Source organism: Pseudomonas sp. 2(2015), from assembly GCF_000955865.1.
GTDB lineage: Bacteria > Pseudomonadota > Gammaproteobacteria > Pseudomonadales > Pseudomonadaceae > Aquipseudomonas.
Genome location: NZ_JYOF01000019.1, coordinates 111,858 through 167,690, shown reverse-complemented (window position 1 = coordinate 167,690; position 55,833 = coordinate 111,858). Strand labels below are relative to the sequence as shown.

54 protein-coding genes (2 of these 54 running past the window's edge) are annotated in these 55,833 nt (G+C 62.9%); 29 read left to right on the top strand and 25 right to left on the bottom strand.

Annotated features, from left to right (window positions below; all coding sequences use genetic code 11):
• Positions 1-707, bottom strand: the 5' portion of a protein-coding gene (locus UB48_RS22715) for an MFS transporter (protein ID WP_045201192.1). Its footprint begins 496 nt before the window's first position; 707 of the gene's 1,203 nt are visible here — the first part of the coding sequence; its start codon is at positions 705-707; the stop codon falls past the left edge of the window.
• 97 nt (positions 708-804) lie between these two features.
• On the opposite strand from UB48_RS22715, the gene UB48_RS22710 reads away from it, so the two are divergent.
• Positions 805-1,707, top strand: a complete 903-nt coding sequence (locus UB48_RS22710; RefSeq protein WP_045201191.1) for a LysR family transcriptional regulator — start codon at positions 805-807, stop codon at positions 1,705-1,707.
• 114 nt (positions 1,708-1,821) lie between these two features.
• A complete protein-coding gene (locus tag UB48_RS22705) occupies positions 1,822-3,486 on the top strand; it encodes an FMN-binding glutamate synthase family protein (RefSeq protein WP_045201190.1) in 1,665 nt (554 codons plus the stop codon).
• A gap of 30 nt (positions 3,487-3,516) precedes the next feature.
• Here the strand turns inward: UB48_RS22705 and UB48_RS22700 are convergent, their stop codons facing one another.
• Positions 3,517-4,818, bottom strand: coding sequence for an OprD family porin (locus UB48_RS22700; protein WP_045201189.1), 1,302 nt, complete (start codon positions 4,816-4,818; stop codon positions 3,517-3,519).
• A 227-nt stretch (positions 4,819-5,045) separates the two neighbouring features.
• Entirely contained in the window at positions 5,046-5,735 is a 690-nt protein-coding gene (locus tag UB48_RS22695) for a DsbA family protein (protein ID WP_045201188.1), read from the bottom strand.
• Between the two features lie 246 nt (positions 5,736-5,981).
• Here UB48_RS22695 and UB48_RS22690 point away from each other — a divergent pair, with 246 nt between their 5' ends.
• The gene (locus tag UB48_RS22690) at positions 5,982-8,084 is read left to right on the top strand and encodes a TonB-dependent siderophore receptor (protein ID WP_045201187.1); all 2,103 of its coding nucleotides are present in this window, start codon (positions 5,982-5,984) and stop codon (positions 8,082-8,084) included.
• Positions 8,085-8,154: 70 nt separating this feature from the next.
• On the opposite strand, the gene UB48_RS28235 is transcribed toward UB48_RS22690, so the two are convergent.
• The 4 genes from UB48_RS28235 to UB48_RS22670 form a co-directional block, all read right to left on the bottom strand.
• On the bottom strand, positions 8,155-8,355 hold the full coding sequence (locus UB48_RS28235) for a hypothetical protein (protein ID WP_045201186.1): 201 nt from the start codon (positions 8,353-8,355) through the stop codon (positions 8,155-8,157).
• A 184-nt stretch (positions 8,356-8,539) separates the two neighbouring features.
• On the bottom strand, positions 8,540-9,646 hold the full coding sequence (aguA, locus tag UB48_RS22680) for an agmatine deiminase (protein WP_045201185.1): 1,107 nt from the start codon (positions 9,644-9,646) through the stop codon (positions 8,540-8,542).
• Between the two features lie 20 nt (positions 9,647-9,666).
• The gene (gene aguB / locus UB48_RS22675) at positions 9,667-10,545 is read right to left on the bottom strand and encodes an N-carbamoylputrescine amidase (RefSeq protein WP_045201184.1); all 879 of its coding nucleotides are present in this window, start codon (positions 10,543-10,545) and stop codon (positions 9,667-9,669) included.
• A 170-nt stretch (positions 10,546-10,715) separates the two neighbouring features.
• Entirely contained in the window at positions 10,716-13,625 is a 2,910-nt protein-coding gene (locus tag UB48_RS22670) for an aminotransferase (protein WP_045201183.1), read from the bottom strand.
• Positions 13,626-13,838: 213 nt separating this feature from the next.
• Between UB48_RS22670 and rfbB the strand changes: the two genes are divergently transcribed.
• From rfbB to UB48_RS22635, 7 genes are read left to right on the top strand one after another with little or no spacing between them, the layout of a single operon-like run.
• Positions 13,839-14,921: a dTDP-glucose 4,6-dehydratase gene (gene rfbB / locus UB48_RS22665; RefSeq protein ID WP_045201182.1), complete on the top strand. Its 1,083-nt coding sequence runs from the start codon at positions 13,839-13,841 to the stop codon at positions 14,919-14,921.
• A complete protein-coding gene (rfbA, locus tag UB48_RS22660; RefSeq protein ID WP_045201181.1) occupies positions 14,918-15,790 on the top strand; it encodes a glucose-1-phosphate thymidylyltransferase RfbA in 873 nt (290 codons plus the stop codon). The genes rfbB and rfbA overlap by 4 nt, the downstream gene beginning before the upstream one ends.
• Positions 15,790-16,335 (top strand): dTDP-4-dehydrorhamnose 3,5-epimerase, encoded by a 546-nt coding sequence (rfbC, locus tag UB48_RS22655; protein WP_045201180.1) that lies wholly within the window; start codon positions 15,790-15,792, stop codon positions 16,333-16,335. The genes rfbA and rfbC overlap by 1 nt, the downstream gene beginning before the upstream one ends.
• Positions 16,332-17,207 (top strand): dTDP-4-dehydrorhamnose reductase, encoded by an 876-nt coding sequence (gene rfbD / locus UB48_RS22650; RefSeq protein WP_045201179.1) that lies wholly within the window; start codon positions 16,332-16,334, stop codon positions 17,205-17,207. Before rfbC ends, rfbD begins: the two co-directional genes overlap by 4 nt.
• 35 nt (positions 17,208-17,242) lie before the next feature.
• Positions 17,243-19,057 (top strand): ATP-binding protein, encoded by a 1,815-nt coding sequence (locus UB48_RS22645; protein ID WP_045201178.1) that lies wholly within the window; start codon positions 17,243-17,245, stop codon positions 19,055-19,057.
• Positions 19,054-20,463, top strand: a complete 1,410-nt coding sequence (locus UB48_RS22640; RefSeq protein WP_045201177.1) for a sigma-54 dependent transcriptional regulator — start codon at positions 19,054-19,056, stop codon at positions 20,461-20,463. Before UB48_RS22645 ends, UB48_RS22640 begins: the two co-directional genes overlap by 4 nt.
• Entirely contained in the window at positions 20,460-20,915 is a 456-nt protein-coding gene (locus tag UB48_RS22635; RefSeq protein WP_045201176.1) for a YiiD C-terminal domain-containing protein, read from the top strand. Before UB48_RS22640 ends, UB48_RS22635 begins: the two co-directional genes overlap by 4 nt.
• Here the strand turns inward: UB48_RS22635 and cysQ are convergent.
• Both cysQ and nudE read right to left on the bottom strand, forming a co-directional pair.
• Positions 20,904-21,731, bottom strand: coding sequence for a 3'(2'),5'-bisphosphate nucleotidase CysQ (cysQ, locus tag UB48_RS22630; protein ID WP_045201175.1), 828 nt, complete (start codon positions 21,729-21,731; stop codon positions 20,904-20,906). The genes UB48_RS22635 and cysQ overlap by 12 nt on opposite strands.
• On the bottom strand, positions 21,728-22,294 hold the full coding sequence (gene nudE, locus UB48_RS22625) for an ADP compounds hydrolase NudE (protein ID WP_038998207.1): 567 nt from the start codon (positions 22,292-22,294) through the stop codon (positions 21,728-21,730). The genes cysQ and nudE overlap by 4 nt, the downstream gene beginning before the upstream one ends.
• 79 nt (positions 22,295-22,373) lie before the next feature.
• On the opposite strand from nudE, the gene yrfG reads away from it, so the two are divergent.
• Positions 22,374-23,036 (top strand): GMP/IMP nucleotidase, encoded by a 663-nt coding sequence (yrfG, locus tag UB48_RS22620; protein ID WP_045201174.1) that lies wholly within the window; start codon positions 22,374-22,376, stop codon positions 23,034-23,036.
• Here the strand turns inward: yrfG and lysM are convergent, their stop codons facing one another.
• On the bottom strand, positions 23,037-23,477 hold the full coding sequence (lysM, locus tag UB48_RS22615; protein WP_045201173.1) for a peptidoglycan-binding protein LysM: 441 nt from the start codon (positions 23,475-23,477) through the stop codon (positions 23,037-23,039).
• 84 nt (positions 23,478-23,561) lie between these two features.
• Here lysM and UB48_RS22610 point away from each other — a divergent pair, with 84 nt between their 5' ends.
• The 6 genes from UB48_RS22610 to UB48_RS22585 all read left to right on the top strand — a co-directional run bounded on the left by UB48_RS22610 (position 23,562) and on the right by UB48_RS22585 (position 30,285).
• Complete coding sequence (locus UB48_RS22610) at positions 23,562-24,449, top strand: LysR family transcriptional regulator (RefSeq protein ID WP_045201172.1); 888 nt, start codon at positions 23,562-23,564, stop codon at positions 24,447-24,449.
• 95 nt (positions 24,450-24,544) lie between these two features.
• Complete coding sequence (fdhD, locus tag UB48_RS22605; RefSeq protein ID WP_045201171.1) at positions 24,545-25,384, top strand: formate dehydrogenase accessory sulfurtransferase FdhD; 840 nt, start codon at positions 24,545-24,547, stop codon at positions 25,382-25,384.
• The gene (locus UB48_RS22600) at positions 25,381-27,717 is read left to right on the top strand and encodes an FdhF/YdeP family oxidoreductase (RefSeq protein WP_045201170.1); all 2,337 of its coding nucleotides are present in this window, start codon (positions 25,381-25,383) and stop codon (positions 27,715-27,717) included. The genes fdhD and UB48_RS22600 overlap by 4 nt, the downstream gene beginning before the upstream one ends.
• A gap of 210 nt (positions 27,718-27,927) precedes the next feature.
• On the top strand, positions 27,928-28,407 hold the full coding sequence (locus UB48_RS22595; RefSeq protein WP_176794206.1) for a YMGG-like glycine zipper-containing protein: 480 nt from the start codon (positions 27,928-27,930) through the stop codon (positions 28,405-28,407).
• Between the two features lie 287 nt (positions 28,408-28,694).
• Complete coding sequence (locus tag UB48_RS22590) at positions 28,695-29,507, top strand: protein-glutamate O-methyltransferase CheR (protein ID WP_045201168.1); 813 nt, start codon at positions 28,695-28,697, stop codon at positions 29,505-29,507.
• Positions 29,508-29,628: 121 nt separating this feature from the next.
• A complete protein-coding gene (locus UB48_RS22585; RefSeq protein WP_026001197.1) occupies positions 29,629-30,285 on the top strand; it encodes a response regulator transcription factor in 657 nt (218 codons plus the stop codon).
• 6 nt (positions 30,286-30,291) lie between these two features.
• On the opposite strand, the gene UB48_RS22580 is transcribed toward UB48_RS22585, so the two are convergent.
• On the bottom strand, positions 30,292-30,720 hold the full coding sequence (locus UB48_RS22580) for a thioesterase family protein (protein ID WP_045201167.1): 429 nt from the start codon (positions 30,718-30,720) through the stop codon (positions 30,292-30,294).
• Positions 30,721-30,844: 124 nt separating this feature from the next.
• Here UB48_RS22580 and UB48_RS22575 point away from each other — a divergent pair, with 124 nt between their 5' ends.
• A complete protein-coding gene (locus UB48_RS22575; RefSeq protein ID WP_045201203.1) occupies positions 30,845-31,288 on the top strand; it encodes a hypothetical protein in 444 nt (147 codons plus the stop codon).
• Between the two features lie 144 nt (positions 31,289-31,432).
• Here UB48_RS22575 and UB48_RS22570 read toward each other — a convergent pair whose 3' ends face one another.
• Entirely contained in the window at positions 31,433-32,974 is a 1,542-nt protein-coding gene (locus tag UB48_RS22570; protein WP_045201166.1) for a phosphoenolpyruvate carboxykinase, read from the bottom strand.
• A 179-nt stretch (positions 32,975-33,153) separates the two neighbouring features.
• Positions 33,154-34,056 (bottom strand): Hsp33 family molecular chaperone HslO, encoded by a 903-nt coding sequence (gene hslO, locus UB48_RS22565; protein ID WP_045201165.1) that lies wholly within the window; start codon positions 34,054-34,056, stop codon positions 33,154-33,156.
• 105 nt (positions 34,057-34,161) lie between these two features.
• Here hslO and UB48_RS22560 point away from each other — a divergent pair, with 105 nt between their 5' ends.
• Positions 34,162-34,965 carry a phosphatase PAP2 family protein gene (locus tag UB48_RS22560; RefSeq protein WP_045201164.1) on the top strand — a complete coding sequence of 268 codons (804 nt, stop codon included), beginning with the start codon at positions 34,162-34,164 and terminating at the stop codon, positions 34,963-34,965.
• On the opposite strand, the gene UB48_RS22555 is transcribed toward UB48_RS22560, so the two are convergent.
• The gene (locus UB48_RS22555) at positions 34,962-35,363 is read right to left on the bottom strand and encodes an RNA-binding S4 domain-containing protein (RefSeq protein WP_038998195.1); all 402 of its coding nucleotides are present in this window, start codon (positions 35,361-35,363) and stop codon (positions 34,962-34,964) included. The genes UB48_RS22560 and UB48_RS22555 overlap by 4 nt on opposite strands.
• Positions 35,364-35,506: 143 nt before the next feature.
• Here UB48_RS22555 and UB48_RS22550 point away from each other — a divergent pair, with 143 nt between their 5' ends.
• Positions 35,507-35,989 (top strand): ATP-dependent zinc protease, encoded by a 483-nt coding sequence (locus UB48_RS22550; RefSeq protein WP_038998194.1) that lies wholly within the window; start codon positions 35,507-35,509, stop codon positions 35,987-35,989.
• Positions 35,986-36,891 (top strand): 30S ribosomal protein S6--L-glutamate ligase, encoded by a 906-nt coding sequence (rimK, locus tag UB48_RS22545; protein WP_010221234.1) that lies wholly within the window; start codon positions 35,986-35,988, stop codon positions 36,889-36,891. The genes UB48_RS22550 and rimK overlap by 4 nt, the downstream gene beginning before the upstream one ends.
• On the opposite strand, the gene UB48_RS22540 is transcribed toward rimK, so the two are convergent.
• Both UB48_RS22540 and ompR read right to left on the bottom strand, forming a co-directional pair.
• Positions 36,888-38,201, bottom strand: coding sequence for an ATP-binding protein (locus UB48_RS22540; RefSeq protein ID WP_038998193.1), 1,314 nt, complete (start codon positions 38,199-38,201; stop codon positions 36,888-36,890). The genes rimK and UB48_RS22540 overlap by 4 nt on opposite strands.
• Positions 38,202-38,329: 128 nt before the next feature.
• On the bottom strand, positions 38,330-39,070 hold the full coding sequence (gene ompR / locus UB48_RS22535; protein WP_045201163.1) for a two-component system response regulator OmpR: 741 nt from the start codon (positions 39,068-39,070) through the stop codon (positions 38,330-38,332).
• Positions 39,071-39,311: 241 nt separating this feature from the next.
• Here ompR and UB48_RS22530 point away from each other — a divergent pair, with 241 nt between their 5' ends.
• From UB48_RS22530 to UB48_RS22515, 4 genes are all read left to right on the top strand, one after another.
• Positions 39,312-41,630, top strand: coding sequence for a Tex family protein (locus UB48_RS22530; protein ID WP_045201162.1), 2,319 nt, complete (start codon positions 39,312-39,314; stop codon positions 41,628-41,630).
• Positions 41,630-42,013: a PaaI family thioesterase gene (locus tag UB48_RS22525; protein ID WP_045201161.1), complete on the top strand. Its 384-nt coding sequence runs from the start codon at positions 41,630-41,632 to the stop codon at positions 42,011-42,013. The genes UB48_RS22530 and UB48_RS22525 overlap by 1 nt, the downstream gene beginning before the upstream one ends.
• Before the next feature lie 153 nt (positions 42,014-42,166).
• A complete protein-coding gene (gene gshA / locus UB48_RS22520; protein ID WP_045201160.1) occupies positions 42,167-43,753 on the top strand; it encodes a glutamate--cysteine ligase in 1,587 nt (528 codons plus the stop codon).
• A gap of 1 nt (position 43,754) precedes the next feature.
• Positions 43,755-44,381, top strand: coding sequence for a TetR/AcrR family transcriptional regulator (locus UB48_RS22515; RefSeq protein ID WP_045201159.1), 627 nt, complete (start codon positions 43,755-43,757; stop codon positions 44,379-44,381).
• Between the two features lie 101 nt (positions 44,382-44,482).
• On the opposite strand, the gene UB48_RS22510 is transcribed toward UB48_RS22515, so the two are convergent.
• The 8 genes from UB48_RS22510 to UB48_RS22475 form a co-directional block, all read right to left on the bottom strand.
• The gene (locus tag UB48_RS22510; protein WP_010221227.1) at positions 44,483-44,698 is read right to left on the bottom strand and encodes a molybdopterin-binding protein; all 216 of its coding nucleotides are present in this window, start codon (positions 44,696-44,698) and stop codon (positions 44,483-44,485) included.
• A gap of 19 nt (positions 44,699-44,717) precedes the next feature.
• Positions 44,718-45,530, bottom strand: coding sequence for an aliphatic sulfonates ABC transporter ATP-binding protein (gene ssuB / locus UB48_RS22505; RefSeq protein WP_045201158.1), 813 nt, complete (start codon positions 45,528-45,530; stop codon positions 44,718-44,720).
• Positions 45,527-46,321: an aliphatic sulfonate ABC transporter permease SsuC gene (gene ssuC, locus UB48_RS22500; RefSeq protein ID WP_045201157.1), complete on the bottom strand. Its 795-nt coding sequence runs from the start codon at positions 46,319-46,321 to the stop codon at positions 45,527-45,529. The genes ssuB and ssuC overlap by 4 nt, the downstream gene beginning before the upstream one ends.
• A gap of 10 nt (positions 46,322-46,331) precedes the next feature.
• Positions 46,332-47,480, bottom strand: a complete 1,149-nt coding sequence (gene ssuD / locus UB48_RS22495) for an FMNH2-dependent alkanesulfonate monooxygenase (protein WP_045201156.1) — start codon at positions 47,478-47,480, stop codon at positions 46,332-46,334.
• A 58-nt stretch (positions 47,481-47,538) separates the two neighbouring features.
• Positions 47,539-48,504 (bottom strand): sulfonate ABC transporter substrate-binding protein, encoded by a 966-nt coding sequence (locus tag UB48_RS22490; RefSeq protein ID WP_045201155.1) that lies wholly within the window; start codon positions 48,502-48,504, stop codon positions 47,539-47,541.
• Between the two features lie 92 nt (positions 48,505-48,596).
• On the bottom strand, positions 48,597-49,190 hold the full coding sequence (gene ssuE, locus UB48_RS22485; protein ID WP_045201154.1) for an NADPH-dependent FMN reductase: 594 nt from the start codon (positions 49,188-49,190) through the stop codon (positions 48,597-48,599).
• 223 nt (positions 49,191-49,413) lie between these two features.
• A complete protein-coding gene (locus UB48_RS22480; protein ID WP_045201153.1) occupies positions 49,414-50,052 on the bottom strand; it encodes a peroxiredoxin in 639 nt (212 codons plus the stop codon).
• A 162-nt stretch (positions 50,053-50,214) separates the two neighbouring features.
• Positions 50,215-51,540 carry an OprD family porin gene (locus tag UB48_RS22475; RefSeq protein WP_045201152.1) on the bottom strand — a complete coding sequence of 442 codons (1,326 nt, stop codon included), beginning with the start codon at positions 51,538-51,540 and terminating at the stop codon, positions 50,215-50,217.
• Positions 51,541-52,127: 587 nt separating this feature from the next.
• Here UB48_RS22475 and tauA point away from each other — a divergent pair.
• From tauA to tauD, 4 genes are read left to right on the top strand one after another with little or no spacing between them, the layout of a single operon-like run.
• Positions 52,128-53,105, top strand: a complete 978-nt coding sequence (gene tauA / locus UB48_RS22470) for a taurine ABC transporter substrate-binding protein (RefSeq protein ID WP_045201151.1) — start codon at positions 52,128-52,130, stop codon at positions 53,103-53,105.
• A gap of 15 nt (positions 53,106-53,120) precedes the next feature.
• Positions 53,121-53,915, top strand: a complete 795-nt coding sequence (tauB, locus tag UB48_RS22465; RefSeq protein ID WP_045201150.1) for a taurine ABC transporter ATP-binding subunit — start codon at positions 53,121-53,123, stop codon at positions 53,913-53,915.
• Positions 53,912-54,751, top strand: coding sequence for a taurine ABC transporter permease TauC (tauC, locus tag UB48_RS22460; RefSeq protein ID WP_045201149.1), 840 nt, complete (start codon positions 53,912-53,914; stop codon positions 54,749-54,751). Before tauB ends, tauC begins: the two co-directional genes overlap by 4 nt.
• Before the next feature lie 19 nt (positions 54,752-54,770).
• Positions 54,771-55,604, top strand: coding sequence for a taurine dioxygenase (gene tauD / locus UB48_RS22455; protein ID WP_045201148.1), 834 nt, complete (start codon positions 54,771-54,773; stop codon positions 55,602-55,604).
• Between the two features lie 86 nt (positions 55,605-55,690).
• Here the strand turns inward: tauD and betT are convergent, their stop codons facing one another.
• Positions 55,691-55,833: the 3' portion of a choline transporter BetT gene (gene betT, locus UB48_RS22450; RefSeq protein WP_045201147.1), read on the bottom strand. The gene runs 1,858 nt beyond the window's last position; the window shows 143 of its 2,001 coding nt (coding positions 1,859-2,001); its start codon lies beyond the right edge, outside the window; the stop codon is at positions 55,691-55,693.

The following is a 55,833-nucleotide window of genomic DNA, read 5'->3' as shown; positions in this document are numbered from 1 at the left end:
AACGGCGCGGCCAGCAGGTGCAGGCCGACATAGGTGAAGGTGGCGATCTGCGAAAACAGCACACAGAAACCAACCAGATAGGCCGCCAGCAACGGTCGGTTGCGCAGCATGCTGATACGACTGTTGGCGATGGTGATTTCGATCAGGCGCGCGCCGCTGGGCAGCAGCCGGTGAATGCTCAGGCCGATCAGCACGGTCAGCAACGCCAGCAGGATGAACGCTTCGCGCCAGCCCAGGTATTGGGTCATGACCCCGGTCAGAAAACGCCCGGCGAAACCGCCGAGAATGGTCCCGGCGACGTACAGGCTGGTAACTTCGGTGACTTTCGCCCCCTGCCAGCGCTCGCCGACGTAAGCCACGCTGGTGGCGAAGATCACCGGGATCAGCATGCCCTGGACAAAGCGCCAGAACAGCAGGCTGTTGAGGTCACTGGCCCCTGCCAGCATCAAGCCCGGCACGCTGAGCAACAGGGTTGCCGCCACCAGCACGGTCTTCTGGCTCCAGCGCCGGGTCAGCACGCCGACAAAGGGCGCGACCAGGGCCACGGCCAGGGTCGTGGCGGTGATGCTCCAGCTGACGTGCCGCGCATCCACGGCGAAGCTCTGCGCCAGCTCGGCGAGGATGCCCTGGGTAGCGTAGAGCGGCAGAAACGCGGCGCATCCGCAGAGGAACATCGCGATTCGTGCGGCAGACAGGCGCGATTGCATGGGAAAACTCGTTACAGTGACGAGTATTGTTTATAAGGTGCGGTCATTGGCACTGGCCAATACCGATTTCCGACCGATTGATACCTCAAGGTGCAACATGCTCGATGTGCGAAAGCTGCGCTATTTCATTGCCGTCGCCGACGACCTGCATTTCGGCCGCGCCGCGCAGCGCCTGCACCTGGCGCAACCGGCACTGACCCGGCAGATCTCGGCCCTGGAAAGCCAGCTGGGTTTTCGCCTGTTCGAGCGCAGCAGCCGTGCCGTCAGTCTGACCGGCGAAGGCCAGCAGTTCCTGCCTTACGCCCGCGGGGTACTGGAGCAACTGACACGCAGCGAAAGCTTCGCCGCCAAGCTGGCCGCCGGCACGGCCGGGCAGTTGAGCATCGGCTATGCCAGCTCGGTGGCCTTGAGTGACCACTTCACCCAGGCAATCCAGCAGTTTTCCCACGCCTACCCGCAGGTTCGCCTGACCCTGGTTGAAGAAGCCTCCAGCGCGCAATGGCGCAATATTGTCGAAGGCACCCTGGAAATCGGCCTCAGTCGGCTGTTGCCGCCCCAGGAGTTCACCGAGCTGCAGGTCCAGCCGCTGGACCAGGAACCGCTGCTGGTGGCACTGGCCGCGAACGACCCGCTGGCGGCACTCGACAGCATCAGCCTCAGCCAACTGCAAGCGCATGCCGTGGTGCTGTACACCGACGAGCAAGGCACCGGTCTCAACGATGCCATCGAGCGCTTGTTCCAGCACTGCCAATTGCCCTTGCTGCGCGGCCCGCGCGGACGGCAGATCACTTCGATCATTGCCCTGGTAGCCGCCGGCCAGGGCATTGCCCTGGTGCCTGCCTGCACCCGTGCCCTGAACCAGCGCGGCGTGTGCTACCGGCCCTTGAACGAAGCAGCCGCCAGCATCGACCTGCTCGCCATCAGCCACCGCCAGCGGCGCTCGCGGGCAGCCGAGGCGTTTCTGCAAATACTTGCCCGGGCAACCACACCCTGCGCATGAGCACGGCCCTCTGGCAAGCACGCCCGGGATAAAAGTGTTTTACCGAAACCACTGGTTTTCTGGCAGGACGCTTTGCCTATCCTAGGAAGGATCTCTCATATCAGCGGAAGATCCATGAAAGCTTCGCTTCCCAGCCGCTACGCCTGCCTTGTCGGCTGTCTCGTTTTCAGTTTTGCCAGCCTGCCGTTTGTTTCTGCCCATTCCTGGTTGTGGCCGTTCACCCTGCTCAGCGCCCTGCTCAGCCTGGTCGGCCTCAATGACCTGCGCCAGAGCCACCACGCGGTGCGGCGCAACTACCCGATCCTGGGCAACATTCGCTACCTGATCGAAACCATCCGCCCGGAGATCCGCCAGTACTTGCTGGAAGGCGACGATGACAAGCTGCCGTTCTCCCGGGCCCAGCGCTCGCTGGTGTATGCACGGGCCAAGAACGAGAGCGCCGAGAAGGCCTTTGGTACGCTCAACGATGTCTACCGGCCAGGCTTCGAGTTCATCAGCCATTCCATGCTGCCAGTCGAAACCCCCGACCCTGCCTCATTTCGCATCAACATCGGCGGCCCGCAGTGCCGCCAGCCTTACTCGGCGTCGATCTTCAATATCTCGGCGATGAGCTTTGGGGCACTCAGTGCAAATGCTATTGCCGCGCTGAACAAGGGCGCAAAACGTGGCCGCTTCGCCCATGACACCGGCGAAGGCAGCATCAGCCCCCATCACCGCGAGCACGGTGGCGACCTGATCTGGGAAATCGGCAGCGGCTATTTTGGCTGCCGCACCCCGGAGGGTCGTTTCGATCCGCAGCGTTTCGCCGAACAGGCCGGCGACCCACAGGTGAAAATGATCGAGGTCAAGCTCAGCCAGGGCGCCAAACCCGGCCACGGCGGGATCCTGCCTGGGCACAAGGTCAGCGCCGAAATCGCCGCCACCCGTGGCGTGCTGATGGGCCAGGACTGCATCTCACCGGCGGCGCACAGCGCCTTGCGTAGCCCCGTGCAGCTGTTGCAGTTCATTGGCCAGTTGCGTGAGCTGTCTGGCGGCAAGCCGGTGGGCTTCAAGTTCTGCCTTGGCCACCCGTGGGAATTCATGGGTATCGCCAAGGCCATACTGGCCACCGGCATAGTCCCCGACTTCATCGTGGTTGATGGCAAGGAAGGCGGCACCGGCGCCGCACCCCGGGAGTTCAGCGACAACATCGGCGTGCCGATGCGCGAAGGCCTGATGTTTGTGCACAACACCCTGGTGGGCCTGAACCTGCGCGACAAGATTCGCATCGGCGCTGGCGGCAAGATTGTCAGCGCGTTCGACATTGCCAGCGTGCTGGCCATTGGCGCCGACTGGGTCAACTCGGCCCGCGGCTTCATGTTCGCCATCGGCTGTATTCAGTCGCAAAGCTGCCACACCAACAAATGCCCGACCGGCGTGGCGACCCAAGATCCGCTACGCCAACGCGCCCTGGTGGTGCCGGAAAAGGCCGAAAGAGTCTACAGCTTCCATCGCAACACCCTGCATGCCCTGGCCGAAATGCTCGCCGCTGCCGGCCTGGACCACCCGGCCGAGCTCAAGCCCAAGCACCTGGTTCGGCGCATCAGCGCCAGCGAGATCCGCCTGTTTTCGCAGTTGCATGTGTTCCTCAAGCCCGGTGAGTTGCTCAGCGGCTCGATCGACAGTGAATTCTATGCACGGATGTGGCGCATGGCCCGCAGCGACAGCTTCGAGCCGGAGAGCGGCGAGGTGCAGGCGATCAAACCGGCTGTGCGGCGAAAACAAACAACCCCGGCCTAGGCCGGGGTTGCTGGAGACACCAGACAGCTATCAGAGGATGCTGATCGGGTACTCGACGAACACGCGAACTTCGTTGCCGTCGTCGTTGTAGCCGTTCTGACGAACGCTTTCGGAGGTACGCAGGAACGAGCTACGCAGTTTGACGGACAGGTCCTTGGCCGGGCCTTCCTGAACCACGTACTTGAACTGGTTGAAGATTTCGCGCTCTTTACCTTCGCCGAAGCCGTGGGTGTTGATGTTGTCACCACGCACGTAGGCCACTTTGTAGGTCAGGCCCGGTACGCCGAAGGCGCCGAAGTCCAGGCCGTAGCCCAGCTGCCAGGAACGCTCGTCTTCAGCGTTGAAGTCGGACCAGTAGGAGTTGGCCAGGTAGATAGTCGAACCACCGTCACCCACGCCACCGGCGTTCTGGTAGAAGCCGTACTGATAACCGGTGTCGCCAGTGCTGCGCTGGTGGGCGATGGTGATCGAGTGCGGGCCGAAGGCGTAGGTAGCCGCCAGGCTCCAGATGGTGTTGGAGTCACCGGTCAGGTCGGCGGCAGCGACGTACTTCTTGTCGATGTCCGACTTGTAGCCGTTGAAGTCCAGGGTCAGCGACTGGTCGTCGGCGATCGGGTGAACGTAGTTCACGCCCAGGTAGTGCTTCTTCAGCACGTCTTCGACGTCGGAGGTGTACAGCGAAGCCGAGAGGTTTTCGCTGAACTTGTAGCTGCCGCCGAATACGTTGATCGACTTCAGGCCACCGCTGTCACGGCCTTCAGCACTTTTACGGGCTTCCTGGGTGAAACGACCGGCGTTCAGTTCCAGGCCCTTGATCTCCTTGGAGGTGATCAGGGTACCGGTGTAGCTTTCTGGCAGCAGGCGACCGTCGTCGTACTGCAGCACTGGCAGCTCAGGCATCTGGTCACCGTACTTCAGTACAGTGTTGGAGATGCGGAACTTGATTGCTGCGCCACCACGGGCCAGGTTGTGCGGGGAGTTCTGCTGGTTGGTCGGCGAGTCGCCGTCCGCCGGCTTGAAGAAGTCGATACCGCCACCGCCGTTGCGGCCTTTACCACCGTCCAGACGCACTGCGTACAGGCCGAAGGCGTCGACACCGACACCAACGGTGCCCTGGGTGTAGCCGGAGGAGAACTTGCCGATGAAGGCCTGGCCCCACTCGCTCTGGTCGTTGGTATGGTGCTTCTTGTCACGATTGATGAAGGCATTGCGCAGCAGAACGCTGGCTTTGCTGTCTTCTACGAAGCCCTTGGCCTCGGCCTGGTCATTGGCCATAGCCTGAGTCGCGGCCATAAGCCCCAGCGCGACCAGACTGATCCTGGTTTTCAACATTTTATTTTCCTTATTACTTAGTCAAAGACGCTCTGCGACCAAACGCCAAAAACCACGCCCCCTGCGTGGGTTGACGCTCACGGGTCTGAAAATAAAAAGCCCGCCTGCGAGTGTTCGCAGCGGGCCTTTTTTCTGGACTCTTGGCCGATGGGCCTACAGGCGTTGACCGAATCCTATCCGTGTGCGGATCAGCATGTCAAAAATTCGTGAAAAGTAAGTGTTTCTGCTTACAGATCGCAGCCATCCGCGGCACAGAACGCCGCGTTTGCGGCATCTTTCTCCGCGCTCAGATAGAACTCCCTGTCCAGCCAATGCACGAAGGCCTCAGGCTTGCCGAGGAAAGGACCGATGTCGATGACCTGCAGCCGCCCTTCGCGTTCCAGCACCAGGGTTGGATAGCCCTGGCCACCGACGCTGGCCATGAACGCACGACTGGTGCGCATATGGCTCTGGGTATCCACATCGCGCAATGCACTGGCAAAGGCGGGTGCAGGCAGGCCCATCTCGGCGGCGATGGCCTTGAGCACGCCATCATCGGCAATCCGCCGGCCTTGCACGTAGTGCGCACGCTGCAAGCGCGCCAGCAACTCCAGGCCACGCCCGGCGAGCTGCTCTGCTGCCAGGATCGCGGCTATGGGTGGCTGTGAATCGAAGACAGCGTCGTTGTCACGCAACAGGCCCTCGAAATAGCCCTGGCCGAAGGGCTGCCCGGTGTACTCGGCAATACGCCGGTCATGGGGCATGACGAAGTCGCGCAACTGCGCCGAGACCTTCTGGCGATTGGCTCCGGCCATCATCCCGCCACCGTGCAGCACAACCGGCATCAGCCCGCTGGCCGCATTGATCAACGGCTCGGCGCCGTAGCACCAGCCGCACAGCGGATCGAACACATAGTGAAGGGTGGTTTGTACCGGCATGGGCGCCTCCTGAAAAAATGATGACGTCAGGTTAGGCCGGATGAAGGTTGCGAAAAACGCTGCACGGGTTACAGCTTTGTTGCGAAAAACAGTACAAATTCAGCGCTAAAACTAAAGGCTGATAGACAGAAATATCTTGAAACAAACAGCTCGTCGATAGATCCAGAAACAATTAACGTTAGTAAATGGCAAGCATTATCATTCGCGCAAAATTTCTTCACTCTAATAAATGCCCGGATGTCCGTCATGCTTGCCCCTTGCCGCCTCTCTCCCCTGACCCTGGGCCTGTCGCTGTTTTTCAGCTCAGGGCTGGTCACTGCTGCCACCACCACGTTGCCCGAAGTCTCGGTTACCGCCGAGTCTGACCGTGAACGCGATGACCCGCGGGTACGTGAAGTCAGCACCGCAACCCGTACCGCCACGCCCGCCCGCTACGTGCCGCAGGCTATCGATTCGGTGAAGACCAGCAACGTGCTGGATTACGGCAGCAACGACCTTGGCAAAGCCCTGAGCGGCATCCCCAACGTCAGCAGCGGCGCCGATACGCGCTTTGACAGCGTGCGCATCCGTGGCTTCGATGCCAGCAACGACTTCTACCTCGACGGTATTCGCGACGACAGCCAATACGTGCGCGACCTGCACAATATCGAGCGGGTCGAGGTGCTCAAGGGCCCTGCCGCGGTGCTCTATGGCCGTGGCAGCCAGGGCGGGATCGTCAACCGGGTGAGCAAGATGCCGGAAGCCGGCCGCCGTTCCAGCATCGAGGCCCAGGGCGGCAGCGAGGACCTGCGCAGCCTGTATGCCGACCTCAGCGCCGACCCGAGCGACAACATCAGCCTGCGCCTGAACATGGGCAACCAGGACAACAACAGTTTCCGCGACGGCATCGACGGCAGCCGCCAGCTGTTCGCACCCTCGATGAGCTGGCAGCTGACCCCGCAGCTGAACTGGCTGGTGCAATACGAGTACAGCCGCTACAACCGTACCCCCGATCGCGGCATCCCCAGCGTCAACGGCCGCCCGGCCGACGTTGGTCGCGACACCACCTACGGCGATACCCAGCGCGACTTCATCGACGACAAGGCGCAATCGCTGCGCTCGCGCCTGAACTACCAGCTCAACGACACCTGGCAAGTGCGCCACACCCTGGGCCTGTTCAAGCTCAACAGCGATTTCGACAACACTTACCTGACCGGCTACAACGCCACCACCAACCAGGTTACCCGCCAGCGCTGGCAGCAGGACCTGAACACCCGCAACCTGTTCAACAACCTGGAACTGGAAGGCAATTTCGACACCTTCGGCCTGCAGCACACCCTGCTCACCGGCCTTGAGTTCGGTAACCAGCGCCGCGATCCGATCCTATACACTGCAGCGACTTCCGGCGCAGGCGCTCGCCCGGTGCCGGGCCTGGACCTGAACAACCCCAACCGTAACCTGCAGCACAACGGCACCATGGTGGTCTCCAGCAACAACCACACCGTGGTCGACAGCCGCGGCCTGTACCTTCAGGACCAACTGCGCCTGAATGATCAGTGGCAAGTGCTGGCCGGGGTGCGTTTCGACCAGTTCGAAGTGCAAACCACCAACAAGGTCCGCGGTATCTCCGAGAAGCAGGACAGCAACAGCACCAGCCCGCGTCTGGGCGTGGTCTATTCGCCGTGGAAGGAACACTCCTTCTATGCCTCCTGGAGCAAGACCTTCTCGCCAGTCGGCGGCGGCCTGATCGGCATCACCCCGGGTGCGGCCGGCAATACCAACGAAACCAGCCCGGAACAGACCCGGCAGAAAGAAGTCGGGGTCAAGAGCGACTGGTTCGACGAACGCCTGAGCACCACCCTGGCGGTTTATGAGCTGGAGCTCTACAACCGCCGCACCAGCGACCCGAACAACCCGGGCATCACCTTGCTCAGCGGCCTGCAGCGCTCACGCGGCGTCGAGCTGACCGCCACCGGCAACATCGTTGGCAACTGGTACGTACGCGGCGGTATCGGTATCCAGGATGCAACCATCGTCGAGGACAACAACGGCCAGGAAGGCAACCGCGTGAGCAACGTTGCCAAGCGCAACGCCAGCCTGTTCGTTACCTGGAAACCGGAAATGGGCTGGTACGGCGAAACCGGCCTGACCCTGGTCGGCGAGCGCTATGCCGACAACCAGAACACCGCCGTGCTGCCCGGCTATGGCCGTTGGGACGCGCTGGCAGGCTTTCGTACCAAGGACTGGGACCTGCGCGCGGCGCTCAACAACATTACCGACAAAACCTACTACAGCTCGGCCACCAGCGCCGCGCAGATCCAGTTTGGCGACCCGCGCAGCCTGATCGTGACCGGCACCTACAGCTTCTAAACACCAGGCAATAAAAAAGGGCGGCATTGTTCAGGCAATGCCGCCCTTTTCATTGTTGTTGCCGAACCCTCTAGCGGCTGCCATCACCCAGCAGCGCTTCCAGCTCTGCCTCGCTCAGCAGGCCTGCCGGATAACGCGCCAGTAACGAGCGACGCTGATCGGCCTTCCTGACCCGGTTTGCTCCATGGTGTTTCAACCACTGCGCCACGCGCTGGAGGGACTCGTGATTCACCGCTGATGGGGGCGAAGCCGGCTCACTTGCTGCATTCATTTCGACACGTACTCCCTGGGGCCGTGAGCGGCTAACCTACTCAAACTTTGTGACAGAACCATGCTGGTCTATCTGTTTGAAATACAATGCAAAACAAATACAAGAGGTGTGCCAGAAGACTATGCCGGTCGTCGTCCACGCATAAAAAAGCCCGTCAATCGACGGGCTGTTTTCTTACTGCACTTCAGCCTTTGGCTGGCGCCGGTTGTTGCTGGGTCAGGCAATGGATGTTGCCGCCGCCCAGGAGCATCTCGCGCCCGGGGATCATGACCACTTCATGGTCAGGGAACACCCGCGCCAGAATCGCTCTAGCCTCGGCATCTGCCGGGTCGTCGAAGCTCGGGGCGATGATGCCGCCGTTGACGATCAGGAAGTTGACGTAGGAGCCAGCCAGGCGCACCGACGGGTTGCGCTCCTGGCTGCCGGCCACCGGATCGACCCCGGCGCACTCTTCTTCAGTGGCGAACAGCGGCCCCGGAATCGGCATCTTGTGCACGGTGAAGGCGCGACCTTTGGCGTCACGGCTGTTTTCCAGCACCTCAAGTGCGCTATGGCAGCGTGCATAGTTGGGGTCTTGCGGATCATCGGTCCAGGCCAGTAACACTTCACCTGGGCGGACGTAACAACAGAAGTTGTCGACGTGGCCGTCGGTTTCGTCGTTGTACAGACCATCGGGCAGCCAGATGATGCTGTCCACGGCCAGGTGGTCACGCAGGATGGCTTCGATCTGCTCGCGGTTCAGGTGCGGGTTGCGGTTGTGGTTGAGCAGGCATTCTTCAGTGGTGATCAGGGTGCCTTCACCGTCGACATGGATCGAGCCGCCTTCGAGCACGAAGCCTTCGGTGTGGTAGCGCTGGCAGCGCTCCATCTCCAGCACCTTGCTGGCCAGTTGCTCGTCGCGGTTCCACGGCGCGTACAGGCCACCCTCGAAGCCGCCCCAGGCATTGAAACCCCAGTCGATGCCGCGTACTTCACCGCTGTCGTTGATGACGAAGGTCGGGCCGGTATCACGCACCCAGGCGTCGTCGTTGCTGATTTCCACCACGCGGATGTTCGGCAGGTCCAGGCGCGCCCGGGCGTTGTCGTACTGCGCGGCCGAGACGGCAACGGTCACCGGCTCGAAACGGGCGATGGCCTTGGCCAGGGTCACGTGGGCAGCCTGTACCGGCTTGCCACCCAGGCGCCAGTTGTCCGGGCGCTCGGGCCAGACCATCCAGACCTGGGTTTGTGGCGCCCATTCGGCAGGCATGTGGAAGCCGTCGGCGCGCGGGGTACTGGTAAGCGTTTTCATAGAGGATCCTTGCTGAACTTTCAGGATTGCAGCGCGCCGTCGAGGGTCTTTACCGGGCCGTACAGATTCGGACGACGGTCGCGGAAAGTACCCCAGGCACTGCGGGTGTGCTCAAGTTTATCGAGGTCGAAAGTATGCACCAGCACACCCTCCTCGGTCTCGTTCAGCGCCTGGACCTTCTCGCCGTACTGGTCGGCGATGAAGGAGGAGCCGTAGAAGGTGATGTCGTAGCCGTCCTGCTGTTCGCGGCCGATACGGTTGCTGGCCACCAGCGGCATCAGGTTGGCACCGGCATGACCTTGCTGCACACGCTGCCAGTGGTCGCGCGAGCAGATGCTCTGGTCGTGCGGCTCGCTACCGATGGCGGTCGGGTAGAACAGCACCTCGGCGCCGAGCAGGGCCATGCTGCGTGCGCACTCGGGGAACCACTGGTCCCAGCAGATGCCGACGCCGATTTTCGCGTAGCGGGTCTGCCAGACCTTGAAGCCGGTGTCGCCCGGGTTGAAGTAGTACTTTTCGTGGTAGCCGGGGCCATCCGGAATGTGGGTCTTGCGGTACACACCGAGGTTGCTGCCGTCGGCATCGATGATCGCGATGCTGTTGAAACGCGCACGCCCGGCCAGCTCGTAGAAGCTGATCGGCAGCACCACCTGCAGCTCTTTGGCGAGCTTCTGGAAATGACCGAGGGCGGCGTTGGTTTCAACCGCTGTGGCCAGTTGCAGGTAGTCCGGATTGGGCTTCTGGCAGAAGTACGGGGTTTCGAACAGTTCCTGGATCAGGATGATCTGTGCGCCCTTGGCGGCCGCCTCGCGGACCAGCCGTTCGGCGGTTTCCAGGTTGCCCTGGCGGTCCCAGGAGCAGGCCATCTGGGTGGCGGCAACAGTGACAGTGCGGCTCATGCATTCCTCCTCGGCAGGTGCTCGGGCCAACAAGGCCAGGCCACCCTGGTGATAATGGAGGCATTTATATCCGATAAATATCGGCTTTAAAAGTGGAAAATGGAAAATATCAGGCGTAAAAAAGCCGGTTAATTCGATAACAATCGGATTAACCGGCTTTAGCTCAAGGGTTACAGGTCTTCCGACAGTACCCGGTCGATGCTGTCGACGAAGAAGTCCACGCTCGCGCGGGTGGTGCACATCGGCGGCTTGATCTTGAGGATGTTGAGGTAATCGCCCGTAGGCTGCATGAAGATACCCAGGTCACGCAGGCGGTTGCACAGCAGGGTAGTCTCGGCACTGGCCGGCTCCAGGCTCTGGCGGTCACGCACCAGTTCCAGCCCCAGGTAGAAGCCGGAGCCGTGCACGGCACCCGCCAGCGGATGTTTATCGACCAATTGTTGCAGCCGTGACTTGAAGTAGCCGCCGACTTCCCGGGCGTTGTCCCATAGCCCTTCTTCTTCCATGACATCAAGCACGGCCATGCCGATTCGGCAACTGACCGGGCTGCCGCCGGCGGAGGAGAAGAAATAGCCCTCGGCTTCCAGCGCCTCGGCAATCTCGCGGCGGGTGATGACCGCGCCCAGTGGCTGGCCGTTGCCCATGCCCTTGGCCATGGTGATGATGTCCGGCACCACGCCCTGCTCTTCAAAACCCCAAAACCAGGTGCCCAGCCGGCCATAGCCGACCTGCACTTCGTCGGCGATGCATACCCCGCCCGCCGCCCGCACCTTGGCATAGGCTTGCTGCAGGTAACCCGCAGGCAACGAGATGCCGCCGGCATTGCCGTACACCGGCTCGCAGATGAACCCGGCCAGTTGCCGCTGCTCGGCAGCCAGCGCATCGAGCTTGGCATCGACGTCGCGCAGATAGTCGGCGGCGCTCTCGGCGCCACGGTAGGCGCCGCGATAGGTGTTGGGCGCAATCACCGGGTGAACCCAGTCCGGCCGGGTGCTCAAGGCCTGGGGGTTGTCGGCGATGGAGGTGGAAATCGCATCGGTGGCCACCGACCAGCCGTGATAGGCCTCAAGTACGCTCAGCAGGTCACGCCCACCGCTGTAGGCCCAGGCCAGGCGGATCGCCAGATCGTTGGCCTCGGTGCCGCTGTTGACCAGAAATACCCGGTCCATGCCGCTCGGTGCCAGGGCCAGCAAGCGCTCGGAGAATTCGGCGATGGCGGCATAATGAAAACGCGAGTTGGTATTGAGCAACGACCATTGCCGCGCCGACTCGGCGACCATGCGCGGGTGCCCGTGGCCGAGCACCGCAACGTTGTTGAGCATGTCCAGGTAGGCCCGCCCCTGCATGTCGAACAAGTAGTTGCGCCAGCCGCGCTCGATATGCGGCGGCTGCTGGTAATAGTGTTTTTGCGAGCGGGCGAAACTGGCATCGCGCCGAGCCAGCAAAGCCTGGGCATCGACCAGCGGTTCGGCGTCGCAGGCAAAGCCGAGGATGGCTTGCGGCGAGGGGCACAATGCCTGCCAGGCCTGGGCCCGCGAAGGCACGACAAAAGCTGGTGGATACAACCCGGCCACCCGGCATAACTGGACCGTCAACAATGCGCCAGTGGCGCCCAGAGACTGTCCGATGGCCAATGCCTGCCCGTCGGCCGGCGTCTGATCCAGCCCGTGCAACCACAGGCTGCATTCACTGCCCTCAAGGCAGCCACTGTCTTCGCCATATTGGTGCCAGGTCCCGGCCCAAGGTGCCTGGAGCACCGTGGCGCAAGGCAGATGCAGTTCGACATGCAGGGCGCACGTCGCAGGTTCCGCGGGATTGTCGATGTGGGTCTGCGACAGGCGGTACTGCCCATACAGGCTGCTGGCAGCGCCTGAAGCACTGCCCTGCCGGGCCAGCAAGCGCTGGTCAATGCCGGCTTGCTCCCAGTTGCCGGCCTGGTAATGCTCGCTGAGTACACCAAGATCCACGCCAATCACCTGGGCGGCCACCGAGGCCGGCAGGAGTGGCGCCGAGCTTTCTAGCGCCAGCGCAGGGAGTTCATGCCCGGTCACTTGCAGAATCGCCGCCTGCATCAGTTCGAAAGGCACGCTGGTGGCGACGTCGAAAATTTCCCACTCATGGGCCAGATTGTCCCGGCTGTAGCTGTTGCCAGGGTCAATACTCACCTGCTGCTCGCTGCTCAGTACCAGCACCGCAGCACGAGCCACCACCAAAGGCCACAAGGCGTTGAGTTCAGCGGCGTTCAGCGGATTGAGCGCATGATAAGCCTCGATCGCCGGCAATATGCGCAAGGGGTCGCCTTCGGCGTGGTGCAGCAAGGCCGCGCAAGTGACCGAGAGATCTGCAATGCGCCAGGTGTGCATCAGGTCGCCGAAATCGATGACCCCCTGCAGTTGCCACTGGCGCTGCTCATCGCGCGCCCATACGGCGTTGTCATCGGTGATGTCCAGGTGCACGGCTTGCGATGGCAGATCATCGATCAACGGCTGCAGATGTTCCCGGGCCTGATCTGCGGCGGCTTTTACCCTGGCTTGCTGCGGGTTGTTATCCAGTATCGGCAACAGGTGATCGATCAACACCTGGGCATGGCGCGGATCCCATTGCAATGTGCGCTCAAGGCCCGGGTGAGTGAAACTGGCCAGAGCCTGGTCGACCCGCGCGCACAGGCGGCCGAGTTCAGCTACCAGGCGCGGCTCCATGTGCTTGATGCGGGTCAGTGACTGGCCTTCAATATAGTCGAGCAGGCGCACGCGTAGCGGTTGGCCGTCGACAGTCACCGTCAGCAGTTGCTCACCGGATCGGGCAGCCTGCACCGCAGGCACTGGCAGCCCCTGATCGCGCAGGAAGCCGAGGGCGGCATGCTGGGCTTGCAGTTCCTGCTCGGCATAGGCGCCATGGCAAACCTTCAGCACGTAGCGCCCATGGTCCGAATCGACAAGAAAATTCAGGTCTTGCTGGCTGCCCAATGCCCGCAATGAGCCGCTCAGGCCAAAGTGTTCCTGCAACAGGGTTGCGGCCTGCTGTTCACTGACTTCAGGGCATGGCTGGCTGGAGCGATGGATCAGGGTACTGAGCGACATGGGCAGGGGACCTCATTTTTTTGTTGCCTATATCGCCACTGCTTGTGCCGGTTGGCAAGAATAACGGCTAAAATTGCGCAACATTTGCTCAGTTTCATCGAGCAGCCCGGGTAAGAAGGACTGTTCGGCGCTTTTTGCTTGCGCCTGCCTGCACCCGGCCACAAGCTGTGCACCCTAAGTTCAATGTCAGTTACGGAAGAAAGGCAGTCCGACATGCGAATTCTTATCACCGGCGGGGCCGGCTTTATCGGCTCGGCGCTGGTGCGTCACCTGATCACCAATACCGAGCACGAAGTGCTCAACCTCGACAAACTGACCTATGCAGGCAATCTGGAATCGCTGACCAGTATCGCGACCGACACCCGCTATGAGTTCGTCCAGGCGGATATCGTCGATCAGGCCACCGTTAGCGCTGTGCTTGAGCGCTTCAAGCCACATGCGATCATGCACCTGGCGGCAGAGTCGCATGTCGACCGCTCGATTGACGGCCCTTCGGACTTCATCCAGACCAATATCGTCGGCACCTACAGCCTGCTCGAGGCAACTCGCGCCTACTGGCTGAGCCTGCCGGCCGATGAGCGCACGGCGTTCCGCTTCCATCACATTTCCACCGACGAAGTGTATGGCGACCTGCATGGCGTCGATGACCTGTTTACCGAAACCACGCCTTACGCACCAAGCTCGCCCTACTCCGCCAGCAAGGCTGCGTCCGACCACCTGGTCCGCGCCTGGCAGCGCACCTATGGCCTGCCGGTACTGATCACCAACTGCTCGAACAACTACGGGCCGTTCCACTTCCCGGAAAAACTCATTCCACTGGTGATCCTCAATGCCCTGGCAGGCAAGCCGTTGCCTGTGTATGGCAACGGCCTGCAGGTGCGTGACTGGCTGTTCGTCGAAGACCATGCCCGCGCCCTGCTCAAGGTGGTAACCGAAGGCGAAGTTGGCGAGACCTACAACATTGGCGGCCACAACGAGCAGAAGAACATCGACGTTGTACGCGGCATCTGTGCCCTGCTCGAAGAGCTGGCGCCACAACGTCCGGCTGGCATTGCCAACTACGCCGACCTGATCACCTACGTTCAGGATCGCCCTGGCCACGACCAGCGCTACGCGATCGATGCCAGCAAGATCGAGCGTGAACTGGGCTGGGTTCCCGAAGAAACCTTCGAGACCGGGCTGCGCAAGACCGTACAGTGGTACCTGGACAACCTGCAATGGTGCCAGCGGGTACAAGACGGCAGTTATCAAGGCCAGCGCCTGGGCGCCAGCGAATTCAAGGATCTGATTGCATGACCAAAGGTATCGTCCTGGCGGGCGGCTCCGGCACCCGCCTGCACCCCATCACCCTGGGTGTTTCCAAGCAACTGCTGCCGATCTACGACAAACCGATGATCTACTACCCGATCTCGGTACTGATGCTGGCCGGTATTCGCGAAATCCTGCTGATCTCCACCCCGCAGGATCTTCCGCACTACAAGCAACTGCTGGGTGATGGCAGCCAGTTCGGTATCGAAATGAGCTATGCCGAGCAGCCCTCTCCGGACGGCCTGGCGCAGGCCTTCCTGATCGGCGAAGAGTTCATCGGCAACGATTCGGTCTGCCTGATCCTCGGCGACAACATTTTCCACGGTCAGGGCTTCACTCCGCAGCTGCGCAAGGCAGCCCAGCAGGGTGCCGGTGCCACCGTGTTCGGCTACTGGGTCAAGGACCCGGAGCGTTTCGGCGTCGTCGAATTCGACGATGAAGGCCGCGCCCTTTCCATCGAAGAGAAACCGGCACAACCCAAGTCCAGTTACGCAGTGACAGGCCTGTATTTCTACGATAACGACGTGGTCGAGATCGCCAAGGCGGTCAAACCTTCGCCACGCGGCGAGCTGGAAATCACCGACATCAACAACGCCTATCTCAAGCGCGGCGACCTCAATGTCCAGTTGCTCGGGCGCGGTTTCGCCTGGCTGGACACCGGCACCCACGACAGTCTCCTGGAAGCATCGCAATACGTGCAGACCATCGAACACCGTCAGGGCCTCAAGGTCGCCTGCCTTGAAGAAATCGCGTACCAGCAGGGCTGGATCGATGAAGCGCATCTGCTGGAGCGAGGCAAGATGTTCGGCAAGACCGGCTACGGTCAGTACCTGTTCGGTCTCGTAGGGAAACGTTAATGAAAGTAACAGCCAGCGCGCTGCCTGATGTTCTTGTGATCGAGCCGAAGGTCTTCGGTGATGAACGAGGCTTTTTCTTCGAGAGCTTCAATGAGCGCTCGTTCCAGGAAGCAACAGGCATCGATGCCCACTTTGTTCAGGACAATCATTCCGGCTCACAAAAAAATGTGCTGCGCGGTTTGCATTACCAGGTTGAACATACCCAGGACAAGCTTGTGCGGGTAACTGCAGGCGAAGTGCTGGATGTGGCCGTCGATATCCGCCGCCACTCACCGACCTTTGGCCGTTGGGTCAGTGTCAGGCTTTCGGCCCAGAACAATCGCCAGTTGTGGATTCCCAAGGGCTTTGCCCATGGTTTTCTGGTGCTGAGCGACTTCGCCGAGTTTCTCTACAAGACCACTGACTACTATGTGCCGTCTGCCGAGCGCTGCATCCGCTGGGATGACCCGGACCTGGCGATCGACTGGGAACTTGAAAGCGCACCGGTGCTTTCAGCCAAGGACCAGGTCGGCAAGTTCCTGCATGAGGCAGACCTGTTCCCGTGAAGCACAGCCAACCGCGCATCCTTATCGCCGGCCGCAACGGCCAGGTTTCCCAGGCGCTGCAACAGCAACTGGGCGACCTGGCGCAGTTGCAGGTGCTGGGCAGTGACCAGCTCGACCTCGCGCACCCCGAAGCCATCCGTGGCCAGGTGCAGCAGCTCAAGCCCGACCTGATCATCAACGCCGCGGCCCACACTGCGGTGGATCAGGCCGAAAGCGAGCCGGAGCTGGCCTTTGCGATCAACGCCCAGGCTCCCGGCATTTTTGCCGAAGAAGCCGCGAAGCTTGGCATCCCGCTGATCCACTACTCCACCGACTACGTGTTCGATGGCAGCAAAGCCACCCCTTACACCGAGGACGACGAGCCCAACCCGCTCGGCGTCTACGGACGCAGCAAGCTGGCCGGCGAACAGGCGATTGCCGCGGTAGGTGGCCAGCATCTGATCCTGCGTACCAGCTGGGTGTACTCACGCCACGGACGCAACTTCCTGCTGACCATGCAGCGCCTGCTGCAGGAAAAGCCCGAGCTGCGCATCGTCGCCGACCAGATCGGCGCGCCGACCTGGGCGGGCACCATCGCCCACAGCACCCGTGCCCTGATCGAACGCTGGCAGGCTGGCCAGGCCGGTGCCTGGGGTGTCTATCACCTGACCGCGCAAGGGGAGACCTCGTGGTTCGGTTTTGCCCAGGCCATTGGCGAGCAACTCAAGGCCCAGGGCCTGTCCTGCGCCAAGCTGTTGCCAATCGCCTCCAGCGATTATCCGACCCCGGCTCGCCGCCCGCTGAACTCGCGCCTCGATTGCAGCCGCCTGCAACGCGAGTGGCACGTCAGCCAGCCGCACTGGCAGCAGGCGCTGAACGACTGCCTGAAGTAGCGCATAATGCGCCAGATCATTCTGGCGCAGTTGCGATGAACATAACTCCACCCGTACCCCGCCGCCCTCGCTGGCGCAGCCTGGCCATCCTTGCCGTGTGCCTGGCACCCTTGCTGTGGCCGTTGCAGCACCTCGCCGAGCGCTACTACCAGGACGAACTGGCCGGACAGAACCGCCAGACCCTCGACCTCTACGTCGCCAACCTGCTCGGCACCCTGCACCGTTACGAAACCCTGCCGCAGATCCTCGGCGACCTGCCGGCCCTGCGCGCAGTGCTGGCCGACCCGCTGCGCCTGGAAACCCTGACCAACGCCAACCGCCTGCTCAAGGACATCGCCACCCAGACCGGCGCCGAAGTCATGTACCTGATGGACGCCAACGGCAACACCCTGGCGGCCTCCAACTGGGACAAGCACGACAGTTTCATCGGCCGTAACTTTGCCTTCCGCCCTTATTTCAGCGAAGCCATTGCCGGGCGCCTGGGGCGCTTCTTCGGCCAGGGCACTACCTCGGCCAAGCGTGGTTACTTCTTCGCCGCCGCAGTGCGCGACCGCGATCAGGTGATCGGCGCGCTGGTGGTCAAGGTCGATCTGGACCATACCGAAACCCTCTGGGGCAAGACCCCGGAGCAGTTGCTGCTGACCGACCACAATGGCGTGGTGATCCTGACCTCGCGCCCCGACTGGCGCTTTCGTGCCACCCGGCCATTGAGCGACGCCGAGCGCGAAGCCATCGTTGCCATCCAGCCCTACCCGACCCAGTCACCCAAGCCGCTGACCCTCGACCCCAAGGCCTGGCTGACCCAGACCCAGGCCATCGACGAGACCGGCTGGCAGGTCAGCATCCTCGCCCCGCGCACGCTGATCGACCGCTCGGTACGCACGGTGGTGGCCATCGGCGGCGCCACCTTGCTGGTGCTGATGCTGCTGCTTGGCCTGATCATGCAGCGGCGCCGCCACTACATGGACCGCATCGACTTTGAAGCCCACGGCCGCCAGGAGCTGGAAAAGCGCGTGATCGAGCGCACCGCCGACCTCGAAGGCCTCAACAGTCGCCTCAAGGAAGAAGTGCTGGAGCGCGAACAGGCCCAGCAAGAACTGGTGCGCGCCCAGGACGAGCTGGTGCAGGCCGGCAAGTTGTCGGTACTGGGCACCATGTCGGCCAGCATCAGCCACGAACTCAACCAGCCGCTGGCGGCGATCCGCAGCTATGCCGAGAACGCCGAGATCCTCCTCGATCATCAGCGCACCGACGATGCCCGCAGCAACCTTAAGCTGATCAGCGAACTGACCGGGCGCATGGCCTCGATCATCGCCCATCTGCGCGCCTTCGCCCGCCGCGACCGCCACGCCCCGGAAAGCGTGGCCCTGCAGCCGGCGCTGGACGATGCACTGGCGCTGCTGGCCAAGCGTCGGCGGGCAATGGCCGTGGAACTGGTGCGCGACCTGCCAGAGGCAACCCTGTGGGTCCAGGCCGGCGAAACCCGCTTGCGCCAGGTGCTCGGCAACCTGCTGGCCAACGCCCTCGACGCGCTGACCGAAAAAGCCAACCCGCGCAAACTCTGGCTCAGTGCCGAACAGCGCGATGGCAACGTCTACCTGTACATACGCGACAACGGTCCGGGCTTCAGCAGCCAGGCCCTGGCCCGCGCCCGCGAGCCGTTTTTCACCACCAAGACGCGCACCCAGGGCCTTGGCCTGGGCCTGGCAATCTGCGATACCTTGATGCGGGCGCTGGGCGGCGAGCTGCTGCTCGGCAACCACCCGGAAGGCGGCGCCCTGCTTACCCTGCAACTGCGCATCGCCAAGCCCGGCGCCACCCTACCCACTTCGGAGGACCCATCGGCATGACGACCGAGCCGCTCATCGACAGCCGCACGCAGGTGATTCTGGTCGACGATGACCCGCACCTGCGCCAGGCGCTGAGCCAGACCCTCGACCTCGCCGGGCTGAAGATCCTGCCCCTGAGCGACGCCCAGGGCCTGGCCGGGCGCATCGAGCGCGACTGGCCGGGCGTGGTGGTCAGCGATATCCGCATGCCTGGCATCGACGGCCTCGAGTTGCTGCAGCAACTGCACGCCCAGGACCCGGAACTGCCGGTGCTGCTGATCACCGGCCACGGCGACGTGCCCCTGGCGGTGCAGGCCATGCGTGCCGGCGCCTACGACTTTCTGGAGAAACCCTTCGCCAGCGATGCCCTGCTCGACAGTGTGCGCCGCGCCCTGGCCCTGCGCCGCCTGGTGCTGGACAACCGCAGCCTGCGCCTGGCCCTGAGCGATCGCCAGGAGTTGAGCACGCGCCTGGTCGGTCACTCGGCGCCGATGCTGCGCCTGCGCGAGCAAATTGGCGCATTGGCCGGCACCCGCGCCGATGTGCTGATCCTTGGCGAAACCGGCGCCGGCAAAGAGGTGGTGGCCCGCGCCCTGCACGACCTGTCGAGCCGCCGCGACGGCCCGTTCGTGGCCATCAACGCCGGCGCCCTGGCCGAATCGGTGGTCGAGAGCGAGCTGTTCGGCCACGAGCCAGGGGCTTTCACCGGCGCGCAGAAGCGTCGCATCGGCAAATTCGAATTCGCCAACGGCGGCACGTTGTTCCTCGATGAAATCGAAAGCATGAGCCTGGATGTCCAGGTCAAGCTGCTGCGCCTGCTGCAGGAGCGTGTAGTCGAGCGCCTGGGCGGCAACCAGTTGATCCCGCTGGATATCCGCATCATTGCCGCAACCAAGGAAGACCTGCGCCAGGCCGCTGACCAGGGGCGCTTTCGCGCCGACCTGTATTACCGCCTGAACGTCGCACCACTGCGCATTCCGCCGCTGCGCGAGCGCGGCGAAGACATCCTGGTGCTGTTCCAGCACTTTGCCCACGCCGCCGGCGAGCGCCACGGCCTGCCAGTGCCGACATTGCAACCGGCGCAACGGGCGTTGCTGCTGCGCCATGAATGGCCGGGCAACGTCCGTGAGCTGCAAAACGCTGCCGAGCGCTTCGCCCTGGGCCTGGAACTGGCCCTGGACGGTGACCTGCCGCCTGCGGCCGACGGTCCCGTGGCCAGCATCGGCAGCGGCAACCTCAGCGAACAGGTCGAGCAGTTCGAACGCTCGCTGATCGCCGCGGAGCTGGCGCGCTCGCACAGTTCACTACGCAGCCTGGCCGAGGCCCTCGGCATCCCGCGCAAGACCCTGCACGACAAGCTGCGTAAACACGGCCTGAGCTTCGGCGACAACCATCACAGCGATGACCTGGAGGACAACCGTCCATGAGCACGGACAGCCACTACCTCGAATCGGTACTGCACAGCGACATCCCGCTGACCCGGCAAATGGGCCTGCAGGTGCTCGACTGGCAGCAGCATTGCCTGCGCCTGCAGCTACCGCTGGAGGCCAACGTCAACCACAAGAGCACCATGTTCGGCGGCAGCCTGTACTGCGCGGCGGTGCTGGTCGGTTGGGGCTGGCTGCACCTGAGGTTGCGCGAAGCGGGGGTCGATGACGGGCATATCGTCATCCAGGAAGGCCAGATCAGTTATCCGCTGCCGGTCACAGGCGCGGCCATCGCCACCTGCGCGGCACCGGAGGAGAAGGTCTGGGAGCGTTTCATCGCCACCTATCAGCGCCGGGGCCGGGCGCGGCTGAACCTGCACACCCAGGTCAGCAATGCCGGCAGCAGCGAGGCTGCCGTGCTATTCAGCGGCCAGTACGTGCTACACCGCTAGGGCTTGTTGCAGCAGCTTGTCGCGCCACGGCGCGGCCGCCGGCAAGGCCAGGAAGAACGGGTTGAGCAAGGACTCGCGCGCAGGGTAGACGAAGGCCTGGCCATCGAGGCCAAGCACTTCGCCGCCGGCGCCTTCGAGCACGCCCTGGGCTGCTGCGGTGTCCCACTGCGAGGTCGGTGCCAGGCGCGGGTAGCAATCGGCAACGCCCTCAGCCAATAAGCAGAACTTCAGCGAACTGCCGATATTGGCCAGCTCCAGCTCCCCTACCGACTGGCTCAGGCCGGCCAGCAAGGCTTCCTGTTGCGGGCTGGAGTGCCGGCGGCTGGCAACCACGGTAAATCGCTCACCCGCAGTCGGCGCGTTGCGCACGCTGATGGCCTTAGGCACGCCGCCCGCTTCCGCCAGCCAGGCCCCGAAGCCCTTGCCGCCGTAATAGCAACGCCCGTTGGTGGGAATCGCCACCACGCCAAACACCACCTGGCCTTGCTCTATGAGAGCGATGTTGACGGTGAATTCTTCAGTGCCGGCAATGAATTCCTTGGTGCCATCCAGCGGATCGACCAGCCACCAGCGCTGCCAGCCTTGCCGTTCGCCCAGGGGAATATCGCAGTCCTCTTCCGACAACACCGGGATCTGCGGCGCCAGGGCGCGCAAACCCTCGGCAATGACGTCATGGGCAGCCAGGTCGGCGGCGGTGACCGGCGATTCGTCGGCCTTGGCCGTCACCGCCACATCGGCGCGCCAGAACGGCAAAATGGCCTTGCCCGCCTGGCGAGCCAGCTCCACCACGTGCTGCATCAGTTCAAGATCGTTCATAGCGGGAACACCCCACGCTGGCTCAGCAAGTCGCGCACCAGATACAGCGCCGCCAGGGCCCGGCCTTCGGAAAACTGCGGATGCTGGGCCAGGGCCGAGAGCTCGCGCAGGTTGATCTTGTCGACACGCATCGGCTCGGGCTCATCGCCTTCCAGGCGTTCCTCGTAGAGGTCGGTGGCCAGCACCACCTGGATCTTCTGGCTCATGTAACCCGGTGACAGCGAAAGCTCGGTCAGGTGCTCCAGTTGCCGGGCACCGAAACCTGCTTCTTCCTTGAGCTCTCGGTCGGCCGCCGCCAGCACGTCTTCGCCCGGTTCGATCAGGCCCTTGGGCAACGACAGCTCGTACTCGTCAGTACCGCCGCAGTATTCTTCCACCAGCACCGCGTGCTCGGCGTCGAGCATCGCCACGATCATCACCGCGCCATAGCCGTTGCCGCGCCCGACCAGGCGCTCATAGGTGCGCTCGGCGCCGTTGGCAAAGCGCAATTGCACGGCTTCGACGCGAAACAGGCGACTGCTGGCGACAATCTCGCGAGAGAGGACGGTGGGTTTCTGGCGCATGGGGCGGCTCCTTGGCGTGAACGGGTTACTATACCGTGGCTTGCCCGGCCGCTGCCTAATGACTGTTCGAGAATTTCATATGCCCGTTTTAGCCTGGTCCACCATCGATACCGTCCTGCTGGACATGGACGGCACCCTGCTCGACCTGCACTTCGACAACCATTTCTGGCTCGAGCAGCTGCCCCAGCGCTACGCCGAACTGCACGGCATCAGCCGGGCCATGGCCGAGCTCGAGCTGCAGCCGCTGTTCGAGCAGCACGCCGGCTCGCTGAACTGGTACTGCCTGGACTTCTGGAGCCGCGAGCTGAACCTCCCGGTGCGCGAGCTGAAGCTTGAAACCGCCCACCTGATCGCCCTGCGCCCGGATGCCGACACCTTTTTGCAGGCGATCAAACAGGCCGGCAAGCGGGTGATCCTGATCACCAACGCCCATCGCGATTCGCTGTCGCTGAAACTGGAGCGGGTGGAGCTGGCGCCTTACTTCGAGCGCCTGATCAGCTCCCATGACTACGGCTACCCCAAGGAGAACCCGCAGTTCTGGAGCGCCCTGCAGGCCGATATCGGCTTCAGCCCGCAACGCAGCCTGTTTATCGACGACACCTTGTCGATCCTGCGCAGCGCCCGCGACTTCGGCGTGGCGCACCTGCTTGCGGTGCGCCAGCCCGATAGCCGCAAAGGGCCGCGGGATACCGAAGAGTTCGCCGCGGTGGACGACTACCGGGCGTTGCTCGAAGGGTTGTGATTACTCGGGGATGCGCAGGGTCTGGCCCGGGTAGATCTTGTCCGGGTGGCTGAGCAGCGGCTTGTTGGCTTCAAAAATCTTGTTGTACTGGTTGGCATTGCCGTACACGGCCAGGGAAATGGCGCTCAGGGTGTCGCCTTTCTTGACCACGACGAAGCGGGCCGCCGCAACAACCGGGCCGGTAACGGTGATCTGGTCATCCACCGACGCAACACCGGCAATGTTGCCGACCGCCAAGAGGATTTTCTCCTTCTCTTCCTGGCTGCCGACTTCACCAGTCAGGATCACCTTGTCGCCTTCGACTGTGGCCTGAACGTTCGGGTTACCCAGTCCGACCTTCGCCACGTGGTCCTTCAACTGCTCGCTGGCATTGGCATTACCCGGGGTCAACAGGTCGATAAGTTTCTCGCCTGCTTCTTTGACGAAACTGAAAATGCTCATACCGCTCTCCTTGGTGATGAATCTCGGAGCCTGGAGTCTAGGACAGGTTAGAATGCTTCGCCTGCTTTGCGCCGTGGAGCGACGATGGACATCAAACAACTCAAATTCCTCATCGCCCTGGATGAAACCCGCCACTTCGGCCAGGCCGCCGCCCGCTGCCACGTGACCCAGCCAACCCTGTCGATGCGCTTGCGCAACCTGGAGCAAGAGCTGGACCTGGCCCTGGTCAACCGTGGCCAGCGCTTCGAGGGTTTCACCGCCCAGGGCGAGCGGGTGCTGGCCTGGGCGCGCTCGGTGATCGCCGCCTACGATGGCCTGAACGCCGAAGCGGCCGCCTGCCGTGGCCACCTGGTCGGTACCTTGCGCCTGGGCGTGGTGCCGTTGTCGAGCTTCGACCCCTTGCCATTGTTACGGCGCATGCACCAGCAGCACCCGGAGCTGCGCTTCGAACTCAGCGCCCTGAGCTCCGAGCAGATCCTCGAACAGCTGACCAGCAACCAGCTGGACCTGGGCGTGTCATACCTCGACCGGCTCGACCACGAACGCTTCCAGGCGCTGCCGCTGGGCGAGACGCGCATGGGGCTTTTATATGATCCAGATCATTTCCGCTTCGACGAGCAGCCCCTAAGCTGGCAACAGCTGACCGAACTGCCGCTGGGCTTGCTCACCGCCGGCATGCATTTTCGCCAGTCGATCGACCATAACTTCCACAGCCGCGGCCTGACCCCGCAGCTGTTGCTGCAGACCGATGCCGTCCATCAGTTGGCCCAGGCCGTCAGCGGCGGCCTGTGCTGCGCGATCATGCCGTTGGCGGCAGGGCTGGAAGTGCTCACCGAACGGCTGCGCCTGCAACCGATCGAACAGGCCTGCACCCTGGCCCCATTGGGCCTGATCATGCGTCGCACGGCGCCGCGCTCGGCCCTGGCCGAGGTGTGCCTGGGCGAATATCAAGCGCTGCGCGGCGAGGCTTGATCGACGCCGTCTATCAAAGCATCAGCATTAGCGATTAGACGATACCCGAGCGCAAGCCTAGGCTTAAAGCTGAACAGCCGCCGGTACCTCTGCTGATGAGCACTAAACCCCCGGCCTGTGCGGCGTCCACCCCGCTTGTGACTGCGCCCGCGGCCAGCAACACCTACGACTACTGCCACCTTGACGACGACAGCCAGGCCCATACCGCACTGGCCGAGGAAGTCGCGCTGGCGATCGCCTATAACGGCATCAGCCAGGCCGTGATGCTGGTCAGCCCCACGGACCTTGAAGACTTTATCGTCGGCTTCAGCATCGGCAGCGGCATCATCGCTTCGGCCAACGAGATCTACGACGTCAAGTTCACCGGCAACGGTTCTGCCGTGCATGCCGAAGTCGAGATTGCCAACCGCGCCTTCTGGAACCTCAAGACCCAGCGCCGGCAACTGGCCGGCACCAGTGGCTGTGGCCTGTGCGGTGTTGAGGCGGTGGAGCAGGCGCTGCCCGACCTTGCCGTGCTGCCCGGTGCGCCGCTGCCACCCGCGCAATGGCTGGCCGGCCTGCGCCAGCGCATGGATGCCTTCCAGCCCCTGGGCCAGCACTGCGGCGCGGTGCATGCGGCACTGTTCATGAACAACCAGGGCGAGATCCTCCTGGGCCGCGAAGACATCGGCCGGCACAACGCCCTCGACAAGTTGATCGGTGCCCTGGTGCGCCAGCACATCAGCCTCGACGGCGGCCTGGCGATCGTCACCAGCCGCTGCAGCCTGGAGTTGATCCAGAAGGTGCTGCGCGCCGGCATCCAGACCCTGGTCAGCCTGTCCTCGCCTACCGGCCTGGCCCTGCAGTGGGCACGGCGGCACAACCTCAACCTTATTCACCTGCCCAAACACAGCGCACCACGGGTGTTCAGCCCCGTGCGGGAGAACCGAACGTGAGCCTGCATCACCAAGCCGACCACAAGCCTGTGCCCCGCTACAAACCCTACCACGGCGCCGCTGGCGGCTGGGGCGCGCTGCGCAGCGTGGCCCAGGCCTGGATCGGCAGCGACAATGCCCTGAAGAACATCCGCGCGCTGCTCAAGACCAACCAGAACGGCGGCTTCGACTGCCCTGGCTGCGCCTGGGGCGACTCGCCGGAAAGCGGCATGGTCAAGTTCTGCGAAAACGGCGCCAAGGCGGTGAACTGGGAAGCGACCAAGCGCCGCGTCGATGCCGCGTTCTTCGCCCGCCACAGCGTCACTTCGCTGCTGGCCCAGAGCGACTACTGGCTCGAATACCAGGGCCGGCTGACCGAACCGATGGTCTACGACGCCAGCACCGACCGCTACCAACCAATCGACTGGGATGGCGCCTTCGCCCTGATCGCCGAGCACCTGCAACAGCTCGAAAGCCCGGACCAGGCCGAGTTCTATACCTCTGGCCGGGCCAGCAACGAGGCGGCCTACCTGTACCAACTGTTTGTGCGCGCCTACGGCACCAACAACTTCCCCGACTGCTCGAACATGTGCCACGAGGCCAGCGGCGTGGCCCTGGGGCAGAGTGTCGGGGTCGGTAAAGGCACGGTGACTTTCGACGATTTCGAACATGCCGACGCGATCTTCGTCTGGGGCCAGAACCCCGGCACCAACCACCCGCGCATGCTCGAACCGCTGCGCGAAGCGGTCAAGCGCGGCGCCCAGGTGGTCTGCGTCAACCCGCTGAAAGAACGCGGCCTGGAACGCTTCCAGCATCCGCAGCACCCGCTGGAAATGCTCACCAACGGCGACCGCCCGACCAACACCGCCTACTTGCGCCCAGCCCTGGGCGGCGACATGGCGGTGCTGCGCGGCATGGCCAAGTTCCTATTGCAGTGGGAGCGTGAAGCCCAGGCCAACAATGCCCCGGCGATCTTCGATCACGACTTTCTCAACCAGCATACCCAGGACGTACTGGGCTACCTGGCCGCGGTCGACGCCACCTCCTGGGAGCAGATCACCGCGCAATCGGGCCTGACCCTGGCCGAGATCGAGCAAGCCGCGCGCATGTACTGCAGGGCCAAGAAGGTCATCATGTGCTGGGCCATGGGCATCACCCAGCATCGCCATTCGGTGGCGACCATCCAGGAAATCGCCAACCTGATGCTGCTGCGCGGCAACCTCGGCGTTCCCGGTGCCGGCCTGTGCCCGGTGCGTGGCCACAGCAACGTGCAAGGCGACCGCACCATGGGCATCAACGAACGGCCGCCGGTGGCCCTGCTCGACGCCCTGGAGCGCCGCTTCGGCTTCAAGGTACCGCGCCACAATGGCCACAACACCGTCGAGGCGATCCGCGCCATGGCCGACGGCCAGGCCAAGGTGTTTATTGCCCTGGGCGGCAACTTCGCCCAGGCCACCCCGGACACCGAACGCACCGCCCAGGCCCTGCGCAACTGCGCGCTGACCGTGCAGATCAGCACCAAGCTCAACCGCAGCCACCTGCTGCATGGCAAGCAGGCGCTGATTCTGCCGTGCCTGGGCCGGACCGATATCGACCTGCAGGGCCAAGGCCCGCAGGCAGTAACGGTGGAAGACTCGTTCAGCATGGTCCACGCCTCCAATGGCCAGTTGCAGCCACTGTCGCGGCAAATGCGCTCAGAGCCTGCAGTGATCGCCGGGATTGCCAACGCCACCCTCGGTGCCAAGCCTGTGGACTGGAACTGGCTGATCGCCGATTACGGGCGCATCCGCGACCTGATCGACCAGACCATCCCCGGCTTTGACAACTTCAACCAGCGCCTGCAAAACCCGGGCGGCTTCTACCTGGGTAACAGCGCCGGCCAGCGGCAATGGAAGACCGCCAGCGGCCGGGCCAACTTCAAGGCCAACGCCCTGCCGGACGACCTGCTGCACGAGCGTGTGCGCGCCAGCGGCCAGGTGCCGGACCTGATCATGCAGTCGATGCGCTCGCACGATCAGTACAACACCACCATCTATGGCCTGGATGACCGCTACCGTGGGGTCAAGGGCCAGCGCAACGTGCTGTTCGCCAATGAAGCCGACATCGTCCGCCTGGGCTTCCACCCCGGGGACAAGGCCGATATCGTCTCGTTGTGGAGCGATGGTCGCGAGCGGCGGGTCAAGGGCTTCACCCTGCTGGCCTTCGATATTCCGGCCGGCCAGGCGGCGGCCTACTATCCGGAGGTCAACCCGCTGGTGCCGCTGGAGAGCGTGGGCGATGGCAGCCACACGCCGACCTCCAAGTTCGTCGCGATCCAGTTGCAACCTGCCAGCGACAACGCCCGGATCCTCTGACAGAATCGGCGGCAAACAGGCACAAAAAAGGCCCTGACATCACTGTCAGGGCCGCGTTCCAAGTAAGCTCAGACACGCGAAAAACGATAAAGTTTCACAGTGAAAACAGTAACTTAGAAAATTGTGTACAACTCGTGTTACTCGTCGGATTTCGTTTGCCAGCCCCCCTCCCCAGCCTCAGGATCGCCTCGTCATCCCTATGAGGCTTTCTTGATGAAGTACTCCTCGATTCTGTTGTTGTCTCTTGGCCTGCTCAGCGGCGTTGCCTCGGCAGGTGGCACCACCGAAGCCGGTATTGGCGGCGCATTGGGTGGGGTACTGGGCTCGGTGGTCGGTCAGTCGATCGGCGGCAGCACCGGCGGTGCAATCGGTGCGGGCCTGGGCGGTGCAGCCGGCAGTGCGGTCGGTGCCGACAAGCGCCAGCGCGGTGAAGCCGCAATCGGTGGTGCCCTGGGCGCAGCCGGCGGCAACGTGGTCGGCCGCAGCATGGGCGGCACCACCGGTAGCTATATCGGTGCGGCCGCAGGCGGTGGTGCCGGCGGCGCGCTGGGTAACTACATGGGCAACAAAGCCGATGAAGACGAGCGCGATGACCGTCGCTACCGTCGCGGCTACGACGATCGTCGTTACTACGACCGTGGCCACCACTACGGCCACCGCAAGCACAAAAAGCACTGGCGTCACCGCTGAAGCCTGTCGGGCTTAAGCCAAACTCCTAGTCCCTGCCCCCATGGGCAGGGATCGCTGCATCACCCCGCGCGTTACCGATCAAGCCCTGCAGGCCGATCTTCCGGCCAGTCCCGGCAGGCCCTGAATTCCCTTCTGCTTGCCAGCCACCTGTGACCTAGGGGCAACCCCGATTCTGGCGGTTATAGCCAGTAGCTATCATCGGCCGTTCCCAATCAGCCAATGGACGCAGGGAATGCGCAGCTATCACGCAAAGACGGCCCGATTGCCCTGTGCACGAGGGGTGTGAGATGCCTGCCGGCAGCCGCCCTCCGTTGCTGAGCGAAGCCCAGTTCCTGCGCTTTCGCACCCTGGTCAGCCAGCGCACCGGCGTGTTCCTCGCCGCCGACCGCCGCGCCGCCGTTGCAGCGCGCCTGGGAAAGCGCCTGCGGCACCTGCAACTGGCCTCCTTCGAACAGTACCTGCATCTGGTCGAACAGCCTGACCAGCAGCAGGAACAACAACGGGTGCTCGACCTGCTGGTTGCCCGCGACAGCTACTTCTTCCGCGAACATCGCCATTTCGAATTCCTCGCCCAGTGGCTGCGCGACATGCCCCGCCCGTTAAGGCTCTGGAGCGCTGCCTGCGCCTCTGGCGAAGAAGCCTACAGCCTGGCCATGGTCGCCAGCGAACACGCCGTGAACGACAACTGGAGCGTGCTGGCCAGCGACGTCAGCCGCAACCTGCTCGAGCAGGCAGGCGAAGGCATCTATGACGTCACCCAGGCCCGTTACTTTCCCGAAGGCTGGCTGCAACGCTACTGCTTGTGCGGCGTCGGCGAAATGGCCGGGCGCATGCGCATGGTGGCGTCCCTGCGCGAGCGCCTGCGGTTTCGCCCGATCAACTTGATCCAGTCGCTACCCACCGACCTGGGCCTGTTCGATGTGATTTTTCTGCGCAATTTGCTGACCTATTTCAGTCAGGATGAGAAGCAGCGCGTGGTTCATCGCCTGCTGGCCTGCCTGCGCCCGGGTGGCCTGCTGCTGATCGGGCATAGCGAGAGCATCCACGGCCTCGACCTGCCCTTGCGGCCGATCCTGCCCTCGGTGTTCGAACGCCTATGATGGCCGGCGCTGTCGGGACCTGCGGCAGGCCCCCGATACTGATCGCGCCACCGCGCGGCAGCGCTCATCCGGACCGAGCAAACCTGCCGCCCCTCTTCTTTTGCGAAACAGGCTCGAACCCATGCTTTGCCGAATACTACTTGCCGATGACTCGCCGCTCTTTCGAGCGGGCCTGCGAGCGCTGCTCGAACAAAAAAAACAATACGCCGTAGTCGGTGACGCAGGCGACGGCATGACCGCTGTCGCCCTGGCCGAGAAGCTCAAGCCCGACATCATCCTGCTGGACATGACCGCCGACACCCTCGACAGCGAGCAGATCCTGCGTGAGCTGTTTTTGCGCGTGCCCTCAAGCCATGTATTGATGCTCTCGTCGCGCTCGGAGCTGGACTTCGTCATGCGTTGCCTGCAGCTGGGTGCTCACGGGTTTCTGCTCAAGAGCGCCACCGTACTGGAGCTGGAGCAAGCCCTGCAGGCGCTGAAAAACGGCGGCCAGTACCTGTCGTCAGCGGTGCTGCCGATGGTCATTGGCCAGGCGGTGAAGCACAGCCGCAAGCGTCCCAGCGGCAGCACCACGATGCAGTTGACTGCGCGCCAGCTGGAAATCCTGCGCTTGATTGCCCGCGGCGAGTCGACCCGCTCGATTGCCGACGGCCTCGGCCTGAGCGTGAAGACTATCGAGGCGCACCGCTCGCAGATCATGCATCGCCTGCAGATTCACGATGTACCCGGCCTGGTGCTGTTTGCCGTACGCGAAGGCATCATCCGCCTCAACGATTGAGCGGTCTCAGCCTTGCAAGCGCTCCAGTGCCGCCTGCAGCGTGGCCGGCAACTGCGCCGGCCGCCCTGACTCGCGCTCGACGAACACCTGCACCAGCTTGCCGGCCGCGCAAGGCTGCCCGTCCTCGACCCGAAACAGTGCCAACTGATACTCCACCGAACTGCCCGCCAGACGCGCCACACGCAAGCCAACCTCAAGGGTGTCGGGAAAGGCCGGCAAGGCAAAGAAGTCCGCCGCCGAACTGACCACGAAACCGGCGACCTCGCCTTCCTGCAAATCCAGCCCGGCCTGTTGCAGCAGGTACGCCTGGATCGCCGTGTCGAAGTAGGCGTAAACCGTGGCACCGGCTATATGGCCATTGAGGTCGCTGTCCTGCCAGCGGCTGAGGATCGGGTGCAGATGGCGGAAGGCTTGGCGTTGTGGGAGTTCGGACATGAGGGACCTGAGACACTTGTGGAAGAGTGCGAAGCTTCCCACAAACACTTCAGAAGCCCTATAGTTGCAATCAACTATAGATTGCATAGCATGGATCGACCTTATGAGGCAGAGACATTCACCCATGCCAACTCATAACATGGACCATGCCGAACTCAGCAAGATGGTCGAGATTGGCTGCATCAACACCACGCATGTAGTCGCGCAAGCGGGGGGCTGGGCTGTTCAAGTCTCCGCCAGTGACCAGGAGCACATACTCACTGCACAACGCAGTGGCAATGTCCGGTTGTTCAAAAAACTCGAGACGCTGGTGAGCTATCTCCAGGCGCTAGGCATTGACTACTTCAAGGTCGACAGTTCCAGCTACGACCCCGAGACACTCCAGACCTATCAAAGACCTGATCGTGCCCAGGCCCTTAAAACAGCACATGAAGCGGCGGCCTACGAAACCTGGTTCAGCGCACAAGTCGAAGCCAGCCTGCAGGACACTACTCCGTCAATCGAGGATGATGAAGCTCGCCGCTTGTTCGCCGAGCGCCGCGCAGCGCTGAAAGCTCGTTCGCATTGATGAGACTGGTGTGGCGAGCCATGGCACTGAGCGACCGCGAACTGACCATGGACCACATTGCAGCCGACAACCCGGAAGCGGCAATCGCACCGGAAAACAAAAAGCCGCCCCTGAGGGCGGCTTTTTGTTTACGCAGGCTTCAGCTTACAGCTGTGGGCCAGCAGCCTTGATGGCGTCGGACACTTCGAACTTCTTGAAGTTTTCGATGAACAGGCCAGCCAGGGCTTTTGCAGCTTCATCGTAAGCAGCCTGGTCAGCCCAGGTGTTGCGTGGGTTGAGCAGGTTGGTTTCAACGCCCGGTACGGCCAGTGGCACGTCGAGGTTGATGGTGTCCAGGTGCTCGGTTTTGCTACCGATCAGGGCGCCGCTCTGGATCGCTGCGATCACCGCGCGGGTGGTCGGGATGTTGAAGCGCTTGCCCACACCGTAGCCACCGCCGGTCCAGCCGGTGTTGACCAGGTAGACCTTGGAGCCGAAACCGCGGATACGCTTGATCAGCAGCTCTGCGTATTCGCCAGCCGGACGCGGGAAGAACGGCGCGCCGAAGCAGGTGGAGAAGGTCGACTTGATGCCGCTGCCCGAACCCATTTCGGTCGAGCCCACCAGAGCGGTGTAGCCGGACAGGAAGTGGTAGGCCGCTTGTTCTTCGTTGAGGATCGACACTGGCGGCAGCACGCCGGTCAGGTCGCAGGTCAGGAAGATGACCGCGTTAGGCTCGCCACCGAGGTTCTTCTCGGAACGCTTGGCAACGTGCTCCAGCGGGTAGGCGGCGCGGCTGTTCTGGGTCAGGCTGACATCGGTGTAGTCGGCGTGCTTGGCATCGTCGATGACGACGTTTTCCAGTACTGCGCCGTGCTTGATGGCTTTCCAGATGACCGGCTCGTTCTTCTCGGACAAGTCGATGCACTTGGCGTAGCAGCCACCTTCGATGTTGAAGACAACGCCTTCGCCCCAACCGTGCTCGTCGTCGCCGATCAGGTAGCGGCTTTCGTCAGCCGACAGGGTGGTCTTGCCGGTGCCCGACAGACCGAAGAACAGGGTCACATCGCCCTCTTCGCCGATGTTGGCAGCGCAGTGCATTGGCAGCACGTCGGCAGCCGGCAGCAGGAAGTTCTGTACCGAGAACATGGCCTTTTTCATTTCACCGGCGTAACGCATGCCGGCGATCAGGACTTTCTTCTGGGCGAAGTTGAGGATCACGCAACCATCGGAGTTGGTGCCGTCACGCTCAGGCACGCACTCGAAGTTGGCAACGTTGAGCACTTGCCACTGATCACGGCCAGCAGGGTTGTACTGTTCAGGATTGATGAACAGGCAACGACCGAACAGGTTCTGCCAGGCAGTCTGGGTGGTCATCTTCACTGGCAGGTAGTGATCGGCAGCCGCGCCTACGTGAACGTAGGAAACGAAGTGATCCTGGGCGTTGTTGAACGCCTCGACGCGGTCCCACAGGGCATCGAACTTGTCGGCCGGGAACTTGCGGTTGATCGGGCCCCAGGCGATGGCGTCCTGAGTGGACGGCTCTTCGACGATGAAACGATCCACCGGCGAACGACCGGTACGGTGACCGGTTTTCACGACCAGCGCGCCAGTATCGGCCAGCTCGCCTTCACCGCGGTTCAGCGCTTCTTTTACCAGCTCATCGACGCTCAGGTCGGTGTAGACGGTGTTGTTGGCTTGCGTCATGAGATTCCCCATCCGGCCTGCGGCCGAGTGCTCCAAACGTTTTGTAGTAGAGCTTTGAAAACTACTACAGCGAAAAAAGTGGCCGGATTATGCCAGAAACGCCCAAAAAAAGTAGGGCCCTCCTGTCAGAACGGCGTGTTTCCGGCGTTAGACAGGAGATTTACCTGTGGTGAAACGTTTTAGTGACGAGTATCTGACGGTGTGTCTACACCGCCACCGGCGAACAATTGCTCGATATCGGCGGCATCAAATTGGTAGCGCTGATTGCAGAACTGGCAATCGACTTCGATCTGGCCGCCATGCTCGTTGATCAGCTCCAGCGCGTCATGCTTGCCCAGGCTCACCAGGGCATTGCCGGAGCGCTCACGGGAGCAGCTGCAGCGAAAATGCAGCGGCTGGATATCGAACAGTCGCACGGCATCCTCGTGATACAGCCGATGCAGCACAGTCTCGTTGTCCAGGCCCAGCAGTTCCTCGGCCTTCAGGGTATTGGCCAGCGCCTTGACGTGGTTCCAGCTTTCCTCGCGTTCCTCGATGTCCTTCTGGCGGTCGGCCGGCAGCTGCTGCACCAGCAGACCACGGGCACGAATGCCGTCGGCGGCCAGGGTGATGCAGGTGTTGACCTGCTGGGACATGACAAAATAGTTGGTGAAGCATTCCGACAGATCCTTGCCGTCCAGTTCCACCGTGCCCTGGTAGCGCTGGCCGTTGACCGGAATGATGGTCAGCACCAGGTGGCCGCCAGGCATCAGATCGGCGAGGGTTGCATCATCCTTGATCTGCTCGGCCGCATAACGGGCCAGGCCACGAATTTCGTGCTCGCTGGTGCACTCGATAGCCAGCAGGGGCACCGGCCCGCTCGACTGCGCCTGGAGGATCAGCAGGCCATCGAACTTCAGCGTACCGACCAGCAGCGCGGCTGCCGCCATCAGCTCGCCGAGCAGCTGTGCCACAGGCTGCGGATAAGGGTGCTTGGCCAGCACTTCGGCGTAGCTGCGCTCCAGCCCGACCATTTCACCGCGAACGTCGCGGTCGTCGAAAAGGAAGCGTTGTGTGTAGTCGGTATCTGGCAAATCGGACATGGGCTTTGGCTTTCTGAATGATGACAAAATAATTTCAAGGGCCTATAAAGCCCAGTCTAGAGCACCAGAATGGTGCGCTCGTGGTTCGCAGCAAAGAGGTAGTTTATGGACAATTCTTCACTGTTCCAAGCAAGGTGGGCTTGGGGTCCCTTGATTCTCTGCACGGTTTTGCCCGTTGCTCTACTGTGTTTCTGGTTGTGGCCTGTTGGCCAGATCATCTGCCTGACTTTCGACGAATGGCTGTTTCACCTGCTCAACCGGCCACTGGCCGACAATAGCGTCTGGCGTTACATCTGGACCGTCGGCAGCCTGCGCCCGTTCGATATTGTCGTCGGCCTGATCCTCCTCAGCCTGCTGATCCGTGGCGACTGGGTATTCAAGGCCAGTCAGGTGCGCCAGGCCTTCTTCGGCTTCTTCGCTACCCTGGTCCTGCTGCTGGTGATCCGCGCGCTGTTCTCGAAATGGATGAACGCCATGGGCTGGCAGCACAACAGCCCGTCGATGGTGTTCAGCGATGCCATTCACCTCAGCGATTTCTACCCGCAACTTGAAGCACGCTGGGAACTCAAGGACCGCTCCAGCCAGAGCTTCCCTGGCGATCACGCCTCGGTGCTGCTGATCTGGGCGATGTTCATGAGCCTGTTCAGCCGCAAGCTGCTACAGCAATTGCTGGTCTGGGCTCTGGCGCTGCTGTTCATGTTGCCACGCCTGGTGGCCGGCGCGCACTGGGGCCAGGACGACTACATCGGCGGCGTGCTGATGGCGGTACTGGCCTTGGGCTGGAGCTGCTATACCCCGTTTGCCGCCAAGGCCAGCGCTACCCTGATGCGCCTGAGCGCACCGCTGTTCGAGCTCATGGCGCGGCTGCCACTGCTCGGGCGCCTGAATGTGGTCAACCCGCGCGCTTAACCGGCGCTGTCATGCAACTGATGCAGCTGGCGCCGCTGTTTCTTGGTGGGCCGGCCATCAGTACTGACCCCCAGGGCACCGGCCTTGCGCATCGCCGCAGCCTGTTCACGGCGGGCGATGCTCTGCGCGGTTTCCTCGTACAGCGCCTGGGCTTCAGGCGCGCCGCGACGCACTACCGACAACGCCTTGACCACCACCGTACGCTCGTCAAAGCCGGTACGCAGGACGAACTCATCGCCCAACCGCGGCTCCTTGCCCGGCTTGCAGCGCTCGCCCCGGCAATGCACCTTGCCACTTTCGATGGCCGCCTTGGCCAGCGCCCGGGTCTTGTAGAAGCGCGCCGCCCATAGCCATTTGTCCAGACGGACCTTGTCATCCTCTTCCGGCTTTTGTGCCATGACATTTCCCCACTTATTTTCGTAAAGGGAACTGTACTACCGTATCTGGCGGATGCAAAAAACACGCGGCGTGCTTACAGTTCACCGACCTGTCGTTCATGCCCGCCCTGGTGCCTGACGACTTACTACGCTGGTTGAGCATTTTGAAGACATTTGACCATTTGACCGTGATCGGCCTGCGCGAGTGGGTGGCCCTGCCGGACCTCGGCCTGGCCGGCCTGCGGGCCAAGATCGACACCGGCGCCAGCACCTCGAGCCTGCACGCCACCGAAGTCGAACCCTTCGAGCGCGATGGCGAGCAGTGGGTGCGTTTCAACGCCCATTTGGGTTCGGTGGTACAACTGCGTCACCGGCGCTGCGAGGCGCCGCTGGTGACGATGAAAACCATCAAGAGCTCCAACGGCCAGGCCCAGACCCGCTACGTGATCCGCACGCCTTTGGCGCTGGGTGACCGGGTGTGGGAGGTGGAATTCACCCTGGCCTGCCGCAAGGCCATGCGCTATCGCCTGTTGCTCGGTTCCAAAGCCCTGATCCATGGCCAGCTGGTGGTCAACCCGGGGCTCAAGTACGTTCAGGACAAGCCGGCATTCCCGGCCACTATCACTCCCTCCACAGGTGTTGCATGAAGATCGCCGTGCTGTCGCGAAACCCGCGTCTGTATTCCACTCGTCGCCTGGTCGAAGCCGGTACCGAACGAGGCCATGAGGTGGTTGTGATCGACACCCTGCGCGCCTATATGAACATTGCCAGCCACAAGCCGCAGATCCACTACCGCGGCAAGCCGCTGGAAAACTTCGACGCGGTGATCCCACGAATCGGCGCTTCGGTGACCTTCTACGGCTGCGCGGTGCTGCGCCAGTTCGAAATGATGGGGGTGTTCCCGCTCAACGAGTCGGTGGCCATCGCCCGCTCGCGGGACAAGCTGCGCTCGCTGCAGCTGTTGTCGCGCCGGGGTATCGGCCTGCCGGTCACCGGTTTTGCCCACTCGCCGGACGACATCCCCGACCTGATCCAGATGGTCAATGGCGCGCCGCTGGTGATCAAGGTGCTCGAAGGCACCCAGGGCATCGGCGTGGTGTTGTGCGAAACCACCAAGGCAGCCGAGTCGGTGATCGAAGCCTTCATGGGCCTGAAGCAGAACATCATGGTCCAGGAATACATCAAGGAAGCCGGTGGCGCCGACATCCGCTGTTTCGTGGTCGGCGACAAGGTCATCGCCTCGATGAAGCGCCAGGCCAAGCCCGGTGAGTTTCGCTCCAACCTGCACCGCGGCGGCAGCGCCAGCCTGATCAAAATCACCCCGGAAGAGCGCATGACCGCCATCCGCGCCGCCAAGGTCATGGGCCTGAGCGTGGCCGGTGTGGATATCCTGCGCTCCAATCACGGCCCGCTGGTGATGGAGGTGAACTCCTCGCCTGGCCTGGAAGGCATCGAAGTCACCACCGGCAAGAACGTCGCCGGGATGATCATCGAACACCTGGAGAAGAACGGCGGGCCGAACCTGACCCGCACCAAGGGCAAAGGCTAAACAGCGTCGCGCGGCAGCATCAGCCCCAGCGGCAGCCGCACCCGCGCCTCCAGGCCGCCGCCTGAACGGTTGCGCAACTGCACGTTGCCACCGTGCTGGGCGGCGATCCGCTTGACGATCGCCAGGCCCAGCCCGGTGCCCTTGCCGCTACGGGCACGGTCGCCGCGGATGAACGGGTTGAAGATGCCCTCCAGCTCGCCCGGGTCGATCCCGGCGCCGCGGTCGAGCACGCTCAGTACCACGTAGGGCGCGCCATTCTCGCCAGACACATAGGCCGCCACTTCGACGCCCTTGCCGGCGTGGTACAGGGCATTGCCGATCAGGTTGTTGAGCAAGCGCTTGAGCGACACCCGGCGCAGCGGGAACGGCGGGATCGGCTCCAGGCACAGGCGCACCTGTTCCTCGGGCTGGTTGAACGGCGCCACCACCTCACGCACCAGTTCACTGAAATCGACCTCTTCGACCGGCTCATCGCGACCATCGCGGATGAACGCCAAAAACTGGTCGAGAATCGCGTCCATGTCTTCGATATCGCGAACCATGTCGTCGGTCAGGTCGCTTTCGTTGGCCAGCAACGACAACGACAGGCGCAGGCGCGTCAGCGGTGTGCGCAGGTCATGGGAGACCCCGGCGAGCATCAGTTCACGCTCGCGCCCGGCCTGTTCGACATCCTCGGCCATCTGGTTGAAGGCACGGTACACCTCGGTCATTTCGCTCGGCGTATCGCTGATCGGCAAGCGCACGCTGCGCCCCTGGCCCAATTGCCGAGCGGCGAACACCAGACGCTTGAGCGGCTGGTTGAGCTGGCGCACGAAAATCCACGCCGAGGCGGTCGACAACAGGCCGATGGCCAGGAACCAGCCAAGCACGCTCCAGATCTTCTGCCCACGCAGCGGATGCGGATACAGCGGCACCTTCAGCCAGCCATCGCCCAGGCTCGGCGCCCGTACCCACAAGGCCGGCGGCGCATGTACACGCAGGCGCACCTCGGTGTCGGCGCCAAGTTCGGCCTGCATCTGGCGCTGGTAGATTTCGCTGTACGGCCAGTGCTGCTCACCCTCGGGCACCCCGGAGCCAACCACCCGGATCAGCCCCGCCGCCTCGGCGATCTTGTCGCGATCGGACTCATCGGCAGCCCAGTAGGCGCGCAGGGTCAGGGCCACGCCATGGCTGTATTGGCGGTCGACCAGCACGTCCTCGTTCATCAGCAGGTACACCAGGGTCAGGGCCTTGGAGAACAGCACGACGATCAGCACCAGCCAGAGGGTGCGGGCGAAGAAGCTTTGCGGGAACCACAGGGGCGTTTTCATCGACAACGGCTACACACTATGCGGGAACGAGCGGGGCTCGCAGGCTTTGCAAAGCGCTGCACAGGCAAAAACAGGGCAATCCCGAAGGCCTGCCCTGCTGGCGGTGAGCTACTCCTGCAAACGAAACATCACTTGCTGGCATTACCATCCGGGACAAACACATAACCAACGCCCCAGACGGTCTGGATGTAACGCGGCTTGGACGGGTCGGGTTCGATCATCCGGCGCAGGCGCGAGATCTGCACGTCGATGGAGCGCTCGAGGGCGTCCCACTCGCGGCCACGGGCCAGGTTCATCAACTTGTCGCGGGTCAACGGCTCGCGGGCGTGCATGACCAGCGCCTTGAGCACGGCGAACTCACCGGTGGTGAGCATGTGCACTTCTTCGCCGCGCTTGAGTTCGCGGGTGGCCAGCGACAGCTCGTAGTCGCCAAAGGTGACGGTTTCGTCCTCGCTGCCTGGTGCACCCGGTACTGCCGGGGCCTGGCGGCGCAGCACGGCCTTGACCCGGGCCATCAGTTCGTCGGGGTTGAACGGCTTGGCCAGGTAGTCGTCGGCACCCAGCTCCAGGCCTTTGATGCGGCTCAGCTCGTCGCCCTTGGCGGTAAGCATGATGATCGGGATCTGGTTGTTGGCGGCGCGCAGGCGGCGGCAGGCGGTCAGGCCGTCTTCGCCGGGCAGCATCAGGTCCAGCACCACCAGGTTGAAAACCTCGCGGGCCAGCAGGCGGTCCATCTGTTCGGTATTGGGTACTGCACGGGCGCGATAACCCTTGCTGGTGAAGAACCGTTCCAGCAGGCTGCTCAGGCCCGGGTCATCGTCGACGATGAGAATTTTGTCGCCTTCGGCGGTTTGTGCAGTGCTGCTCATGGGTAGCTCCTCTAATCTCGGCACGCATTATGGCTTAGCCATCAATGGCCGTGCCGTGTGCATTGTTAGCAGATTTTTCCCCGGGTGCCAGTATTGCCGGGCCGACAACTGGCCTGCTGCTATCACCGCAAGCCGGACGCGCTGGGTATAATGCGCCGCTTTCAGCCAGCGCCGCATTGACCACAAGCGCTCTACAGCGCCCGCCCGCGGCCTTTGTATTCACAATTTGTCAGGTGGTTTTATGGACAGCATCAACAGCCGCATCGCCGAGGAACTCGGTGTCCGCCCACAACAGGTCGAAGCGGCCGTGGCTCTACTTGATGAAGGTTCGACCGTGCCTTTTATCGCCCGTTACCGGAAAGAAGTCACCGGTAGCCTGGATGACACCCAGCTGCGCCACCTGGAAGAGCGCCTGCGCTACCTGCGCGAGCTGGACGAACGGCGTGTCAGCATCCTTGCCAGCATCGAAGAGCAAGGCAAGCTGACCCCGGAACTGGCCCGTGAAATCAAACTGGCCGACACCAAGACCCGCCTCGAAGACCTGTACCTGCCGTACAAGCAAAAGCGCCGCACCAAGGGCCAGATCGCCCTGGAAGCCGGCCTCGGCGAGCTGGCCGACGGCCTGTTGAACGACCCGCAACTGAGCCCTGAAATCGAAGCCGCGCGTTTCGTCGACGCCGAAAAAGGCGTGGCCGATGTCAAAGCCGCCCTCGAAGGTGCCAAGTACATCCTCATGGAGCGCTTTGCCGAAGACGCCAGCCTGCTCGACAAACTGCGCAGCTTTCTCAAGCAGGAAGCAGTGCTCAGCGCCCGCCTGGTGGCCGGCAAGGAAGAGGAAGGGGCGAAGTTCCGTGACTACTTCGAGCACGACGAAGTGCTCAAGAGCGTACCGTCGCACCGCGCCCTGGCGATTTTCCGCGGCCGTAACGAAGGCGTGCTGTCCGCTTCGCTGAAAGTCGGCGAAGAACTGCCGGGCACCCTGCACCCGTGCGAAATGATGATCGCCGAGCGTTTCGGCCTGCAAAATCAGAACCGTCCTGCCGACAAATGGCTGGCCGAAGTGGTGCGCTGGACCTGGAAGGTCAAGCTCTACAGCCACCTTGAAACCGACCTGTTCGGCGAGCTGCGCGACAACGCCGAAGGCGAGGCGATCAACGTCTTCGCCCATAACCTGCACGACCTGCTGCTGGCCGCCCCGGCCGGCCCGCGCGCCACCCTGGGCCTGGACCCGGGCCTGCGCACCGGTTGCAAGGTCGCCGTGGTCGATTCCACCGGCAAGCTGCTGGACACCGCCACCGTCTACCCGCACGTACCAAAAAACCAGTGGGACCAGACCATCGCCGTGCTCGCCGCGCTGTGCGCCAAGCACTCGGTCGAGCTGATCGCCATCGGTAACGGCACCGCCAGCCGCGAAACCGACAAGCTCGCCGCCGAACTGATCAAAAAATATCCAGCCCTGAAAATGACCAAGGTCATGGTCTCCGAAGCCGGTGCTTCGGTGTACTCGGCCTCGGAGCTGGCGGCCAAGGAGTTCCCGGACCTCGACGTGTCGATCCGTGGCGCTGTGTCGATCGCCCGCCGCCTGCAAGACCCGCTGGCGGAACTGGTGAAGATCGAGCCGAAATCCATCGGTGTCGGCCAGTACCAGCACGACGTTTCGCAGTTGAAGCTGGCCCGTGGCCTGGATGCCGTGGTCGAGGACTGCGTGAACGCCGTCGGCGTCGACGTCAACACCGCGTCGGTGGCGCTGCTGGCGCGCATCTCCGGCCTCAACAGCACCCTGGCACAGAACATCGTCGCCCACCGCGACGCCAACGGCGCCTTCAAGACCCGCGCCGCACTGAAGAAAGTCAGCCGCCTGGGCGAAAAAACCTTCGAACAGGCCGCAGGCTTTCTGCGCGTCATGAACGGCGACAACCCGCTGGACGCCTCGGCGGTGCACCCGGAAGCCTACCCGCTGGTACAGCGCATTGCCGCCGAGACCGACCGTGACATCCGTTCGCTGATCGGCGACAGCGGCTTCCTCAAGCGCCTGGACCCGAAGAAGTTCACCGACGAAACCTTCGGCCTGCCGACGGTCACCGACATCCTCCAGGAACTGGACAAACCCGGCCGCGACCCACGCCCGGAGTTCAAGACCGCCGAATTCCAGGAAGGCGTCGAAGACCTCAAGGACCTGCAACTGGGGATGATCCTCGAAGGCGTGGTGACCAACGTCACCAACTTTGGTGCCTTCGTCGACATCGGCGTGCACCAGGATGGCCTGGTGCACATCTCGGCACTGTCGGAGAAGTTCATCAAGGACCCGCGTGAAGCGGTCAAGGCCGGCGACGTGGTCAAGGTCAAGGTCATGGAAGTCGACATCCCGCGCAAACGCGTCGGCCTGTCGATGCGCATGAGCGACACCCCGGGCGAGAAGATCGACGGCGCCCGTGGCAGCCGTCCGGGCTCGGCCCCGCGCCAGCAGAGTGCCCCGGCCCGCGCCAAGGAAACTCCGGCACCGGCCAACAACGCCATGGCCTCGCTGTTCGCCAACGCCAAGCAGCTGAAGAAGAAGTGATGACGGTTCCCGACGACGTCGTCTTCAGCGCCTTCAGCCAGTTGCTCGGCTGCCGTCTGCAACGCCTGGAAAACGGCGTTGCCGAGGTGGCCATGGCCCTGGAGCCGCACCTGCGCAACCGCGGCGGCAAGCTGCATGGCGGGGCAATCTTCAGCCTGGTCGACACCACCATGGGCCTGGCCTGCTCCAGTTCCCATGGTTTCGACCAGCAGAGCGTGACCCTCGAATGCAAGATCAACTACCTGCGCGCGGTCAGCGAAGGTGACGTGCTGTGCATCGCCCGGGTGCTGCATGCCGGGCGGCGCACGCTGGTGGTCGACGCCGATGTACTCCAGGGCGACAAACTGGTGGCAAAAGCGCAGGGGACTTTCGTCGTCCTCTAGCCGCAAACGGCCAAACTGCGGTACTTTCGGCAGAGCGCAGGCGCTGCCGAAAGCCGGCCAAAACCAGGCGACAACGCCAGTTCCTCTGTCCACCCTTGTAGACCGTCATCTCTACCCCCATATTGGGGCGACTGACGCGTGAAGGAATCCATCTTGAGCGAACTTCTCAACCGCCGCCTGAGCCTGCTCGGCCAAGGCGACAACCTCTCCCTGCTCAAGCAGTGCCTGCACGGCATCGAGCGTGAATGCCTGCGTGTGACCGAGGAAGGTCGTCTGGCCCAGACTCCGCACCCCGAAGCCCTGGGCGCGGCGTTGACCCACGAGCAGATCACCACGGACTACTCGGAGTCGCTGCTGGAGTTCATTACCCCAGCCCTGGCGGACCCGGCGCAGACCCTCGAAAGCCTGGAGAACATCCACCGCTTCGCTTACACCAAGCTTGGCAACGAGTTCCTCTGGAGCCCGTCGATGCCCTGCCCGCTGCCGGCCGAGGAAGACATTCCGATCGCCTGGTACGGCACCTCCAACATCGGTCAGCTCAAGTACGTCTACCGCAAGGGCCTGGCCCTGCGCTACGGCCGCACCATGCAATGCATCGCCGGGATTCACTACAATTTCTCGCTGCCAGAAAAACTCTGGCCGCTGCTGCGCGAAGCGGAACACAGCACGGTGGATGATCGCGACTATCAGTCGTCGGCCTACATCGCCCTGATCCGCAACTTCCGTCGCTACAGCTGGCTGCTGATGTACCTGTTCGGCGCCTCGCCGGCCCTGGATGCCGGCTTCTTGCGTGGCCGCCCGCACCAGCTTGAGCAGTTCGACGCCGACACCCTGTACCTGCCCTACGCCACCAGCCTGCGCATGAGCGACCTGGGTTACCAGAGCAACGCCCAGGCCGGCCTGACGCCGTGCTACAACAACCTCGCCAGCTACACCGACAGCCTGCGCAAGGCGGTGGCCACGCCGTACGCGCCCTATGTCGAGATCGGTACGCACAAGGATGGCGAGTGGGTTCAGCTGAACACCAACATCCTGCAGATCGAAAACGAGTACTACTCCAACATTCGCCCCAAGCGCGTCACCTACAGCGGCGAGCGGCCGATCCAGGCGCTGATGGCCCGTGGCATCCAGTACGTCGAAGTGCGCTGCCTGGACATCAACCCGTTCCTGCCCACCGGTATCGACCTGCCGCAAGCGCGTTTCCTCGACGCCTTCCTGCTGTTCTGCGCCCTGGAAGACAGCCCGCTGCTGGGCAACCAGGAGTGCGGCAACTGCACCGGCAACTTCCTCAGCGTGGTCAAGGAAGGTCGCCGCCCGGGCCTGCAACTGCAGCGTGACGGCCAGCCGGTCGAGCTCAAGCAGTGGGCCGATGAATTGCTCGAACGCATCGCGCCACTGGCCGAACTGCTTGACCGCAGCCAGGGCGGCGACGAACACGCCAAGGCCCTGCAGGCGCAGAAAGCCAAGGTCAGCGACCCTGCCCTGACGCCATCGGCGCAGGTGCTGGCGAGCATGACCGAGCACAAGGAAAGCTTCAGCCGCTTCGCCTTGCGCCAAAGCCAGGTGCATGCCGAGTTCTTCCGCGCCCAGGCCCTTTCAGCCGAGCAGCAGCAAGGTTTCGAAAGCGCAGCGCGCCAGTCCCTGGAAGCCCAGGCTAAGCTTGAGCGTGAAGAGGACAAGGCTGATTTCGACCTGTTCGTCAGCGCTTACCAGGCGAGCATCCTGGCGATCAGCAACTGACATGACCCGCACCGTTACCCCGCGCAAACCCCGGGCCCGCAGCCAGGCGAGGATCGATTCGATCCTCGAGGCGGCGCGCACGCTGCTGGCCAGCGAAGGGGTGGCCAGCCTGTCGATTTACAGCGTGGCCGAGCGCGCGCAGATTCCGCCGTCGTCGGTGTATCACTTCTTCGCCAGTGTCCCGGCGTTGCTTGAAGCACTCACCGCCGACGTGCACGGCGCCTTTCGCGCCTGCCTTGAAGCACCGATTGATTCAGCGGCGCTGAACACCTGGCACGACCTGTCGCGCCTGGTCGAGCAGCGCATGCTGGTGATCTACAACGAAGACGCCGCGGCCCGGCAATTGATTCTCGCCCAGCATGGCCTGAGCGAAGTGACCCAGGCTGACCGCCAGCACGACATCGAGCTGGGCGACCTGATGCACAGGCTGTTTGCCGCGCATTTCCAGTTGCCGGTGTTACCGGAAGATGTCGATGTGTTTGCCCTGGCCATGGAACTGGGTGACCGGGTGTATGCCCGTTCGGTGCAGTTGCATGGGCAGATTACGCCGCGCATGGCCGAGGAAGGGATGCGGGTGTTTGATGCTTATCTGGGCTTGTACCTACCGCCCTTCTTGCCGAAACGCTGATGGCCTCATCGCTGGCAAGCCAGCTCCCACAGGGACTGTATACACCGAACCTTGTGGGAGCTGGCTTGCCTGCGATGCAAGGCAAAGCCTTGCCCTGGTAGTCAGAGCTTGGCGATCGACACTTCGGTCGACTTCACAAAGGCAATCACCTCGCTGCCAATAGTCAGTTCCAGCTCACGCACTGAACGGGTGGTGATCACCGAGGTGACGATACCCGAGGCGGTCTGCACGTCGATTTCCGACAATACCGGGCCTTCGAGGATTTCTTTGACGGTGCCTTTGAACTGGTTGCGTACGTTGATCGCTTTGATAGTCATCTGCTTGGTTCCTTACAGGTCAGAGAGCCCAACGCAATTGCGTCGGCAAAGGTGCGACAGGTTCCGGCTCGGGCGGTGTGCCCGGAATCGACAGAACCCGGTTGAGAACTTCGGTTTCCAGTGCAGCCAGGCGGTGTGAGCCGCGTACCCGCGGGCGTGGCAGGTCGACGATAAGGTCCAGGCCCACCTCGCCGTCTTCGATGAGAATCACCCGGTCGGCTACCGCCACCGCCTCGCTGACGTCGTGGGTAACCAGCAACACGGTGAAGCCGTGCTGGCGCCACAGCCGTTCGATCAACTGCTGCATCTCGATCCGGGTCAGGGCATCCAGTGCCCCCAGCGGCTCATCGAGCAGCAACAGGCGTGGCTGGTGAATCAGTGCCCGGGCCAGGGCCACGCGCTGCTTCTGGCCACCCGACAAGGCCGCCGGCCATTCATTGGCACGCTCGGCCAGGCCGACCGCCTCCAGCGCTTCCAGCGCCCGTGGCCGCCAGTTGCCCGAGAGGCCCAGGCCAACGTTGTCGATAACCTTCTTCCACGGCAGCAGGCGCGCTTCCTGGAACATCAGGCGGGTGTCTTCCTGGGCTTCGCGCAGCGGCGCGGAACCTGCCAGCAACTCGCCGCCACTGGGTTGGTCGAGGCCGGCGAGCAAGCGCAGCAAGGTGCTCTTGCCGCAGCCACTGCGCCCGACAATGGCGACGAACTGCCCGGCCGGAATGTGCAGGTCGATATCACGCAGTACCTGGCGCTGGCCGAAGGTCTTCTGCAGGTTCTGCGCCGCCAGCGGAATCCCTCGCAGCAGCCGTGGTGGTGGATCCTTGAGGATGGTCATGCGCCCTCTCCCCTGCTCGCTTGATAGGCCGGATGCCAGCGCAGCCAGACCCGCTCGAGGCCGCGTGCGGCCAGATCGGCAAGCTTGCCGAGCACGGCATAGAGAACGATGGCCAGGACCACCACATCGGTCTGCAGGAACTCGCGGGCGTTCATTGCCAGGTAGCCGATGCCGGCGTTAGCCGAAATGGTTTCGGCAACGATCAGGGTCAGCCACATAAAGCCCAGGGCAAAGCGCACGCCGACCAGGATCGACGGCAAGGCACCGGGCAGAATCACCTGGCGAAACAGCTCGAAGCCGGACAAACCATAGCTGCGGGCCATTTCCACCAGCGCCGGGTCGACGTTGCGGATGCCGTGGTAGGTGTTCAGGTAGATCGGGAACAAAGTGCCCAGGGCCACCAGGAAAATCTTTGCCGACTCGTCGATGCCGAACCACAGGATCACCAGCGGAATCAGCGCCAGGTGAGGTACGTTGCGGATCATCTGCACCGAACTGTCGAGCAGGCGTTCGCCCCATTTCGACAGGCCGGTGATAAAGCCCAGCGCCAGGCCGATGGCACCGCCAATCACAAAACCGACGGCGGCGCGCCAGCCACTGATTGCCAGATGGGTCCAGATCTCGCCGCTGCGTACCAGCTCGACGCCAGCGCTTAATACCGCGCTGGGCGCCGGCAAAATCCGCGTCGACAGCCAGCCGACGCTGACTGCCAGTTGCCAGACCGCCAACAACAGCAGCGGCAACGCCCAGGGCGCCAGGCGTTGCTGCCAGGGAGTGGATTTACGACTCATGGCCCGGCCCTCAGCGCTGCGCCGAGGATTTAGGCAGGATGTCGTTGGCGACCATCTCGCCGAACGGGCTCACGTAGCCACCGCTTTGCGGCAGTTGCGGGCGCTCCACGTCCAGGTGCGGGAACAGCAGCTCGGCGACCCGGTACGACTCTTCCAGGTGTGGATAACCGGAGAAGATGAAGGTATCGATGCCCAATGCTGCGTATTCCTTGACCCGCTCGGCCACAGTCGGGCCGTCGCCGACCAGCGCCGTGCCGGCACCGCCGCGCACCAGGCCGACACCGGCCCAGAGGTTGGGGCTGACTTCGAGGTTGTCGCGGTTGCCGCCATGCAGCGCGGCCATGCGTTGCTGGCCGACCGAATCGAAGCGTGCCAGCGAGGCCTGGGCGCGGGCGATGGTGTCGTCGTCCAGGTGCGAGATCAGCCGCTCGGCGGCCTGCCAGGCTTCGGCGTTGGTTTCGCGCACGATCACATGCAGGCGGATGCCGAAGCGCACCGTGCGGCCTTGCTTGGCGGCCTTGGCGCGCACTTGCTCGATCTTCTCGGCCACCGCCGCAGGCGGCTCGCCCCAGGTCAGGTACAGCTCGACCTGCTCGGCTGCCAGGTCCTGGGCCGCTTCTGAAGAGCCGCCAAAGTACAGCGGCGGACGCGGCTGCTGGATCGGCGGATAGAGCAGCTTGGCGCCTTTGACCTGGATGTGCTGGCCGTCGTAGTCGACGGTTTCGCCTTCCAGCACCCGGCGCCAGATGCGGGTAAATTCCACCGAGGCCTGGTAGCGCTCTTCATGGCTGAGGAACAGGCCGTCACCGGACAGCTCTTCCGGATCGCCGCCGGTGACCAGGTTGAACAAGGCACGGCCACCGGAAAGACGATCCAGGGTTGCCGCCTGACGCGCCGCTACGGTCGGCGAGATGATCCCCGGGCGCAGCGCGACCAGGAACTTCAAGCGCTGGGTTACCGGGATCAGCGACGCGGCAACCAGCCAGGAGTCCTCGCAGGAACGCCCGGTCGGAATCAACACGCCACCAAAACCGAGGCGGTCGGCGGCCTGGGCAATCTGCTGCAGGTAGCCGTGATCGACGGCGCGCGCGCCCTCGGCGGTGCCAAGGTAATGGCCGTCGCCATGGGTGGGAAGAAACCAGAATACGTTGAGGCTCATTGGAGTTGTCTCCTAGGGGTGGCGCAGACCGGGGCGGCGCCCCGGCGCGGGCAAATCGTCAAGGGGCGCTGGCGACCTTGGCCGGCGGGGTCCAGATCACATCCTTGATGCTCAAGGGTTTGGGAATCAGCTTGAGCGTCTTGAAGGTGTCGGCGATCTTCTGCTGGGCAGCGATCACTTGCGGGGTCAGGAAGGCAGCGCCGTAGCCCTGGCGCTTGACCGAGGTCAGGGTGATGTCGGCCGGCAGGCCGAGCAGCGGCGCGACCTGGTCAGTGACTTCCTGCGGGTTGGCCTTGGACCACTCGCCCACCGCGCGCACTTCATCGACCAGCGCGCTGATCACTTCAGGGTGCTTTTGCGCATAAGGCTTGGTCGCCAGGTAGAACTGGTGGTTGTCGACGATGCCCTGGCCATCGCGCAGGGTGCGCGCCTGCAGCTGCTGCTCGGCAGCCGCCTGGTACGGGTCCCAGATCACCCAGGCATCGACGCTGCCGCGCTCGAAGGCGGCGCGGGCATCGGCGGGCGGCAGGAACACCGGCTGGATGTCGCTGTACTTGAGGCCGGCGTCTTCCAGGGCGCGGACCAGCAGGTAGTGAACGTTGGAGCCTTTGTTCAGCGCGACTTTCTTGCCCTTGAGCTCCTTCACCGACTGGATCGGCGAGCCCTTGGGCACCAGGATCGCTTCGCTGTGCGGCGCCGGCGGCTCGTAGGCGACATACAGCAGGTCGGCGCCAGCGGCCTGGGCGAACACCGGCGGCGTCTCGCCGGTGACGCCGAAGTCGATCGAGCCGACGTTCAGGCCTTCGAGCAGTTGCGGGCCACCGGGAAATTCAGTCCATTGCACCTGCACGCCCTGGGCGGCAAGGCGTTTTTCCAGCGTGCCCTTGGCTTTGAGCAACACCAGGGTGCCGTACTTCTGGTAACCGATACGCAGGCTTTCAGCCTGGGCTTGAGTAATGGCGCCGAAGGACACAGCCGCAGCAAACAGAGCGACCAGACCACGACGCAAAATGACAGTGCGCATAGCGCTCTCCTTTGCTGTTGGGGTTCAGGCTGCACCTGCTTGCCCGTTGGCGGGCGAGTAAGGTGGGAATTACAGGTAACGGGTGGTAAGCCTCAGATGCTCCAGCGAGCACTGAGCAGACGTTCATTCAACACGCCCGGGGCAACCGGTTTGGGTCGACGCGCCAGGGCGCTGTGGAACAGTTCGAGCGATTCCAGCAGGCGCTGCTCCAGCGCCGGCGCCAGTTGCGCGGCGGCACTGCCTTCGCCGTAGGCGATCTGGCTGTCGTCGGCGAAGATGCCTTGCAGGGTTTCCTGGGCCTTGAGCGCAGACAGTACCGGCTTGAGCGCGTAGTCCACAGCGAGCATGTGGGCGATGCTGCCGCCGGTTGCGATCGGCAGCACCACCTTGTGGTTCAGGGCGCGTTCGGGCAGCAGGTCGAGCAGGGTTTTCAGCGCACCGGCAAACGAAGCCTTGTACACCGGAGTGGCAACCACCAAGCCGTCGGCCTGCTCTACCAACTGCAGAAAATGCTGCACCCTGGGGCTGTCGAAGCGTGCATGCAGCAGGTCTTCGGCGGGAAAGTCGCGCACCTGGAATGTCACCACTTCCACGCCCTGGCCCTGCAGCCACTGGCGGCTGCGCTCAAGCAGGACGCCGGAGCGCGAACGCAGACTGGGACTACCACCGAGAGAAACAACCAGCATTGGAGCGCATCCTTGATCGTGTTCTAGAGGGCCGCGAGTTGCAGTTCTCGCTGGAGTGGAGTGACCTTAACAGCTCGATACATATATCTATAAATCATATTTTTTCATTTGTTTATTCTTTACGGAACTATATGAGCATCGCGGGGCAAGCCCGCTCCTACCGGCCTCCAGGGGAATAAAAAAAGGGCCGTAAACGGCCCGAATTCCCTGCTATGGCTAAAGATCAACGATTGGGTTGCGGGGTCAGGCGCAGGTATGGCTTGACCGCCCGGTAACCCTTGGGAAAGCGGCGCTTGATTTCGTCTTCATCCTTGAGCGATGGCACGATCACCACTTCGTCACCGTCCTGCCAGTTGGCCGGGGTGGCAACCTTGTGGTTGTCGGTCAGTTGCAGCGAATCGATTACCCGCAAGATCTCGTGGAAGTTGCGCCCGGTGCTGGCCGGGTAGGTGATGGTCAGACGGATCTTCTTGTTCGGGTCGATGACGAACAGGGAACGCACCGTCAGGGTGTCGCTGGCATTGGGATGAATCAGGTCGTAGAGGTCGGAAACCTTGCGATCGGCATCAGCCAGGATCGGGAAGTTGACGACAGTGTTCTGGGTTTCGTTGATGTCTTCGATCCAGCGGTGGTGCGAATCGACCGGGTCCACCGACAGGGCAATGGCCTTGACCCCGCGCTCGGCGAACTGCTCCTTGAGCTTGGCGGTGAAACCCAGTTCGGTGGTGCACACCGGAGTAAAGTCGGCCGGGTGGGAGAACAGCACGCCCCAGCTGTCGCCCAGCCATTCGTGGAAGCGGATCTTGCCGGCGCTGGAATCCTGTTCGAAGTCGGGGGCGATATCGCCGAGTCTGAGGCTCATGGTGCGGCTCCTTGGCTGGGTTCGTTATGGCTTCACTGTGCCTGCTTCCTGCTGAAATTAAAAAGAATAAATATTGATTTATTTAGAACTAACAGAAATATCAAAAAACAGGCAAAACAACGCCCGCGCGGCACAGGGCCGGGCGGGCGCGCTTTTCTCGCCTTACAGCAGCGGGATGGAGTAGCTGAGGATCAGACGGTTTTCGTCCTGGTCCTTGGTGTTGGCAATATCGCTGCGCCAGGTGGCGTTTTTCCACATGATGCCCAGGCCCTTGAGGGTGCCTTCCGGTACCACGTAGGCCACGGTGATATCACGTTCCCACTCGGTACGGTCACCGATTGCTGAATCGATGTTATCGCCTTTGAGGTAGGTGACGCCGGCAGTAGCGCCCGCCAGGCCGACCTTGGCGAAATCGTAAGAGTAGCGAGCCTGCCAGGTACGCTCACCGGCACGGCCGAACTTCTGGATCTGCGAGTCGGTGATGGTGTAGTTGGACGAGCCGTCACCCTGGTTCAGCCAAGGGAAGTCGCTGTCGCCGCTGGAGACCTGGTAACCGCCACCGAAGGTGTGACCCTGGACGGTGTAGAGGAACAGGGCGCTGTACAGATCGTTATCAACCTTGCCCTTGGTGCCGTTGCCGTACCAGCCGCTGGTGAAGTAGGCCGGATCGTTGCTGTTGGCGCCGTCGTCGGTGCTGTGGAAGTAACGGAAGTCGGACTTCAGCACGCCCGGGCCAATTGCCCAGTTGTGTACCGCACCGAGGAAGTGCTGTTTGTAGAAGTCTTCCAGGTTGCCGTAGTAGTACTGCAGCAGCAGGTCCTTGGTGACCTTGTAGTCGGCACCGGCGTAGAGGAACTTGTTGCTGAACTTGCCGGTACGGGCGTTGTTGGCGCCAGCAATCGACATTTCTTCGTTGTTGCTGGAGTTACGGCCTTTGACGTGCTCGATCTGACCACCGATCAGGGTCAGGTCCTTGAACTCGTTCGAGGTGATCTGGCCACCTTCGAAAGTTTGCGGCAGCAGGCGACCGTCGTTGTACGAAATGACCGGCAGCTTCGGCAGCAGGGTGCCGTAGCGCAGTTCGGTCTGGGAAATCTTGGCCTTGGCGGTCAGGCCCAGGCTGGAGTACTCGTCGACTGCACGACCGCTGCTGTCGGTCGGGAACACCGAGCCGGCGTAGGAGGCGCTGGTCGGGTTGCCATGACGGCCCTTGCCCGAATCCAGCCGCACGCCCAACAGGGCAATAGCGTCAACACCAAAGCCGACGGTGCCCTGGGTGAAGCCCGAGGCGTAATCGACCTGGAAGCCCTGACCCCATTCTTCCTGGTAGTTGGTGCTGGTGTTGGTACCGTGGTTACGGTTGTCGGTGTTGATATAGAAGTTGCGCAGCTTCAGTGTTGCCTTGCTGTCTTCGATGAAGCCGGCAGCACCCGCCTGCTGGGCCAGAACCCCAACGGCCACGGCAAGTGCCAAGGTGGACTTGTACATGTTTTGCTCCTCTACGTTCTAATTCTTGTGTGTCGCTTACGGCAGGATCTTTGTGTCCCGCTCGACGTCGATGGGCGATTAGCACCAAAGGGTGACCGTCAAGTCAATCGTAACTATTCATTTCACTACTTTGGTCTAATGCACCAGCGGTGGGGGTGAAGGATAATGACAATCCTATAAATCCAAAAAGACTTATTTCGTAATTTTTCAGATTATTACGGAATATCACCCAAGATTTTTCTTCGCTGCCGTTATCGGCACATAAGCTAATTCCTAAAGGATATTTCAAAGCGGTTTTTTAGATCGCTTAGCTTCGTCGATCCTTCCCCTTCGACAAAGTAGCCCTCATGGCCAGGCCATCATTGCGTTTCCTCTGCGCCCTGACCTTGACCAGCGTCACTTTTGTCGCCCAGGCCGATGGCGCCTATAGGCTGGAGCGGGCTTGCCCCGCGATGACTCCCCCCTTTCGCACGCCTTAAATCAATTGGCTCCTAAGCTAATGCTAAAAAGTTATTTATTTTAACTTTCTTAGATCATCTAGTCTTATCCCACACCAACACAATCGCCCGCCTGACAAGGAGTTAACCATGACCCTGCATGCTCCCCTGCGCCTGTTCGCCGCCCTGACCCTGGCCGGCACCAGCTGGTTTGCCCAGGCGGCCGACCTGACGGTGGCCTACCAGACCACCGTCGACCCGGCGAAAGTCGCCCAGGTCGACGGCACCTACGAGAAAACCAGCAAGGCCGATATCGACTGGCGCAAATTCGACAGCGGCGCCGACGTGATCACCGCCGTGGCCTCCGGCGACGTGCAGATCGGCTACCTCGGCTCCAGCCCGCTGGCCGCCGCTGCGACCCGCAAACTGCCGGTGGAAACCTTCCTGATCGCCACCCAGATCGGCGCAGCCGAAGCCCTGGTCGCCCGCGACGGCGCCGGCATCAACTCGCCACAGGACCTGATCGGCAAGAAGATTGCCGTGCCGTTCGTCTCCACCGGTCACTACAGCCTGCTGGCCGCACTCAAGCAATGGAACATCGACCCGGCCAAGGTACAGATCCTCAACCTCGCGCCACCGGCAATCATCGCCGCCTGGAAGCGCGGCGACATCGACGCCACCTACGTCTGGGACCCGGCCCTGGGCGTGGCCAAGGAAAACGGCAAGGTGCTGATCACCTCCGCTGAGCTGGCCGAAAAAGGCGCGCCGACTTTCGATGCCTGGATCGTGCGCAAGGACTTCGCCGCCAAGCACCCGGAGATCGTCAAGGCCTTCGCCAAGGTCACCCTGGATGCCTACGCCGACTACCGCAAGGACCCGCAAGCGTGGCTGGCAAACCAGAGTAACGTCGACAAGCTGGTCAAGCTCTCCGGCGCCAAGGCGGCTGACATCCCTGGCCTGCTGCAAGGCAACGTGTTCCCGCTGGCCGCTGACCAGGTCGCAGCACTCGGTGCACCGACCACCCAGGCAATCACCGACACCGCCACCTTCCTCAAGGAGCAAGGCAAGGTCGAAGCGGTGCTGCCGGACTACGCGCCTTACGTCAGCGCCAAATTCATCGCCAACTGAGACTCGGAGCAGACCATGGCCCTGTTACAACTGGAGCGCATCAGCGCACAGTACCCCGGCGCGGCCGAGCCGGTGCTGGCCGATATCAACCTGAGCCTGGGCCCGCAGCAATTGCTGGTGGCCCTCGGCCCTTCGGGCAGCGGCAAGACCTCGTTGCTCAACCTGATTGCCGGTTTCGTGGCGCCCAGCAGTGGCCGTATCACCCTCGACGGCGAGCCGGTACAAGGTCCGGGCGCCGAGCGCGGCGTGGTGTTCCAGGATGATGCTCTACTGCCCTGGCAAGACGTGCTGGCCAACGTCGCCTTCGGCCTGGAACTGGCCGGCGTGCCACGCGCCAGCCGCGAGAAAAAGGCCCGCGAAATGCTCGCCCTGGTCGACCTGGCGGACTTCGGCAACCGGCGCATCTGGCAATTGTCCGGTGGCCAGAAGCAGCGCGTGGGCCTGGCCCGGGCGCTGGCGGCCGATCCGCGGGTTCTGCTGATGGACGAGCCGTTCGGCGCGCTGGATGCCTTTACCCGTGAACAGATGCAGGAGTTGCTGTTGCAGGTCTGGCAGCGTACCGCCAAGCCGGTATTCCTGATTACCCACGACATTGAAGAGGCGGTGTTCCTCGCCACCGAACTGGTGTTGCTGGCGCCGAACCCCGGGCAGATCGTCGAACGCCTGCAACTGGACTTTGGCCAGCGCTACAGCGCCGGCGAGTCGGCCCGTTCGATCAAGTCCGACCCGCGCTTTATCGAAACCCGCGAGCACGTGCTGGCCCGGGTGTTCTCCCAACGCAGTGCCGCAACGCGGCAGGAGTCCGCATGAGCAGCCTGGATGTCCCGGTAGCGAGCAAACGCACCGCCAGCCACACTGCGCCGAGCAAACCCCGGCGCAGCCTGAGCACCCGCTGGATCAGCGGCCTGACCCTGGCCACGCTGTTGCTGCTGTGGTGGGCGGTGACCGCCGCCGAATGGATCGAGCCACTTTTTTTGCCCTCGCCGGAAGCGGTGCTGGGCAAGGCCTGGTTGCTGCTGACCCAGGGCTACATGGAATCCACCCTGTGGCAGCACCTGGGCGCCAGCCTGCAACGTATCGGCCTGGCCCTCGGCGCGGCGATTGTCACGGCGATCCCGATCGGCATCGCCATCGGCCGTAACCGTATCGCCCGCGGCATTCTCGACCCGCTGATCGAGTTCTACCGGCCGATTCCGCCCCTGGCCTACCTGCCGCTGATCGTGATCTGGTGCGGTATCGGCGAGTTGTCGAAAGTGCTGCTGATTTACCTGGCGATCTTCGCCCCGATCGCCATTGCCACCGCCACTGGCGTGCGCACCGTCGACCCGACCAAGTTGCGTGCGGCGCAGTCGCTGGGCGCCACCCGTTGGCAGCTGATTCGCCACGTGATTTTGCCCAGCGCCCTGCCCGACATTCTTACCGGCGTGCGCATTGGCCTGGGGGTTGGCTGGTCGACCCTGGTGGCCGCCGAACTGATCGCCGCCACCAGCGGCCTGGGTTTCATGGTGCAGTCGGCGGCGCAGTTTTTGGTCACCGACGTGGTGGTGCTGGGCATCCTGGTGATCGCCTTGATTGCCTTCGCCCTGGAAATGGGCCTGCGCGCCCTGCAGCGCAAGCTGGTGCCCTGGCACGGCCAGAGCCATTGAAAACGAATAGAGAACAACCATGAGCCTGACCATTACCCCGCTGAGCCCGGCGCTCGGCGCCCAGATCAGCGGCATCGACCTCAGCCGCGAAATCAACAAAGAACAACGCGACGCCATCGAACAGGCGCTGCTCAAGCACCAGGTACTGTTCTTTCGCGACCAGCCGATCAACCCGCAGCAGCAGGCCGATTTCGCCGCGCGCTTTGGCGACCTGCATATCCACCCGATCTACCCCAATGTGCCGGAAACCCCACAGGTGCTGGTGCTCGACACTGCCGTCACCGACGTGCGCGACAACGCCATCTGGCACACCGACGTGACCTTCCTGCCAACCCCGGCACTGGGTGCGGTGCTCAGTGCCAAGCAACTGCCGGCCTACGGTGGCGATACCTTGTGGGCCAGTGGCATTGCTGCCTATGAGGCGCTGTCGGCACCGCTGCAGCAGCTGTTGGCTGGCCTCACCGCCACCCATGATTTCACCAAGTCGTTCCCGCTGGAGCGTTTCGGCACCACCCCTGAGGACCTGGCGCGCTGGGAAGCGGCACGGCGCAACAACCCGCCGCTTTCGCACCCGGTGATCCGTACCCACCCGGTGAGCAAGCGCAAGGCGCTGTTCGTCAATGAGGGCTTCACCACCCGCATCAACGAACTGAGCGAGGCTGAAAGCGAGGCGATTCTCAAGCTGCTGTTCGCCCACGCGACCCGCCCGGAGTTCACCATTCGCTGGCGCTGGCAGGAAAACGACGTGGCGTTCTGGGATAACCGCGTGACCCAGCATTACGCGGTGGATGATTACCGGCCGGCGCGGCGGGTGATGCACCGGGCGACGATTCTGGGGGATGCGCCGTTTTAAAGATCCATCGCGGCGCTACCATCGCTGGCAAGCCAGCTCCCACAAGACCTGTGGGAGCTGGCTTGCCAGCGATGGGGCCGGCGAAATCAACGCACCAGATGCAAGAACTGCATATGCCGTTCGTACTGGTCAAGAATGTCGTTGATGATCTGCTCCTTGCTGTAGCCCACCAGGTCATAGTCCTGGCTGCCCTCGCTCAGGTGCACCTCGGCGCGGTAGTAACGACGGT

What these genes read in the sequence shown, in the direction of transcription:
- UB48_RS22530 (WP_045201162.1), top strand. Translation starts at nt 39,312, where the DNA reads ATGGACAGCATCAACAGCCGCATCGCCGAGGAACTCGGTGTCCGCCCA.
- lysM (WP_045201173.1), bottom strand. Translation starts at nt 23,477, where the DNA reads ATGAGCATTTTCAGTTTCGTCAAAGAAGCAGGCGAGAAACTTATCGAC.
- ompR (WP_045201163.1), bottom strand. Translation starts at nt 39,070, where the DNA reads ATGAGCAGCACTGCACAAACCGCCGAAGGCGACAAAATTCTCATCGTC.
- fdhD (WP_045201171.1), top strand. Translation starts at nt 24,545, where the DNA reads ATGAGCACTAAACCCCCGGCCTGTGCGGCGTCCACCCCGCTTGTGACT.
- UB48_RS22640 (WP_045201177.1), top strand. Translation starts at nt 19,054, where the DNA reads ATGACGACCGAGCCGCTCATCGACAGCCGCACGCAGGTGATTCTGGTC.
- rfbC (WP_045201180.1), top strand. Translation starts at nt 15,790, where the DNA reads ATGAAAGTAACAGCCAGCGCGCTGCCTGATGTTCTTGTGATCGAGCCG.
- tauD (WP_045201148.1), top strand. Translation starts at nt 54,771, where the DNA reads ATGAGCCTGACCATTACCCCGCTGAGCCCGGCGCTCGGCGCCCAGATC.
- UB48_RS22480 (WP_045201153.1), bottom strand. Translation starts at nt 50,052, where the DNA reads ATGAGCCTCAGACTCGGCGATATCGCCCCCGACTTCGAACAGGATTCC.
- tauB (WP_045201150.1), top strand. Translation starts at nt 53,121, where the DNA reads ATGGCCCTGTTACAACTGGAGCGCATCAGCGCACAGTACCCCGGCGCG.
- UB48_RS22490 (WP_045201155.1), bottom strand. Translation starts at nt 48,504, where the DNA reads ATGCGCACTGTCATTTTGCGTCGTGGTCTGGTCGCTCTGTTTGCTGCG.
- ssuC (WP_045201157.1), bottom strand. Translation starts at nt 46,321, where the DNA reads ATGAGTCGTAAATCCACTCCCTGGCAGCAACGCCTGGCGCCCTGGGCG.
- UB48_RS22560 (WP_045201164.1), top strand. Translation starts at nt 34,162, where the DNA reads ATGGACAATTCTTCACTGTTCCAAGCAAGGTGGGCTTGGGGTCCCTTG.
- tauC (WP_045201149.1), top strand. Translation starts at nt 53,912, where the DNA reads ATGAGCAGCCTGGATGTCCCGGTAGCGAGCAAACGCACCGCCAGCCAC.
- UB48_RS22555 (WP_038998195.1), bottom strand. Translation starts at nt 35,363, where the DNA reads ATGGCACAAAAGCCGGAAGAGGATGACAAGGTCCGTCTGGACAAATGG.
- nudE (WP_038998207.1), bottom strand. Translation starts at nt 22,294, where the DNA reads ATGCGCCAGAAACCCACCGTCCTCTCTCGCGAGATTGTCGCCAGCAGT.
- UB48_RS22590 (WP_045201168.1), top strand. Translation starts at nt 28,695, where the DNA reads ATGCCTGCCGGCAGCCGCCCTCCGTTGCTGAGCGAAGCCCAGTTCCTG.
- UB48_RS22475 (WP_045201152.1), bottom strand. Translation starts at nt 51,540, where the DNA reads ATGTACAAGTCCACCTTGGCACTTGCCGTGGCCGTTGGGGTTCTGGCC.
- ssuB (WP_045201158.1), bottom strand. Translation starts at nt 45,530, where the DNA reads ATGACCATCCTCAAGGATCCACCACCACGGCTGCTGCGAGGGATTCCG.
- ssuE (WP_045201154.1), bottom strand. Translation starts at nt 49,190, where the DNA reads ATGCTGGTTGTTTCTCTCGGTGGTAGTCCCAGTCTGCGTTCGCGCTCC.
- rfbA (WP_045201181.1), top strand. Translation starts at nt 14,918, where the DNA reads ATGACCAAAGGTATCGTCCTGGCGGGCGGCTCCGGCACCCGCCTGCAC.
- UB48_RS22570 (WP_045201166.1), bottom strand. Translation starts at nt 32,974, where the DNA reads ATGACGCAAGCCAACAACACCGTCTACACCGACCTGAGCGTCGATGAG.
- UB48_RS22690 (WP_045201187.1), top strand. Translation starts at nt 5,982, where the DNA reads ATGCTTGCCCCTTGCCGCCTCTCTCCCCTGACCCTGGGCCTGTCGCTG.
- UB48_RS22705 (WP_045201190.1), top strand. Translation starts at nt 1,822, where the DNA reads ATGAAAGCTTCGCTTCCCAGCCGCTACGCCTGCCTTGTCGGCTGTCTC.
- tauA (WP_045201151.1), top strand. Translation starts at nt 52,128, where the DNA reads ATGACCCTGCATGCTCCCCTGCGCCTGTTCGCCGCCCTGACCCTGGCC.
- aguA (WP_045201185.1), bottom strand. Translation starts at nt 9,646, where the DNA reads ATGAAAACGCTTACCAGTACCCCGCGCGCCGACGGCTTCCACATGCCT.
- UB48_RS22700 (WP_045201189.1), bottom strand. Translation starts at nt 4,818, where the DNA reads ATGTTGAAAACCAGGATCAGTCTGGTCGCGCTGGGGCTTATGGCCGCG.
- UB48_RS22635 (WP_045201176.1), top strand. Translation starts at nt 20,460, where the DNA reads ATGAGCACGGACAGCCACTACCTCGAATCGGTACTGCACAGCGACATC.
- UB48_RS28235 (WP_045201186.1), bottom strand. Translation starts at nt 8,355, where the DNA reads ATGAATGCAGCAAGTGAGCCGGCTTCGCCCCCATCAGCGGTGAATCAC.
- hslO (WP_045201165.1), bottom strand. Translation starts at nt 34,056, where the DNA reads ATGTCCGATTTGCCAGATACCGACTACACACAACGCTTCCTTTTCGAC.
- UB48_RS22610 (WP_045201172.1), top strand. Translation starts at nt 23,562, where the DNA reads ATGGACATCAAACAACTCAAATTCCTCATCGCCCTGGATGAAACCCGC.
- UB48_RS22645 (WP_045201178.1), top strand. Translation starts at nt 17,243, where the DNA reads ATGAACATAACTCCACCCGTACCCCGCCGCCCTCGCTGGCGCAGCCTG.
- yrfG (WP_045201174.1), top strand. Translation starts at nt 22,374, where the DNA reads ATGCCCGTTTTAGCCTGGTCCACCATCGATACCGTCCTGCTGGACATG.
- UB48_RS22670 (WP_045201183.1), bottom strand. Translation starts at nt 13,625, where the DNA reads ATGTCGCTCAGTACCCTGATCCATCGCTCCAGCCAGCCATGCCCTGAA.
- ssuD (WP_045201156.1), bottom strand. Translation starts at nt 47,480, where the DNA reads ATGAGCCTCAACGTATTCTGGTTTCTTCCCACCCATGGCGACGGCCAT.
- UB48_RS22515 (WP_045201159.1), top strand. Translation starts at nt 43,755, where the DNA reads ATGACCCGCACCGTTACCCCGCGCAAACCCCGGGCCCGCAGCCAGGCG.
- UB48_RS22510 (WP_010221227.1), bottom strand. Translation starts at nt 44,698, where the DNA reads ATGACTATCAAAGCGATCAACGTACGCAACCAGTTCAAAGGCACCGTC.
- UB48_RS22580 (WP_045201167.1), bottom strand. Translation starts at nt 30,720, where the DNA reads ATGTCCGAACTCCCACAACGCCAAGCCTTCCGCCATCTGCACCCGATC.
- UB48_RS22525 (WP_045201161.1), top strand. Translation starts at nt 41,630, where the DNA reads ATGACGGTTCCCGACGACGTCGTCTTCAGCGCCTTCAGCCAGTTGCTC.
- UB48_RS22710 (WP_045201191.1), top strand. Translation starts at nt 805, where the DNA reads ATGCTCGATGTGCGAAAGCTGCGCTATTTCATTGCCGTCGCCGACGAC.
- cysQ (WP_045201175.1), bottom strand. Translation starts at nt 21,731, where the DNA reads ATGAACGATCTTGAACTGATGCAGCACGTGGTGGAGCTGGCTCGCCAG.
- UB48_RS22585 (WP_026001197.1), top strand. Translation starts at nt 29,629, where the DNA reads ATGCTTTGCCGAATACTACTTGCCGATGACTCGCCGCTCTTTCGAGCG.
- rimK (WP_010221234.1), top strand. Translation starts at nt 35,986, where the DNA reads ATGAAGATCGCCGTGCTGTCGCGAAACCCGCGTCTGTATTCCACTCGT.
- rfbB (WP_045201182.1), top strand. Translation starts at nt 13,839, where the DNA reads ATGCGAATTCTTATCACCGGCGGGGCCGGCTTTATCGGCTCGGCGCTG.
- UB48_RS22575 (WP_045201203.1), top strand. Translation starts at nt 30,845, where the DNA reads ATGCCAACTCATAACATGGACCATGCCGAACTCAGCAAGATGGTCGAG.
- UB48_RS22695 (WP_045201188.1), bottom strand. Translation starts at nt 5,735, where the DNA reads ATGCCGGTACAAACCACCCTTCACTATGTGTTCGATCCGCTGTGCGGC.
- UB48_RS22540 (WP_038998193.1), bottom strand. Translation starts at nt 38,201, where the DNA reads ATGAAAACGCCCCTGTGGTTCCCGCAAAGCTTCTTCGCCCGCACCCTC.
- aguB (WP_045201184.1), bottom strand. Translation starts at nt 10,545, where the DNA reads ATGAGCCGCACTGTCACTGTTGCCGCCACCCAGATGGCCTGCTCCTGG.